Here is a 56,219-nt window from a genome sequence, read left to right on the forward strand (position 1 = left end):
ACGCCCCGCAGCGCGGCGAAACGGGTGTCCCCCCGGCCGTAGATCTTGACCAGGTTCTCGGCCTCGAGCACCGCGGACGTCATCGAATTCCCCCTGTCGGGGCGACCGTCCCCCCGGACGGCCGCCGCGGGACCACGTCCCTCCCCCATCATGTGCGCAAGCGAATGACGACGGCGACCCGATCCGTGTCCCCACTAGTGCTGTCCCGTGACCCGCACGGGCCGGGGCGGCCGGTGCGGACACCCCCGGCGGACCGGTGACGAGGGCCCGGAGGCGCTCGCCGGGTCCGGTGCTGCAGGCCGGGACTCCTCCCGTCACGTAACAGTTCACCCTTGCTAATGCCGGGATGTGGACGATAGTTAACAGCACAGCTGTTCTTCGGCAGGGGGTTCCGGCTCCGCGGGACGGGCGCACGCCCCGTCCGCGCCGAACGACGAGCGGCACGACGTGACGGGGGTCCGTCCGCGCGGGGGCGCGGCAAGGACCCCGGTGGGGCCGTGCGGCGCGCTGGCGGTCCTGGGGTGGGCCCGGGCCGACTACGGAGTACAGGAGACGCATCGACATGACAACTACGAGAAGACTGGCTGTTGCCGGTGCCTCGGCGACCGTGCTGGTGGGGGGCCTGTTCCTGGGCGTCCCGGCGGCCGTCGCGGCACCTGGCGACGCCCCGCCGGTCGACGCCCCACCGGGCGCGGCCGCATCCACCGAGGTGGCCGGTGCCGTGGCGGAGCTGCCGGCCGCGGTGCCCGCGGACGTCCCGGTCGCCGAGGTCCTGGTCGCCGAGGCGGCTCCGCCCGCACCGGCGGAGGTCCCGGTCGCCGAGCCCGCACCGGTCGTCGCCGACGTGGCGGCGCCCGAGCTGCCGGCCGCGGCCCTCGCGGACGTCCCGGTCGCCGCGCCCGTGGACGTCCCGGCTGCCGCGCCCGTGGACGTGCCGGCCGCCGAGGAGGTCCTGCCCGCACCGGCGGAGGCGCCGGCTCCGTTCGTGGCCGACGTGGCGCCGGAGGCACCGGCGCTGTCCGACGCGGCACCCGCCGCGCCGGCCGCAGCCGCGGTCCAGCAGGAGGTGGTCCCGGAGCTCGCGCCCCAGGAGGCCGCCGCCGGGGCCGCGAACCCGGGGCTCAACGTGGACACCCGCCTCACCGCGGCACCGATGGGGCAGGCGGCCGGCGCCGGTCTGCTCACGGCGCTGCTCGCGGCGGCAGTGGCCCTTCCCGGTGCGCTCGCGTACCGGGCCCGGAGGCTCGGGCGCAGCGGCGCCTGAGCCGCGTGCCGTGCCGGTGGTGCCCGCGGGGCGGCGCCGGCACGGCACCGACCCCGGCGGAACGCGCCGGGTCGGAGAACAGGTCAGGTCGGAGGAGGACAGCACAGCATGGCAACGAGCACCGTGGCGGGACCGCCGCGCCCCGTCCCGGCCGAGGAGAGGGATCCCCTGGTCCGGCGGGCGGCGGTGGTGACGCTGTGCGCCGCCGTGCTGTGGGTGGCGCTCATGAACCAGTGGTTCCTCGCCCAGCACCTCCTGGGGCACGTGCCGGCCGCGGCGTCGCCGGTGCGCCTGAGCATAGACTCGGTCGGCTTCGACGCCGACGTGCTCCCCTACGACCCGACCGACGAGGACCTCGAGGGCGGCTCGCTCGTGCCTCCGCAGACCTACAGCGGCTACCGGCTCACGCCGTACGGGATGCCCGGCGAGGGGTCGACGAACACCACGTACATCGCGGGGCACAGCTACGACAAGGTGGAGCTGCCCTTCAACAAGCTGAGCGACCCGACCCTGGTCGGGGAGGAGCTCGAGGTCGAGACCGTGGACGGGACCCTCGACTACGTGGTGGACTCGGTGACCACCTACGAGAAGGACACGCTGAAGGACAGCGAGATCTGGCGGATCGTCCCGAACCGCATCGTCCTGATCAGCTGCTACACCCAGGACGCGGTCGGCAAGAACGTCGTCGTCACCGCGTCGCCCGCTGCGTGAGCCGGGGGCTCCGCCCCCGGTGGTGTGCCGCGGCTCAGCGCAGCCCGACCGGCCGTTCCAGGGCGAGGCCCAGGAGCTCGTCGATCAGCTCGGCGTAGTCGAGCCCGGAGGCGGCCCACATCCGGGGGTACATCGAGATCGGTGTGAACCCCGGCATCGTGTTGATCTCGTTGATGACCACCCGCCCGTCGGGGGTGTAGAAGAAGTCGGCCCGGCACAGGCCCTCCCCGTCCAGCGCCTCGAACGCGGTCACGGCGCTGCGGCGGATCGTCCCGATCGCCTCCTGCGGCAGGTCCGCGGGGCAGCTGAGCCGCGCGGAGGCCTGCGAGACGTACTTCGCCTCGAAGTCGTAGAACGCGTGCTCGTCGACGATCTCGATCTCGCCGGGCATGGAGGTCCGGGCGGCGGCGGTCCCGCGGCCCTGGAGGACGGCGCACTCGATCTCCCGCCCCACGATCCCCGCCTCGACCACCAGCTTGCGGTCGTGCTCGCGGGCGGTCTCGATCGCGGCGTCCAGATCCTCGGCGCGCTCCACCTTCGTGATGCCGAAGGAGGACCCCGCCCGGGCGGGCTTGACGAACACGGGGAAGCCCAGCGCGGCGATGCGCTCGCGCACGTCCTGGGGGTCCACGGCCCACTGCCGGTCGGTCACCACGGTGTAGGGGCCCACCGCCAGGCCCGCCGCCTCGAAGGCGAGCTTCATGAAGTGCTTGTCCATCCCCACCGCGGAGGCCGTGACGCCGCAGCCCACGTAGCGCAGGTCGGCGAGCTCGAGCAGACCCTGCAGGGTGCCGTCCTCGCCGAAGGGCCCGTGCAGCAGGGGCAGCACCACGTCGATGTGCCGGTCCCGGCTGACGGTCTGCCCGCAGGGACCGTCCTGGCGCACGATGAGCTCGCTCTCCCCGACCTTCAGCGGCAGGCTCACGAGCCCGTCGCCCACGGGCAGCTCCGCGATCGGGTTCGCGTCCAGCAGCGCCTCCAGCTCCTCCTGCGGGCAGAGGAACCACTCGCCGGAGGTGGCGATGCCGACGGTCACCACGTCCCACTTGTCCCGGTCGATGGCGCGCAGGACCCCGAGGGCGGTGATGAGGGAGATGGAGTGCTCGCTGGAGCGTCCGCCGAACAGCACGGCGACGCAGGGGCGGGGGGTCATGGGGCGGTCCCTTCGGATTTGATCTCGCGGCCCAGCAGGAGCGGGGCCACGTCGTCGATGGTGATCTCCTCGCGGAGGATGGCCACGACGGCCTCGGTGATGGGCATGTCCACGCCGTGGCGGCGGGCCAGGGCGAGCACGGCGGGGGCGGACTTGATGCCCTCGGCGGTCTGGGTCATCTCCTCCTGGACCTCCGCCGGGGTGAGGCCCAGGCCGAGGAGCCGGCCCGCGGTGCGGTTGCGGGACAGCGGGGAGGAGCAGGTGGCCACGAGGTCGCCCAGTCCGGCGAGGCCGGAGAGGGTCTCCAGCCTCCCGCCGAGGGCGAGCGCGAGCCGGGTCGTCTCGGCGAGCCCGCGGGTGATGATGGAGGCCTTCGAGTTCTCCCCGAAGTGGCGGCCGTCGGCGATGCCCACCCCGAGGGCGATGACGTTCTTGACGACGCCGCCGATCTCGGTGCCCACCACGTCCGTGTTCGTGTAGGGGCGGAAGTAGCGGGTCCGGCAGGCGTGGGCCACCCAGGTGGCCAGGTCCGTGGCGGGGGCCGCCACGACGGAGGCCGTGGGCTGCTCCTCGGCGATCTCCATGGCCAGGTTGGGCCCGGACAGCACGCACGTGCGCGCCCGCCAGTGCCGGGGGCCCAGCCCGGTGGCCCGCCCCAGCTCCTCGGCGACGACCTCGCTCATCCGCAGCCCCGTGTCCCGCTCGAGCCCCTTGGCGAGGGACAGCACCACGGCGTCGCGCTCGAGGTGTCCGGCCACGGCGGTCAGCTGGGCGCGCAGGGACTGGGCGGGCACGGCGAGGACCACCAGGTCCGCGCCGCGCACGGCGGCGGCGAGGTCGGCGGTGATCTCCAGGCGCTCGGGCAGCCGGATGCCGGGCACGTAGCGGTCGTTGACGCGGGTGCGCGCGGTGTGGTCCATCGCGGGGGAGCTGCGTCCCCACAGGGCCACGGTCCGCCCGATCGGCTCGGCCCGGGCGTGGGCGGACTCGCGGGCGCTGTCGGCGAGGATCTTGGCGAAGGTCGTGCCCCAGGACCCGGCGCCCAGCACGGCGATCCTCCGCGGCCCGGCGGCGGGCAGGCCGCCGGCAGGGGCCGCGGCGGTCTCGGGGGGCGTCACGGGCGGCCTCCCCGGCGCCGGTCCCAGAGGACTGCCGGCGCGTCCGTGCCGCGCAGCACCGCGAGCTCCCGGGTCACGGCGCGCATGACGGCGTCAGTGGCGTCCTCGAGCCGCGCCGCATGGCGGCCCACCGGATGGGTCAGGTCGGGGACGTCGTCCCGCCACGGGGTGAGGTCCACGGGCGGGCCGATCCGCACGCGCACGTCCTTCCGGGGGAACAGGCTGACCGTGCGCCGGCCGGTGGAGCGGTCGTGGTCGAGGACCTCCTGGTCCCCCCAGTGCGCCACCGGGACCACCGGGGCCCCGGTCGCGAGGGCCAGGCGCGCGGCGCCCGTGTGCCCGGTCATCGGCCACCGGTCGGGGTCCCGGGTGAGGGTGCCCTCGGGGTAGATCACCACGGCGCCGCCGGAGGCGAGCTCGGCGCGGGCGGCCGTGAGCGCCGCCGCGGCGTCGGCCGTGCCGCGCAGCACGGGGACCTGGCCGGTGGCCCGGAGCACCGTCCCCACCCCGGGGGCGCGGAACAGGGACTCCTTCGCCAGGAACCGCGGCATGATCCCGTTGTCGTAGAGCGTGATCGCGACCGTCAGGGGGTCGAGCTCGGTGAGGTGGTTGGGCACCACGATGAACCCGCCCTCGGCGGGCAGGTGCTCCTCCCCCGTCCAGCGCAGCCGGGCCGCCAGCCGGTAGGCCGGCTTGACGACGCCCGCGAGCACGCGGAACAGGCGGCGGTTCGAGGTGCGGCTCATCGGCGGGCCCGGCTCACTCGCCGTCGAGCTCGAAGGACGCCCCGAGCCCCGTCAGCTTGTCGGTGAAGTGCTCGTAGCCGCGCTCGATGAGCTCCACGCCGGTGACGTGGGACGTGCCCTCGGCGGCCATCGCCGCGATGAGGTGGGAGAAGCCGCCGCGGAGGTCGGGGATGTTGATCTCGGAGGCCTGCAGCGGGGTGGGCCCGGAGATCACGGCCGAGTGCACGAAGTTGCGCTGGCCGAAGCGGCAGGGCACGGAGCCCAGGCACTCGCGGTGCAGCTGGATCGTGGCCCCCATCCGGTTGAGGGCGGCGGTGAAGCCGAAGCGGTTCTCGTAGACGGTCTCGTGCACGATGGACACGCCCGTGGCCTGGGTCAGGGCGACCACGAGCGGCTGCTGCCAGTCGGTCATGAAGCCGGGGTGGACGTCGGTCTCCACGATGAGCGGGTTGAGGTCCCCGCCGGGGTGGTAGAAGCGGATGCCCTCCTCCCGGATGTCGAGGCCCCCGCCGATCTTGCGGAACGTGTTGAGGAAGGTCATCATGTCGGACTGCCGGGCCCCGGCCACGAAGATGTCGCCGCCGGTGGCCAGCGCGGCGGAGCCCCAGGAGGCGGCCTCGATGCGGTCGGGCATGGCCCGGTGCCGGTAGCCGGTGAGCTCGGGAACGCCCTCGATGCGGATCACCCGGTCGGTCTGGACGGTGATGATGGCGCCCATCTTCTGCAGGATCGCGATGAGGTCCATGATCTCGGGCTCGGTGGCGGCGCCGCGCAGCTCGGTGTGGCCGTCGGCCCGGGTGGCGGTGAGCAGCACCTGCTCGGTCGCGCCGACCGAGGGGTAGGGCAGCTCGACCTTGGCGCCGTGCAGGCCGTGCGGGGCGCTCATCCGGATCCCGGACTCCAGCTTCTCGACACGGGCGCCGAAGTGGCGCAGCACGTCGAGGTGGTAGTTGATGGGCCGGTCGCCGATCTTGCACCCGCCGAGGTCGGGGATGAACGCCTCGCCGATGGCGTGCAGCAGGGGCCCGCACAGCAGGATCGGGATCCGGGAGTCCCCGGCGTGGGCGTCGATGTCGGCGTGCCGCGCCGTGGTGACGTTGCAGGGGTCCAGGGCCAGTCGGCCGTCCTCGCGCCCCACGTCGACCCCGTGCAGCGCCAGCAGGTTGGTGACGACCTGGACGTCCTTGATCTGGGGCACGTTCTCCAGGACGGAGGGTGTGGAGCCCAGGAGGGCGGCCACCATGGCCTTGGGGACGAGGTTCTTGGCACCTCGCACGGTGACCTGCCCGGACAGGGGGATTCCGCCCGTGATGTGCAGTGCGCTGCTCATGACCTTCCGATCTGCTGTTGCCGGGCCACCCCCGAGCGGGAGCGGCACCCGTACAGTGTAGGTTCCCCGGCGCGGGCCCCCGCACAGGGGCGGGCGTCGTGCGTGTCCGGGACAGCACGACGGCCCGGCGGGCCGTGGGAGGCTCCGCCGGGCCGTGCCGGGCGTGACGGGGTCAGGTGCGGGCGGGCAGCGTGGTCGGCTTGAAGGCGGGTCGGCCCGCCTCGAACGCGGCGATGTCCTCCTCGCGCTGGAGGGTGAGCCCGATGTCGTCGAGGCCCTCCATGAGGCGCCAGCGCGTGTAGTCGTCGATCGAGAACGGCACCGTCACCGTGTCGCACGTCACCGTGCGGGACTCGAGGTCGACCTCGATCTCGGTGCCGGGGTGCTCCTCGATCAGCTTCCACAGCAGCTCGACGTCCGCCTGGTCGACCTGCGCGGCCAGCAGCCCCTGCTTGCCCGAGTTGCCGCGGAAGATGTCCGCGAACCGGGAGGAGATGACGGCCTGGAAGCCGTAGTCGCGCAGCGCCCACACCGCGTGCTCCCTGGAGGAGCCGGTGCCGAAGTCGGGCCCGGCCACCAGCACGGAGCCGTGCCGGTACGGCTCCCGGTTGAGCACGAAGTCCTCGTTCTTGCGCCAGGCGGCGAACAGGGCGTCCTCGAAGCCGGTCTTGGTGATCCGCTTGAGGTAGACGGCCGGGATGATCTGGTCGGTGTCCACGTTGGACTGGCGCAGCGGGACGCCGACACCCCGGTGGGTGGTGAACTTCTCCATGGCAGGGCCTTTCTGGGCTTCGGGTCGAGGGCTCAGGCGCCGGCGGACGCGAGATCCGTGGGGGCGCCGGCGGGCTCGAGGTCGGACGGGGAGGACAGCGTGCCGCGCACCGCGGTGGCGGCGGCCACCACGGGCGAGACGAGGTGGGTGCGCCCGCCCTTGCCCTGCCGGCCCTCGAAGTTGCGGTTCGACGTCGAGGCGCACCGCTCGCCGGGGGCGAGCTGGTCCGGGTTCATGCCCAGGCACATCGAGCAGCCCGCGAAGCGCCAGTCCGCGCCGAAGTCCTTGAACACCCGGTCCAGGCCCTCGGCCTCGGCCTGCAGCCGCACCTTGGCCGAGCCCGGCACCACCATCATCCGGACGTTCTGCGCCTTGGCGCGGCCCTTGACGATCTCCGCCGCCGCCCGCAGGTCCTCGATCCGGGAGTTGGTGCAGGAGCCCAGGAAGACGGTGTCCACCGGGATCTCCTTCATCGGGGTGCCGGCGGCCAGGCCCATGTACTCGAGGGCCCGGCGGGCGTTGGCCTTGTCGTTCTCGTCCCCGATGTCCTCGGGGTCGGGGACGGCCTGGGACAGGGGGACGCCCTGGCCGGGGTTGGTGCCCCAGGTGACGAACGGCTCGAGCTCGTCCGCGTCGAGGAAGACCTCGGCGTCGAAGACGGCGTCCTCGTCGGTGCGCAGGGTCCGCCAGTACTCGACGGCCGCGTCCCAGTCGGCGCCCTGCGGCGCGTGCGGGCGGCCCTGGACGTAGTCGAACGTGGTGTCGTCGGGGGCGATCATGCCCGCGCGGGCGCCGGCCTCGATCGACATGTTGCAGATGGTCATCCGAGCCTCCATGGACAGGGCGCGGATGGCCGAGCCCCGGTACTCCAGGACGTAGCCCTGTCCGCCGCCGGTGCCGATCTTGGCGATCACGGCCAGGATGATGTCCTTGGCGGACACCCCCGGGCGCAGCGTGCCCTCGACGTTGATGGCCATGGTCCGGAACGGGGCGAGCGGCAGCGTCTGGGTGGCCATCACGTGCTCGACCTCGGAGGTGCCGATGCCGAAGGCCAGGGCCCCGAACGCGCCGTGGGTGGAGGTGTGGGAGTCGCCGCAGACCACGGTCATCCCGGGCTGGGTGAGGCCCAGCTGGGGGCCCACCACGTGCACGATGCCCTGCTCGGCGTCCCCGAGCGGGTGCAGGCGCACGCCGAACTCGGCGCAGTTGGCCCGCAGGGTCTCGATCTGCTTGCGGGACGTGTCGTCGGCGATGCGGGAGAAGATGTCCTGCGTGGGCGTGTTGTGGTCCTCGGTGGCGATCGTGAGCTCGGGCCGGCGCAGCGGGCGGCCCGCCAGGCGCAGCCCCTCGAAGGCCTGCGGCGAGGTGACCTCGTGGAGCAGGTGGAGGTCGATGTAGAGCAGGTCCGGCCGCCCGTCCTCGCCCTGGCGCACGAGGTGGTCCGCCCAGACCTTCTCGGCGAGGGTGCGCCCGCCCCGGGGCCCGGAGGGTGCGGCGGAGGTCGTGGAGGGGGTCGAGGACTGGTAGTCCGGCATGGCGGATCCTTCCGTGCTGCCTGTGCAACGTGTTTCCTCCATGGTCGGCGCCCGGCTCGCGACGGGCCAGCTTTCGGGCTTGCTTCTCACATTCTGAGACGTCAGTATCAGTGCATGGACACATCTGGACACATGGATCCGTCCGGCGCCCCGCTCGGCACGCCGCTGGGCGGGCAGGGCACCGGGGAGTCGCTCGCGCTGACCGCGACCACCGCGCCCAGCGGGGTGGGGGTGGTCGACAAGGCCGCGATGATCCTCGACGCCCTCGAGGCGGGGCCGGCGACGCTGGCCCAGCTGGTGAGCGCCACGGGCCTCGCCCGGCCCACCGTGCACCGGCTGGCCGTGGCACTGGCCCACCACCGGTTCGTGGGACGGGACATCCAGGGCCGGTTCGTGCTCGGCTCCCGGCTCGTGGAGCTGGCGTCCGCGGCCGGCGAGGACCGCCTGATCGCGGCCGCCGGCCCCGTCCTGATGAACCTGCGGGACGCCACCGGGGAGTCCGCGCAGATCTTCCGCCGGCAGGGCGACTGGCGCGTGTGCGTGGCCTCCGCCGAACGGCCGATCGGGCTGCGGGACACGATCCCGGTGGGCACGCAGCTGTCGATGAAGGCGGGCTCCGCCGCGCAGGTGCTCGTCGCGTGGGAGGACCACGACCGCCTGCTCGAGGGCCTGCGCCACGCGCGGTTCTCCGCGACCGTGCTGGCCGGGGTGCGCCGCCGGGGCTGGGCGCAGTCGCTGGGCGAGCGCGAACCGGGCATCGCCTCCGTCTCGGCCCCGGTGCGCGGACCCTCGGGCCGGGTGATCGCCGCGGTGTCGATCTCCGGACCGATCGAACGGCTCACCCGCCAGCCGGGCCGGCTGCACGCCGAGGTCGTGGTGCAGGCCGCGCGCCAGCTCACGGAGGCGGTCCGGGCCACCACCCAGTAGCCGGGCGCCGGCGGGCCCCGCCCTGCCGTCCCCCGCCGTGCGGCGGGGGACGCTCCGCGGCCGCCGCGCTCAGCCGCGCAGGACGGCCAGCGCCCTCCGGAAGGCGGCGAAGGCCTCGAGCTCCGCCCGCACGGGGTCGACGACGGTGCGCCGGGCCGCCTCGGCCACCGACTCGCGCAGCCGGCGCCGCACCGAGCGCTCCCGCATCCGGGCGCCGAAGCCGGCGAGGACCCGGCCGGTCAGGGCCGTGAAGATCCCGAGCACCACCCCGGCGAGGACGAGCAGCGTGGGCACGGGCAGCGGGAAGCCCTCGACGTACGGGGGCGGCGGGACGGGGATCTGGAACCACTCGAGCAGGAACAGGCCCAGGAGCCACAGCAGCCCCGCGACCACCGCGAGCATCGCGAGCCACTGGACGACGTCGAGGACGAGCCACCACCAGGAGTTCCGCCCGGCCCGGAAGTCGGTGCGGGCGACGGCCTGGTCGATCGCGTCCGGCAGCCTCTCCTCGTGGGTGCGCGCGGCCTGCCGGACCGACCGGGTCCACGGTTCGGCGGCCCCGTCCGCGGCGTCGTGGGCGAAGGTGCGCACCGCGGAGTCGGCCGCGGCCCGCTGGGCGGCGCCCATGGGCGGCAGGGACGTGCGGTTGACCTCGGGGTTCACGGTCCCGCCCCGGTCGAGGTTCAGCCGCCGCATCGGGTCCTTGCGGAACCTCAGCAGCCACCGGGTGGGGATCCACCCCGTGTGCTCCGCCGCGTGCAGGGCGTAGGACCTCCCGGCGGCCCGGGCGATCCCGGGCACGTTGGCGGCCTGCGCCAGCCCGTCGGTGAGCCGCTCCTGCGCCGGCTCGGTGATCCCGGCAGGCTCCCCGTCCCCGGAGGCCTCGGCGAGCAGCGCGGCGGCGTCGTCCACGTCGGCGTCGAGCCGGGCGCCGGCCGCCGCCCTGGTGTCGGCCACCTGGCGGATCCGCGCGCGGAGGGCCTCGACGCCCTCCCCCGTCACCGCGGAGACGGCCACCGGCTTCGACAGCCCCGTGGTGGGCAGCCCGTCCTGGGCCACGAGCTCCTCGAGGGAGGCCATCACGGCGGGGACCTCGGCGTCCGGCAGCCGGTCCACCTGGTTCATCACCACCATGGTCACGGCCCCGTGCCGGGCCAGCGGCGCGATGAACTCCTGGTGGATGACCGCGTCGGCGTACTTCTGCGGGTCCACGACCCACACCACGACGTCGACCATGCCGACGAGACGCTGCACGATGGTGCGGTGGTGCAGGCTCACGGAGTCGAAGTCCGGCAGGTCGAGCAGGATCAGGCCGCCGGGCGCCTCCGCGGCGGGCGCGCCCGTGATCCGCTCCTTGACGCGCGTCCACCGGCCGGCGTCCGCGTGCCCGGTGGGCAGGGGCGTGTCGACGTGGTGGCGCTGGGTGACACCGAGCCAGTCCAGCAGGGCCTCGCTGCCCGGCTCCCCCCAGACGGCGGCCAGCGGCTCGGAGGTGGTGGGGCGGCGGGCGGCGGCCCGGGCGATGTCCCGTCCCACGACCGCGTTGAACAGGGTGGACTTCCCGGACCCGGTCGCCCCGAAGAAGCCCACCACGGTGTGGTCGGCGGACAGGGAGCGCCGCTCGGCGGCGCGGTCCAGGACGGTGCGGGACGCCGCCACGGCCTCGTCGTCGAGCCGGCCGGAGGCCAGCTCCGTGGCGCGCGCGAGCGCGGTGAGCCGTTCGGAGAGGGTCGGCGCCGCCTGCCGGGCGGGGCTCATGCGCTCTCCCCCAGCGTCCGCCCGGCGGCGCGGATGCGCTCGGCCACGGCCACGAGCTCGTCGGCCTCCGGGTGCCCGTCCAGGACGTCGAGGCGCCGCAGGAACACGGACGCCTGCTGGTCCATGACCGTGTGGATCCGGGACTCGAGGTTCTTGCGGGCGTCCTCGGCCATCCGCCGCACGGCGTCCTCCCCGAAGACCGCCTCGAGCAGCTTGGTGCCCACCACGCCGGAGCCGCCGGCGATGCCGACCTCCAGCCCGGTGAGCCCGCCCGTCATGGAGAACACGCCGATCATGAGGATCACGGTGAGCGCGTTCACACCCAGCGACATGGCCCGCGCCCTGGTCCGCTTGTCCGCGCCCTCGCGCTGGATCAGCTCCATGAGGTCGCCCTGCCAGGCGCGCACCTGCTCTGCCGTGCGCTCGCGGAAGTCCGGGGGCAGCGAGCCGAGGTCGGACCCGCCGAGCAGGACCCGGCCCGCGGGCTCGTCCAGCCAGCGGCGCTCCGCGGTCTCGGAGGCGCGCGCGGCCTCCTCAACGATCACGGTCTGCAGACCGGTCTCGATGGCCTCCTCGACCTGGACCTCGGGTGCCGGCCGCCCGCTGAAGAAGGCGGTGAGCCGGTCCCGCATCCGGCCGATCCCGGCCTCGAGGTTGCGGAAGAACTCGCCGGTGCCCACGAAGTCCTGCCAGCGGGCGAGGACCTCGCCGCGCAGCAGGGTCCCGTCCCGGGTCGACTCGATGACGGCGGCGAGCGCCTCGTCGAAGGCGCGGTCCACGTCGTGGCGCAGCTGCGCCTCGACGCGGTGCTGGGAGAGCACCGCCGTCCCGGCCGCGCCGGTGCGCTCCGCGATGGAGCGGACCGCGCCGCCGAGGGTCCGGCGGGCGATCTCCGAGCGGGAGGCGGCGTTGCGCCCCAGTTCGGCCAGGAAGTCCACCACGGGGGCGACGACGTGGGGCGGGAGCATGCCCATCTCGTTGAGCGGTGACTCCGGGACGGTGAACACCGGGGCGTCCCCGAGGCCCTGCTCGGCGAGCATCCGCCGGAGGTCGTCCTCGATCTCGGCCTCGAGCCCCTGCGGGACCCGGTCGAGGACCACGGCCACCGTGATGTCCCGCTGGGCGGCCTCGACGAGCAGCCGCCACGGCACGGCGTCGGCGTAGCGGTTCGCGGTGGTCACGAACAGCCACAGGTCGGCGGCGGCCAGCAGCTGCCCCGCGAGCCGGCGGTTCTCGTCGGAGATCGAGTCGACGTCCGGGGCGTCGAGCAGGGCGACGCCCTCGGGGATCCGCGGCTCGGCGAGCAGCACGAGGGCCTGGCCGTCCGCGGTGCCGGGCAGCGCGGACGGGGAGGCGGTGTCCGCTGCGGTCGAGCCGGCGGGGATGACCTTCCGCGCGTGGATCCGGCTCAGGTGCGGGAGCACCCGCTGGGTCGAGAACGCCTCGGCGTCGCGCGGGTGGTGGATCAGGATGGGCTGCCGGGTGGTCGGGCGGATGGCCCCGGACCGGGTCACGGGGTGCCCCACGACCGCGTTGACCAGGGTCGACTTGCCGGCGCCCGTGGAGCCGCCGACCACCGCGAGCAGCGGCGCGTCGAGGGAGCGCACCCGGGGCAGCACGTAGTCGTCGAGCTGGGCGACGGCACGGTCGATGTCCTCGCGCTCGCGCAGCACGTCGGTCGTGGACAGCGGGAGGGTCGACGCCGCGAGCAGCGCCCGCGCGTCCTCGAGGGCGCTCAGGATCTCTGTCTGGTCGGTCACAGGGACATTGTGCCAGTCAGCCTGCTGTGCACCTACGCGGCGCGGGTCGCCGGGGGCTCACGCCATCCGGACGGCGATCTTGCCGCGGACATGCCCCTCCTGGCTGAGCCGGTAGGCCTCCACGCCCTCGGCCAGGGGCACGCTGCGGGCGAGCTCGATCCGCAGCGCGCCCCGGTCCACCAGACGGCCCAGCTCGGTGAGGTCCTCGGCGGAGGGACGCACCCACATCCACGTCCCGCCGTGGGCCTCGACCGCGTCGTCGGCCACGGAGGCGTGCCGCCCCCCGTCCTTCAGGACGGCGAGCGTCTGCTCCACGACCCCGCCTACGAGGTCGACCACGACGTCCACGCCGTCCGGAGCCAGCTCCCGGACCCGCTCGGGCAGCCCGTCCCCGTAGGCCACGGGCTCCGCGCCGAGACCGCGCAGGTACTCGTGGTTGGCCTCCGACGCCGTGCCGATCACGCGGGCGCCCCGGGCCGCGGCGAGCTGGACGGCGTAGCCGCCCACGCCCCCGGAGGCGTTGTGCACGAGCACGGTGTCTCCCGCGGCCGCCTCCAGGCGGCCGAGGACCTGGTAGGCCGTGAGCCCGGCGAGCGGCAGCGCGGCCGCCCGGTCCCAGTCCACGGAGGCCGGCTTCGGCGCGAGCAGGCGTGCGGGCAGGGCGACGTACTCGGCCATCGTCCCGCCGTGCACCCAGTCCGTGCGGGCGTAGGAGATCACCTCGTCGCCCGGGGCCCACTCCGGGACGTCGATGCCGACGGCCTCCACGACCCCGGACACGTCCCAGCCGGGCACCACCGGGAACTGGACCTCCATCAGCGGATCGAGGCCGCCGGCCATGATCTTCCAGTCCACGGGGTTGATCGCGGCGCTGCGCACCTTCAGGAGCACCCAGCCCGGGGGGACCTTGGGCTCGGGGAGGTCGGTGAGCTCGAGGACTTCGGGGCCGCCGTAGCGGGCGTACGTCAATGCCTTCATGCTCCGCGCAACCGGCGGTCCCGGGAATCTGTTCCCGGCCGCGGGTCAGCGGCCCGGCTCCCGCAGGTGATCCGCGGCGTAGGCGGCGAACACCTCCCCGGGGGCCTCCCCCGTGCTGACGAAGTCCTCCCGCAGCTTTCGCGCGAGCTGCTCCAGGGCCAGGCCCAGGCGGCGGGCGCTCGTGCGCACCGGCGGCGCCGAGGACGCGGCGGCACGGTCGCGCAGCTCGAGGGCGTAGGCCAGCTGCCGGGCCAGGGAGAGGTCCGGGTCCTCCTCCTGGAAGTAGTACGTCTCGCCGTGCTGGGTGAAGTCGATCCGGGCCCGGGACACCTCCGCGGTCAGCCCGTCCAGCACCCGGGCCGCCGTCACGGGGTCCTCCTCCGCGATCCCGTCCGCGTACTCCACCTCGGCGAGGGACGTCAGCTCGAGCGCCAGGGCCCGGCGGCGGGACAGCGGCGGATAGATCTGGGTGAACCACGTCAGGGCCGCCGTGAGCAGGGCGAACCCGGTCAGCGCCTCCAGCGGGGTGGCCAGCCGGATCCAGGGGTCGGTGGCCACGACGTCCCCGAACCCCAGCGTCGCCAGGGTGACGAACGAGAGGTAGAGGGCCTCGAGGAGATCGGGGTAGGCGGCGGGGTCCACCCCCGGCGAGTACGTGAAGCCCTCGGGGACGTGCGGCAGGTAGATCAGGGCCCAGCCGAGGCCCTGCAGGAGCACCCACAGGAGCACCACCGTGATCATCGAGCCCGGGCCCACGGCCGAGCCGAAGCGGTGCCCGGTGCGCCGGGAGACCCACCAGACGCCCGACTGCACCCGGCCGCCGACGGCGCCCGAGCCGCTGGGGTGCAGCAGGCTGTGGTACATGTCCCGCAGGCCGAGCACGATCACCGTGGTCCCCAGCAGCGTCAGCAGCACGTCCACGTCGTCGCTCCGTCCCAGTCGATGACCGTCCTTCCCGGGGACCTTACCCGGTGGCGCCCGGGCCCGTCCCGGAGGTTCGGCCTCCGTGCTTGCCCCGGGGACCATCAGCAGGGTTACGGTGGAAGCATCCGCTGCCCCGGACGGCGACGCGGCCCCCACAGGGACGGAAGGACGACGATGGACATCAACCTGGTGCTGGCGCTCTTCGCCGGAGCCGTCCTGCTGATCTCGGCGTTCTCGACGCTGCTGCAGCGGATCAGTCTCCCCGGCCCGGTGCTCGCCCTCGCGTTCGGCGCGCTGATCGGCCCCTACGCGCTGGACCTCGTGCGGATCGAGGACTTCGGCCTGCCCCCGGGAACGCTGCTGGAGCAGGCGGCGCGGATCACCCTGGCGGTGGGCCTGGCCGGGGTCGCCCTGCGCCTGCCGCACGGCTACTGGCGCAGCGACGCCCGCTGGATCGCCGTGGTCATCGGGCTGGGCATGGCCCTGATGCTCGTCGTGGCCACCGGCGTGCTGTGGGCGGCGCTGGGTGTGCCGTTCCTGGTGGCGCTGCTGCTGGGCGCGATCATCACCCCGACCGACCCCGTGGTCACCACCCCGATCGTCACGGGTTCCCTGGCCGAGGAGCGGATTCCCGAGCGGGTCCGGCACAATCTCTCGGCCGAGAGCGGGCTCAACGACGGACTGGCCTACCTCTTCGTCCTCCTCCCGGTGCTGCTGCTGACCGAGCCGGACCGGGCGTGGCACGAGCTGCTGACCACGGTCCTGCTGTGGGAGGTGCTCGGCGCGGCGGTGTTCGGGGCGCTGGCGGGCTTCCTGCTGGGCAGGCTGTTCGTCGTCGTCCGCCGGCACGGGCTCATGGAGGAGAGCTCCTACCTGGCCTTCGTGGTGCCGCTGGCACTCGTGCTGCTCGGGACCGGCAAGCTGCTGGGCACCGACGCCCTGCTGGCCGTCTTCGTGGGCGTCGCGGTCTTCGGGCAGGTGATCCCCCAGCGGGACGAGGCGCAGGAGGACAAGGTCCAGGACGCCGTGGCCCGGCTGTTCCTGCTGCCGGTGTTCATCCTGCTCGGCCTGGCGCTGCCGGTCGGTGAGTGGACGGAACTGGGCTGGGGTGCTCCCCTGGTCCTCGGCGCGGCGCTGCTGCTGCGCCGCTTCGTCGCCCTGTGGGCGCTCCGGCCGCTGCTGCGGGGCGTGCACGACCGCGCCGAGACGCTCGTCCTGAGCTGGTTCGGGCCCATCGGCGTCTCCGCCCTGTTCTACGCGACGCTGGCCGAACGGCACACCGGCAACCACGAGATCTTCGTCCACACCACCCTGGCCGTCACCCTGTCCGTGCTCGTCCACGGGCTGTCCACCGCACCGCTGAGCGCGTGGCTCCAGCACCGGGAGCCGGAGCGGAAACAGGAGAAGGAGACCCCCGCATGAGCCCGCAGCACCCCTGTCCCAGGCCCCTCATCACGGACCGGGAGGCCCGCCGTGTGGTTTGACTCCCGGGCATAGGGCGCCACCGCCCTGACCCTGCTCGCGGCTCTCCAGCTGCTCGTGGCCCTCGTCTCGGCGCGCCGTCCGGGGGCCCGGCGCTTCTTCACCTCGGACCCCGTCCTGCTGCTGGCCGACGGCCGGATCCGGGGCGAGGCGCTGCGCCGCAACCGGCTCACCGAGTCGGAGCTGCGCCAGGCCGTGCGGATGCAGGGCACCGGCGAACTCTCCCGGGTCGAGGCGGTCGTGCTCGAGACCAACGGCAAGCTCAGCGTCATCACATCGAGCTCCTACGGCGACGGGTCCGCGCTCGCGGACGTCCGCGGGACCGAGGCCCTGGGCGACGACGACCGCCGGGGACCGGCCGGCCCGGAGGCGTGAACCGCACGGCGCGGTGGCGCTGCGCCGGGCCCGGTGCTCGCACGTTCCCGCCCGCGGCCCCGGGGCGGTCAGGGGCCGGAGCGGCCCTCCTGCTCGAGCAGCCGCAGCCGCTCCCGGTACTCGTCCTCGGTGAGCTCTCCGGCGGCGTGGCGCTCCAGCAGGCCGTCCCGGGCCCGGCGCAGGCCGAGCCGGGTGCGCGACCTGCGGCCCCAGCGGGTGTTCTGCCCGTAGCGTCCCACGAGCCACCGGACGCCCCGGGCCACGGTCCACACCGCGGCGGCGGCCAGCAGGGCCCAGGACATCACCTCCCAGCCCTGGAAGGGGGTCAGTCCCAGTTCGCCCACGGTCCCACCGTCCCTCCGGCGTCGTCCGTCGTTCCTGTCTCCGGCGGCGCGCCGTCCGGGGCGCGCTCGGTGGCCGAAGAGTAGCAGTCGCCTCCGACGCCGGGCCGGGGCGGTCCGGTCGGGTCGGCGGCCGCCGGGGCCCCCGGGCGCCGGCGGGGTCAGCGGGTGAGCGTGCCGATCCCCTCGAGGATCGCCGCGTGCACGCGCGGGTCGCTGAGCGGCAGGAAGTGACCGCGCGTGCCGAGCTGGACGTTGCGCGCCCCTTCCAGGTGGCTGCCGCCCGGGATGTGGGGGTCGAACAGGCCGTAGACGGAGACGATGTGCTGGTTGACCTCCCGGCGGGTGGTCAGCGCGGTGAGCTCCGGGGAGTGGGGCAGGAACACCCGGATCGTCGGGAGGGGCAGGAGCCGGGCGAGCTCGGAGCCCGTGAAGGGGGTGTTGACGGCCACGAGCCCCCGGATCACGGTGCCCTTGTTGTGGTGGGCCAGGAGGTGCTTGCCGATCAGCCCGCCCTTGCTGTGCGCCACCAGCACGCAGCGCTCGATCCCCTCCCGGCGGATGTGCTCGTCGACCAGCGCCGCCATGTCCTCGATGGTCCCGGTGTTGAACCTCAGGTCCTCCACCACGTGGACGTCGTGGCCGTGCTCCCGCAGCAGCCCGGCCACCGGGAGCATGAACGTCCACGACTCGTAGATCCCGGGGATCAGCACGACCGGCGTCCGCCCCGGCTCTCCCCGGCCCCGGTAGTGGGCGGGCTCCCACCGGCCGAGGACGCCCGCGGCCTGCCACCGGACCGCGTAGACGTAGTCGCGGGCCCAGGCCGCGAGATTCGCGGCCGCCGCGCCCAGCCGCGGGATCACACCGGGCTCCCGGGACGGCAGGCGGCGAGGAAGGGCGCGCAGGCGGCGGCGAGCTCCCGGGGGTCGGTGTGCTGGACGTTGTGCGGGGCCCCGGGGATCTCCAGGAAGCGGGCGTCGGGGGCCGCCCGGGCCAGCCGGCGGGACCAGTCCCGCCGGGCGATGGGGTCCCGGGACCCGCGCACCACCAGCCCGGGGGGCGTGCAGCCCCGGATGTCCTCCTCGATCCGGTCGCGGAGCATGTGCCGGGCAGTGCGCAGATAGCGGAGCGGGCCCATCCGGAGGTAGTCGCGGACGACCACGGCGTTGGTGCGCAGGGGCTCGCGCGCGGTGTCCCGCAGCAGCCGCCGTCCCTGGCCGAGCAGACTGCGCGCGGTGGGGTCGACGGTCGGTCCCACCAGCACGTAGCCGGCGCACAGCCCGGGGTGGTCCCTGACGGCGTCCACGACGACCTGGCAGCCCATGGAGTGCCCCACGACCACGGGAGCCCGCAGCCCCAGCGCCTCGACGGCCCCCGCAACCACGCGGCCGAGCTCGGGCACCGACAGGGGCCGGGCGGGGCGCGGCGAGGACCCGCAGCCCGGCAGGTCGACGGCGTAGACGTCGTGCGTGGCCGCGAGCGCGTCAGCGAGCCGCAGGAAGTACCGGCCCGACATGCCGATGCCGTGCACGAGGACCACCGGGGGCCGCGCGCGGTCGAAGGTCCCCCGCACGTCGACCGCGTGGGTGCCGGCGACGACGCGCCGCCGCTCGAGCCCCGGGTGCCCCCGCGCCCTCACCGGTGGGTCGCCTCGAGCGCCAGGCGCACGACGTCGAGCGGGTCCCGCCGCGCGGCGTGGGCCGCCAGCTGCCGCCGGGCGCCGGAGCCGTCCCGCAGGACGCCGGCCACCACGGACTCCACCTGCGCGGCCTCGTCCCACTCGGCGAGCACGGGGCGCACGACGGCCAGCAGCTCCGCCACGACGTCCGCGGCCGGGGCGGGCGCGCCGGAGGCCGGGCTGATCAACGGCCCCTCGACGCCGTCCCTGCTGGCCTGCCAGGACCAGGTCCGCAGCTGCGCCGCGCTCACCGGCGGCGCAGGGAGGCCCGCCCGCCACTGGCGGGCGGCAGTCTCGACCAGCGCCCGGCCGAGGGCGGCCAGCACCCCGGCGTGCTCCGCGTCCAGGCACATGTCGGTGATCCGGATCTCCACGGTGGGGTAGCGGGCCGAGAGCCGGGCGTCGAAGTAGATCATGCCGAGGTCGAGGGGCACCCCGGAGCGCAGCAGGGCCTCGCGCTGCCGGTCGTGCTCCTCGACCGAGCCGAAGACCTCCGTGGGACCGGAGGTGGGCCAGCGGACCCAGGCCTGGTAGCGGTAGCTGCTGAAGCCGCTCTCCCGGCCGTACCAGAACGGGGAGTTGCCGCTCAGGGCGAGCAGGACGGGCAGCCACACCCGGATGCGGTCCAGCACGGCCACGCCCTCCTCGCGGCTGCCGACGCCCACGTGGACGTGGAGGCCGCAGGTCAGCTGCTCGGCGGCCACCAGCCCGAAGCGCTCCTGGAGCCACCGGAAGCGCGGTGCGGGCACGAGGTGCGGCGCGCCCGCCGTGACCGGTGAGGCGAGGGCGACGGCGCGGGCACCCACCGCGCGGGCGGCGGCGTCGGCCAGGCGGCGCCCCTGACGGATCGCGGCGATCTGCTCCGCGAGGCCGGTCAGCGGAGGACTCGCGACCTCGATCTGCTCCTGCTGCAGCTCGGTGGTGACCTGGTGCGCCGGTGCCGTCGCCGGGGAGGAGCGGACGCCGGCGGCGTGCGCGTCCACGGCGTCCGGGCCGGCGGGGGCGGGCTCCAGCGTCACGGCGTCCACGAGGAGCAGCTCCTCCTCCACGCCGAAGGTGCGGGTGGGGCCGGTGGTCGCTGCGGGGGACGGGTGCGGGAAAACGGTGATCACCACCATCCGGGAGGGGCTGGAGCGGTGCGGACGGGCTGGGCGGGAGGCCCCGCCGTCGTCGCCGGGCGGATCCCCCGGCTCACTGCGGAGCGTAGCACCGGGGACCCGCGCAGCGCCGCTGCGGGAGCTCGCCACGCCTCTTGACGCGGAGGGCGGGGCGGGGTTCGCTGGAGGGGCCAGGAGGGGAGTATCCCCCCGCGCAGCGTCGTCACGACGGTCCCCCGCAGGATCCGGCGCGCGGGCCCGGAACGGGCCGGGAGAGACCTCCGGTCGGGAACCGGAGGGTGGCTGGTGGCGATGGACGTCCCGTTCTGGGGGTGGGCCGCGGTGATCGGCGGCATCGTGGTCCTGCTGGCCGTGGACCTGCTCGCCCACCGGCGCCCGCACGCGATCGGGCTGCGCGAGGCCGCGGTGTGGACGGCGGTGTGGGTGGCCTGCGGGACGGGCTTCGGGGTGGTGGTCTGGGCCGTCTTCGGGTCGCAGGCCGGCCAGCAGTACTTCGCCGGGTACCTGATCGAGAAGTCGCTCTCCGTGGACAACGTGTTCGTCTGGGCGGTCCTGCTCACGTACTTCGCCGTCCCCCGCGCCTACCAGCACCAGGTGCTGTTCCTGGGCGTCTTCGGGGCGCTGGTGCTGCGCGGCGCCTTCATCGCCGCGGGCGCGGCGCTGATCCACGCCTTCGAGGGAGTGCTCTACCTCTTCGCCGCGTTCCTGCTCTGCACCGGGTGGCGGATGCTCCGGCAGCGGGAGGCGCGTCTTGACCCGGACCGGTCGGCGGTGCTGCGGGTCTTCCGCCGCTGCGTGCCGATGACCGAGGTGTTCTACGGGCAGCGGCTCGTGGTGCGCGTCGGCGGGGCGCTGCGGGCCACGCCGCTGCTGGCGGTGCTGGTGCTGATCGAGGCCACCGACGTGGTCTTCGCCGTCGACTCGATCCCGGCCGTCTTCGCGGTCACCGACGAGGTCTACATCGTCTTCACCGCCAACGCCTTCGCCGTGCTGGGGCTGCGGGCCATGTACTTCCTGCTGGCGGACCTGATGCACCGTTTCGTGCACCTGCGCGCCGGGCTGGCCCTGGTCCTGGTGTGGGTGGGGGTGAAGATGGCGCTCAAGGTCGACGTGGTCGACATCCCCACGGGAGTCTCCCTCGCGGTGATCACGGCCGTCCTGGTCGTGTCGGTCGGCACGAGCCTGCGCGCCACCCGCGGGCAGGGGCGGCGGGCGCCGCAGTGCCCGGAGGCCCCGCCGTTCCGGACCGCGACCCCCGCCGAGCTCGCGGCGCTCCAACCCCTGCGGCCGTCCCGGGCCGCCTCCGCGGACCGGGACGAGGACGGCCGGAGCGGCCCCTGAGGGGCGCGGACCGCGCCCCGTGGGAGGGTCGCCGCCCCGTGAAGGAGCCGACCCCGTGCACCGCAAGCTCTCCGTCCTCGTCGAGGCGGACCCCGACGGCCGGTTCGTCCGGGTCAGCGTGACCGGTCCCCTGACCCGCGCGAACCAGCAGGCCCTCCACGCCGCCGCCGGGGCCGGCGCTGCGCGAGGCCTCCTGAGCCTTCCGGCGCAACGTTGCCGCGACCGACGGCCCGGATGCGAAGATTGGCGGCAGTGCACACGACATCCTGAGCGCGACCCACCGTGGGGCCGGGGATGAGGAACAGGACGGCGGGACCCATGAACGACCACCCCACGAGAGACCGGGCCGCGGAGGCCACCGGCGGGCTCGACCCCCGCCGGTCGGCCGGGCGCCTGGTCGCCGTGGACGCCGCCCGGGGACTGGCTCTCGTGGGGCTGACGGCGGTCCACTTCCTGCCGCAGTCCTATCCCGACAACGACCGGCCGACGCTGTCCTGGCTGCTGTTCGCCGGGGACTCCGCGGCGCTGTTCGCGCTGCTCGCCGGGGTCGGCCTCGCCTTCTCCACCGGAGCGCGCAGACCCCGCAGGGGCCGGGACCTGACCGCCGCCCGCGCGGGGATCGCGGTGCGCGCGCTGCTGATCATGGTGATCGGGCTGACCGTCGGGTACCTGATGCCGGCGGACCCGCCGGCCGTCGGCATCCTGGTCCACTACGGGCTCTTCTTCCTGCTCGCGCTGCCCTTCCTGGGGCTGCGGGCACGGACCCTGCTCCTGTGCTCGGGCGCGTTCCTGCTCCTCGGGCCCCTCCTGATCCACTGGCTGGGCGACGTGGTGCCCGAGCACAGCGCCGCCAACCCGACGTTCGCCCACCTCGTCACCGAACCGGTCGCGCTCTTCTGGCAGCTGACGCTGACCGGCACGTACCCGGCCGTGACGTACATGGCGTACCTGCTCGCCGGGCTCGCCCTCGGCCGCCTCAACCTCAAGAGCCTGCGTCTGCAGAGCCGCCTCCTGGCCGCGGGACTCGGCCTCGCGGCCCTCGCCAAGCTCGTCTCCTGGGTGCTCCTCTACGGCATGGACGGCTACAACGTGCTGCTCTACAGCATCGTCTCCCTCACCCGGGCGGACCTGGACCACCTCGTCGTCTTCGGCGCCGACGGGCCCCTGCCGACGTCCTCGCTGTGGTGGCAGGCGCTCTCCGCCCCGCACACCAACACGCTCCTCTCGGTGGCCTGGAGCCTCGGGGTGAGCACGGCCGTGCTCGGCGCCTTCCTGCTCGCCGGCCGCGAGTTCGGCAAGTGGCTGCTGCCGCTCACGGCCATGGGGGCCATGACCCTGTCCCTGTACACGGGACAGCTGGTCCTGCTGGCCACCGAGGTCCACTACAGCAGCCCGCTGCTCTGGTTCGCCGCCTGCCTCCTCGTCTCGGCGCTCGTGGCGCTCGCCTGGCGGCACGCCTTCGGACGGGGTCCGCTGGAACGGCTCGTGTCCGCGGCCGCGCACGCGACCACCCGTGCCGTCGCCGATCGGGGGACGCCCCGCGGCCCGGAGACCCCCAGGAGGCCCCTGGGGTAGCACGTGGCTCCGCCGGCCGGACACGCGCCGACGGCTGAAACACGGCCCCGGCCGCTCGCGGGCCGCACGGATCCGTTAGCGTGACAGCAGCGCCGCCCGGCGCCGGCAGTCGGAGCGCCCGCCTGCCGTGGACCTCAGGAGGAACCATGCCGAAACCCGTCATCAGCAAGGCCAGCACCGTCTGGACCGGCGATCTCTTCAACGGCTCGGGCACCACCAGCCTGGCCGGCTCGGGCCTGGGCCCCTTCGACGTGGACTGGGACACCCGCGCGGAGAGCGGCGCCGGCGCCAAGACGAGCCCCGAGGAGCTCCTGGCCTCCGCGCACGCCACCTGCTACGCCATGGCGTTCTCCAACATGCTCGCCCAGAACGAGACCCCGCCGACCCGGATGGACTCCTCGGCCGAGGTGACCTTCGTGGCGGGCGAGGGCATCAAGGGGGTCGAGCTGACCGTGGTGGCGCAGGTGGAGAACATCTCCGCGGAGGACTTCGCGCGCATCGCCGAGGAGGCCAAGTCCGGCTGCCCGGTCTCCCAGGCCCTGTCCGTGGACATCACCCTGGACGCCTCGCTGGCCTGATCCGGCGCCCGGCCCCGCCGGCCCGGGCACTGCCCCGGCCGGTGGGGCCCGCCGCGTGTCGGTGACGGCGACGGACGGAGGCCCGGACGGCGACGGCGTGGCAGGTCGCGACCGCCCTCTCCCGCTCCTCGTCGATCCGCCCCGGCCGGCCGGGCCCGTGATGTCAGACGCGGTCGCGTTCGGCGAGCGCCCGGCCGAGGTCCTCGGCCTGCAGGTCGGCGTTGACGGCCGTGGCGGTCGTGAGCCCGGCCGCTGCCGCGGCGAGGACCTGGGCGTGGAGGTCCGTGACGTTGCCCGCCACGTAGACCCCCGGCACGTCCGTGCCGCCTGTGGGCGCCGAGGGCACGTACGTGCCGACGGCATGGCCCTTCTCCTCCACCTGGGCCGTGCGCAGGCCGAGGGAGTCGATGAGGGCGGAGCGGACCGTGAAGCGCGGCACCACGACCACGGCCCGGCACGGCACGAGCTCGCCGGAGACCAGCCGCAGACCGGTGATCCGATCCCCCGACACCTCCACGCGCCGCACCTCGCCCGCCACGCACGCGATGCCGAGGGCCGCCAGGTGCTCGCGCTCCTCGTCGTCCGGCGCCGGGGCGGTGTGCTGCACGAAGATGATGTCGCGGCTCCACTGCCGGAACAGCTGCGCCTGCTGCACGCCCAGAGGGCCGGTGCCCAGCACCGCCAGCGGCTCGTCCCGCCACTCCCAGCCGTGGCAGTAGGGGCAGTGGACGACGTCGCGGCCCCACCGCTGCGCCACGCCCGGGACGTCCGGCAGCTCGTCGGTCAGTCCGGTGGTGATCAGCACGCGGCGCGCCCGCACCGACCGGCCGTCCTCGAGCGCCAGCAGGAACCGGACGCCGTGGCCGTCGTCCCCGGCGGGACGGGCGGAGACCACTGTGCCGTCGACGACGTCCGCTCCGTAGCCGGTGACCTCGGCACGCCCGTCCGCGAGCAGCGCGCCCGGGGCGTCGCCGTCGCGGCCGAGGTAGTTGTGCACGTGCTCCGCGGGGTCGTTGCGCGGGGCCCCGGCGTCCACCACGAGGACCGTGCGCCGGGCGCGGGCCAGGCACAGCGCCCCGGCGAGGCCCGCGGGCCCCCCACCGACGACGACCACGTCGTAGCTCTCGTTCACGGTGCGCTCCTCTCCCCCGCCGTGCGCTCAGCCCGTGCCGGACCCGCGCAGGGTCAGCGGGGCTGGGCCGGGTTGAAGGGCGTGCCCTGGGACGGTGGGTTGATCGGAGGCCCGGAGGTCTCCGGCGAGACGGGCGAACCGCCGCTGGTCCCGGACACCTCCGGCGCGGCCTCGGGCACCGCGCCGCTGGGCTCGGCCCCCTGGCGCAGCGCCTCGATCCGTCGCTCCAGGACCTGCACCACGGGCAGCCGGTCGGCATGCGCCCGTTCGTAGTCCAGCAGCTGCTGCACCCCGCGCTCGTCGAGGCCCGAGATCTTCGAGCCGAGCACGCCCACGGGGAGGTGGTCGTAGTCGGGCAACGGGAGGTCGTCGTGCTGGGAGATGTCGTTCACGTCTGCTCCTCGGCTCATGGCCGCCGATCCGGACGTCGGCGGCGACGGTCCTGCCACGGTAGCAGTCCGACCACCACAACGTAAGGGTACTTAGTGCTCGGCGCCGAGTTCGGCGCGGCCTCCCCTGCCGGCACTCCCCGGGCGCTGGGCTGGAACGACGACGTCCCCCGGACCGTGTGGTCCGGGGGACGTCTTCCGTGGTGACCCCAGCGGGATTCGAACCCGCGTTACCGCCGTGAGAGGGCGGCGTACTAGGCCGCTATACGATGGGGCCGCACCGATCCGGTCCGCGGTTTCCCGCGACCGGCCTCGTACACTGTACCAGGTCCCGGGCCCTGTTCCGGACGCCGGCCCTGTTCCGGCAGCGCAGCGCACCCCGGACACGAGAACACCCCCGGACCGTGTGGTCCGGGGGTGTTCTGCGGTGGTGACCCCAGCGGGATTCGAACCCGCGTTACCGCCGTGAGAGGGCGGCGTACTAGGCCGCTATACGATGGGGCCGTACTGATCCGATGGAGCAGCGCTGGGATACCAGGACTCGAACCTAGAATGACGGTACCAGAAACCGTAGTGTTGCCAATTACACCATATCCCACTGTCGTCCCCGGTCCGGCGGTTTCCCGCGGCGACCGGCGCAACGCAAAAGAACTATACCGGCCTTCCGGCGGGGCGGCAAATCGGGCTCAACGGCAGTAGCGGTCCTCGAGCTCCGCGTCGATCCCCCGACGGCGGGCGATGCCCGCCAGCGCCCGGACGACCGGCCCCAGCCAGCGGTAGAGCCCCGGGAGGTTGATGTCGGTCCACTCGATGAGCAGCGCCGTGCGGAGCAGGCTCCGCGGGCGGCCGTCCCGGCGGGTGCGCCCGTCCCGGGCGAGTCCGTACAGGGCCACCAGGCCCTTCTCGAAGCCCTCGTGGGCGGGCCGCACCTCGACCACGAAGCGGGCCGGCGACCCACTCGGGTTCTTCCAGCGGAACAGATGCTCCGGGGGCACCTCGACCTCGCCGCCCGCCCCGAGGTCCCGCACGACGTGGCCGACCTGGACCCGCAGCACGCCCTCGAGGACCCGAACGCGCATCCCGAACCGGCGGTGGTAGTGGGCGAGCACCTCTCCCCCGGCCTCCACCTCGACGTGCAGCAGGGCGTGCTCGCCCCCGGTCTCCGCGCCGGTGCGCAACCACGTGATGGTGTCGCGCTGCACGGGATTGCGGTGCTGCGGGCGTCCCGCGCGCATCGTCTCGATCTGGTCATCCGTCCGGTCCATGCTGATCGCGCCCGTGTCCCAGGCTACGCCGGAGCGCCCGGGTGTGTGCAGATGACGTCCCCGCCGACGACGACGGTCCGGCCCGCCCTCCGCGGAGGGCGGGCCGGACCGTCGTCGTCGGCGGGGAGGGCGCTCAGCCGAGCTGGGCGGCGAGGGCGCGCAGGCGGGTCAGGGAGGAGTCCTTGCCGAGTATCTCGAGGGACTCGAACAGGGGCGGCGAGATCCGCCGGCCCGAGACGGCGGTGCGGACGGGGCCGAAGGCCAGTCGCGGCTTGATGCCCAGCCCGTCCACGATGGCTTCGCGGAGCGCGGTCTCGAGGGCGGCGGCGCTCCAGTCCTCGAGCGGCTCCAGGGCGGCGAGCGCGGCCCGCAGGACGTCGCCGGCGGAGTCCTTGAGCTGCTTGCGGGCGTCGTCGGCGACCTCGATCTCGTCGTCGGCGGCGAAGAGGAAGGACAGCAGCTCGGGGGCCTCGCCGAGCAGGTTCATCCGCTCCTGGACCAGCGGGGCGGCCCGGTCGAGGATGTCCCGCTGGCGCTCGTCCAGGGTCTCCCCCAGCACGCCGCCGGCCTGCAGGTAGGGGACGAGCCGGTCGCGGAAGTCCTCGGGGGCGAGCCTGCGGACGTGGGTGCCGTTGATCGCGGTGGCCTTCTTGAGGTCGAAGCGCGCGGGGTTCGCCAGGACGTCGTGGACGTCGAAGTGCTCCACGAGCTGCTCCACGGTGAAGACGTCCTCGTCCGCGGACAGGGACCAGCCCAGCAGGGCCAGGTAGTTGAGCAGGCCCTCGGGGACGAAGCCGCTGTCCCTGAGGTGGAAGAGGCTGGACTCGGGGTCGCGCTTGGACAGCTTCTTGTTGCCCTCGCCCATGACGTAGGGCAGGTGGCCGTACTCGGGCACGTACTTCGCGAAGCCGATCTCGACCAGGACGCGGAACAGCGCGATCTGGCGCGGTGTCGAGGAGAGCAGGTCCTCGCCGCGCAGCACGTGGGTGATCTCCATGAGGGCGTCGTCCACGGGGTTGGTCAGCGTGTACAGCGGCTGGCCGTTGGCGCGCACCACCACGTAGTCCGGGATGGAGCCGGCCCGGAAGACGATCTCGCCGCGGATCATGTCGTGGACCACGATGTCCTCGTCCGGCATCCGCAGCCGCAGCACGGGCTCCCGGCCCTCCGCCCGGTACGCCGCGATCTGCTCCTCGGTGAGGTCGCGGTCGAAGTTGTCGTAGCCGAGCTTGGGGTCGCGGCCGGCCGCCCGGTGCCGGGCCTCGACCTCCTCCGGGGTGGAGTACGCCTCGTAGACCGCCCCGTGATCCCGGAGCCGGGCGGCCACGTCGCGGTAGACGTCCAGGCGCTGCGACTGCCGGTACGGGGCGTGCGGACCCCCGGTCTCGACGCCCTCGTCCCAGTCGATCCCCAGCCACGCGAGCGCCTCGAGCAGCTGCTGGTAGCTCTCCTCCGAGTCGCGCAGGGTGTCGGTGTCCTCGACGCGGAAGACCATGGTGCCGCCGGTGTGGCGGGCGTGGGCCCAGTTGAACAGCGCGGTGCGGATCAGTCCCACGTGCGGGGTGCCCGTCGGGGACGGGCAGAAGCGCACGCGCACGGGCGAGGAGGTGGTCGAGGCGGTGGCCGGGGTGGCGGGCGTGTCGGTCATGGCTCTTTCGTGGATCGGTCGGGGTCTGGGCGGGGTCGTGCGGTGGTGCGGGGCGCCGCGGTGCCCGCACGGGTCGGCGGTGCGGACCGGCGCCGGCCGGCGGTGCGGGTCAGCGGCGCAGGACGGTCGGCAGGACGCCGATGCCCTCGACCTCCACCTCGATCCGGTCGCCCTCGTCGACGATGCCGACGCCGGCGGGCGTGCCCGTGAGGATGACGTCGCCGGGCAGGAGCGTGAACGCCTGGGAGACGTAGGAGACGAGGAACGGGACGTCGAAGACCATGTCCCGGGTGTTGCCGTCCTGCTTGGTCTCGCCGTTGACGCGGCTGCGCACGGCGAGGGCGGAGGTGTCGAGGTCCGTCTCGATCCAGGGCCCGAGCGGGCAGGCCCCGTCGAAGCCCTTGGCGCGCGCCCACTGCCCGTCGGTCTTCTGCACGTCGCGGCCGGTGAGGTCGTTGGCGGCGGTGTAGCCGAAGACCACCTCGGGCACGCGCTCCACGGGGACGTCCTTGCACATCCGCCCGATGACGACGGCGAGCTCGGCCTCGTAGGAGACCTGCTCGGTCCACGCGGGCAGGGTCACGGGGTCGCCGGGACCGGCGACGGACGTGTTGGGCTTGAAGAACAGCATCGGCGAGGTGGGCAGCTCGTTGCCCAGCTCCGCGGCGTGGTCGGCGTAGTTGCGGCCGACGCACACGATCTTGGAGCGCGGGATCACGGGGGCGAGGAGGCGGACGTCGGCGATGTCGTGGCGCTGCTGGGTGGGGTTGATCCCGGTGTAGAAGGGGTCGCCCGCGAGGACGGTGACCGTCTCCTCGCCGGCGGCGCCCTGCACCGCGCCGAAGTGGATCTCGCTGTCGACCGTGAACCTGGCAATTCGCATGGGACCAGGCTATCCCACGGTCCGCGGGCGGCCGCGCGGCCCCGGTGGCGCCACCGGGGCCGCGCGGGGCTCAGACCAGGCGGGTCAGCCAGCCGTGCGGGTCCTCCGCGCGGCCCGTCTGGATCTCCAGGAGCTGCCGACGGATGTCCATGGTGACCTCGCCGGGCCGGGCGCCCTCGTCGCCGATGGTCTCCTCGGTGGAGACGAGCCGGCCGATGGGGGTGATGACGGCGGCGGTCCCGCACGCGAACGCCTCGGTGATGGTCCCGGCCTGCCAGCCCTCGCGCCACTCGTCGAGGGTGAAGCGGCGCTCCTCGACGGTCATCCCGCGGTCCTTCGCGAGCTGGATGATCGAGCGGCGGGTGACGCCCTCGAGGATCGTGCCGGTGAGCTCGGGGGTCACCAGGCGGCCGTCGTCGTAGACGAAGAACACGTTCATGCCGCCCAGCTCCTCGACGGCGTCGCCGCGGTCGCGGTCCAGGAACATCACCTGCTGGCACCCGTGGGCGTCGCCCTCCATCTGGGCGATCAGGGAGGCGGCGTAGTTGCCGCCGCACTTGGCCGCTCCCGTGCCGCCGCGGCCGGCGCGGGCCCAGTCGCGGGAGAGCCAGATGTCCACGGGCTTCACCGGGCCGCCGAAGTAGTTGCCGGCCGGGGAGGCGATCACGGAGTACAGCACCTGGCGGGACGGGCGCACGCCCAGGAACGCCTCCGTGGCGATCATGAACGGGCGCAGGTAGAGGGACTCCCCGTCCCCGTCGGGCACCCACTGCTCGTCCACCGACACGAGCTCGCGCAGCGAGTCCAGGAACAGCTGCTCGGGCAGCTCCGGCAGCGCCAGCCGGCGGGCCGACAGGTTGAGCCGGGCGGCGTTGGCCTCGGCCCGGAACGTCCACACGGAGCCGTCCGCGTGCCGGTAGGCCTTGAGCCCCTCGAAGATCTCCTGGCCGTAGTGCAGCACGGCCGCGGCGGGGTCCAGCACCAGCGGACCGTACGGCTCGACCCGCGGGTCGCTCCAGCGGCCCGTGCCCTTCTCGACGTCCCCGAACCAGTCGATCTTCACCATGTGGTCCGTGAAGTTCGTGCCGAAGCCCGGCTCGGCGAGGATGGCCGCCCGGACCTCCTCCGGGACCGGGTCCTGGCTGAGGTGGTGGGCGAAGGTGGTGGGCTGTGTGGTCACTGCGTCTCCCTGCGAGGTCGACCCCGTGGCGACCGGCACGCGGGGCTCAGCTGTTGGTTCCGTGCCCCAGCCTATCCCCGGAGCACGGCCGGATCGGCTCAGGCGAGGGCGGCGAGCACGCCGTCGCCCACCTGGGCGGTGGTGCGGGACTCGTTGCCGTGGGCCGCGAGGTCCTGCTGCACGGCGGCCTCGATCCGGGCCGCCGGCCCGGAGTGGCCGAGGTGCTCCAGCATCATGGCGGTGGCGAGGATCGCCGCCACGGGGTTCGCCTTCTGCTGCCCGGCGATGTCCGGTGCGGAGCCGTGCACGGGCTCGAACATCGAGGGCGCCGTGCGGTCCGCGTTGATGTTGCCGGCCGGGGCCAGTCCGATGCCGCCCGTCACCGCGCCGGCGAGGTCGGTGAGGATGTCCCCGAAGAGGTTGTCGGTGACGATGACGTCGAAGCGCGCCGGGTCGGTCGTGAGGAAGATCGTGGCCGCGTCCACGTGCAGGTAGTCGACGGCGACGTCGGGGAACTCGGCACCGATCTCCTCGACGAGGCGCGCGTAGAGGCGGCCCGCGTTGACGAGCACGTTGTGCTTGTGGACGAGGGTCAGCCGCTTGCGCTCCCGCCCGGCGGCGAGCTCGAAGGCGTAGCGCACGAGGCGGCGCACGCCGTAGGCGGTGTTGAGCGAGACCTCGGTGGCGATCTCGGCGTCGGTGCCGCCGCGCAGCACCCCGCCGTTGCCGGCGTACGGGCCTTCGGTGCCCTCGCGCACCACCACGAAGTCGATGTCCCCGGGGTGGGAGAGCGGGCTGGTGGTGCCCGGGAAGAGCTTGGACGGGCGGAGGTTGACGAAGTGGTCGAGGCTGAAGCGCATCTTCAGCAGCACGTCGCGCTCGATGATCCCGGACGGGACCCGCCGGTCCCCGGGGGCGGCGCCGACCGCGCCGAACAGGATGGCGTCGTGGGTCCGCAGCTCGTCCAGCGTCCGGTCCGTGAGGGTCTCCCCCGTGTCCAGCCAGTGCTGCGCGCCGAGGCCGAACTCCGTCCTCTCCACCGTGACGCCGGCCGCGGCGGTCACCGCGTCGAGGACCTTCACCGCCTCGGCCGCGACCTCGGGGCCGATGCCGTCACCGGGGACGAGGGCGATCTTCAGGTGGGCGGGGGCGGCTGCGGGCGTCGGCTGGCTCATGGCCCCAGGATAGGAGCCGACCGACCCGTCCGACCACGGTGTGGACGGACGTCTCACATGATGGACAGCCGATCGCCGCTCAGGACTGGAGTGCGGCGGGCTCCTCGTAGCGCGGGAACACCGGCGCGGGCGGGGGCAGCTCCGTGCCCGCCACGAGGGGCGTGTCCAGGGCGGTGAACAGGCGGGCGTCGCCCTCGGCCTGGCCGAGCACGTCGAGCAGCCGGGCGGCGGCGTCCGGCACCACCGGCTGGACCAGGATGCCGACCGTGCGCACCACCTCGAGCGTCACCCAGAGCACGGTGGCCATCCGCCCGGCGTCGGTCTTGCGCAGCTTCCAGGGCTCCATGGCGGTGAAGTACCGGTTGGCCTCGGCGACCACCCGCCAGATCCGCTCGAGCGCCCGGTGGAACTGCTGCTCGTCGAACTCGGCGCGCACCGGCGCGCAGAGCCCGGCGGCCGCGGCGAGCATGGCCCGGTCCTCGGGGGTGAGCTCCCCCGGCGCGGGGACCCGGCCCTCGCAGTTCTTGGCGACCATCGACAGCGAGCGCTGCGCGAGGTTGCCGAGGTCGTTGGCGAGGTCGGAGTTGATGCGGTTCTTGATCCCGTCGTGCGAGTAGCTGCCGTCCTGGCCGAACGGCACCTCGCGCAGCAGGAAGAAGCGCAGCGGGTCGAGGCCGTACTCGGCCACGAGGGCGTGCGGGTCGATGACGTTGCCCACGGACTTGGACATCTTCTCGCCCTGGTTGAACAGGAAGCCGTGGGCGAAGACGCGCCGGGGCAGGGGCAGGCCGGCGGACATCAGGAACGCCGGCCAGTACACGGCGTGGAAGCGGGCGATGTCCTTGCCGATCACGTGGGCGTCGGCGGGCCAGTACCGCTGGAACGTCTCGGACGCGGTGTCCGGGAAGCCCACGCCGGTGAGGTAGTTGGTGAGGGCGTCCACCCACACGTACATCACGTGGTCCGGGTTGCCGGGCACGGGCACGCCCCAGTCGAAGGTGGTGCGGGAGATGGAGAGGTCCTCCAGGCCCGAGCGCACGAAGGACGCGATCTCGTTGCGCCGGGTCTCGGGGTGGACGAAGCCCTCCCGCTCGTAGAGCTCCAGCAGCCGGTCCTGGTAGGCGGAGAGGCGGAAGAAGTAGGACTCCTCCTCGGTCCAGGTGACCTCCGTGCCGGTGCCCGTCGAGCACCGCACGCCGTCCGCGCGCAGCTCGGTCTCGTCCTCGCCGTAGAACGCCTCGTCGCGCACGGAGTACCAGCCGGCGTACTTGCCGAGGTAGATGTCCCCCGCCTCCTCCATCCGGCGCCAGAGGGCCGCCGACGCCGCGTAGTGGTCGGCGTCCGTGGTGCGGATGAAGCGGTCGTAGGAGATGTTCAGGGCGTCGTCCATCTCGCGGAAGCGCGCCGAGTTGCGGTCCGCGAGCTCCCGGGCCGTGAGGCCCTCCTTCTCCGCGGTCTGCTGCATCTTCTGGCCGTGCTCGTCGGTGCCGGTCAGGAAGCGGACGTCGTAGCCGTCCAGCCGCTTGAACCGGGCCATGACGTCGGTCGCGATGACCTCGTAGGCGTGCCCGATGTGCGGGGTGCCGTTGGGGTACGCGATGGCCGTGGTGATGTAGTACGGGGTGCGGTGGGAGGAAGTCACGGCCTCCACTCTACCGACCGCGGGGGCCGTGCGCGCCCGGGGCGGCCGGCGCTCGGGGCCCGGCCGGGTCGGCTCACCGCCGGGGGCGCCCCGCGCCCAGCCGCCCGCGGGTGAGGGCCACGACGAGCAGCGCGGCCCCGGCGTAGGTGCCGAACAGGACGAGGTCCACGGTGTCCAGCAGCCCGGTGTGCACCGGCTCCGCGGCCAGCAGGACGAGGTGGTCCTGGGCCGGCGTGAAGCTCGCGTGCAGCAGCACGCACAGCAGCACGCTGCCCGTGCGGTTGTACAGCGGCGTGTAGAGGAACGCGAGGACGAACGGCACCGCGAAGCCCAGCGGCCCGTAGAGCGGGACGTGCCACACCCCCCACAGCAGACCGAGCAGCGCGGTCGCCCGGAGCGGGCCCAGCCGCTCCTGCAGCCGGGGCAGCGCGAAGCCGCGCCAGCCGGGTTCCTCCAGGCCGCCCCCGAGCACCGCCACGAAGACGAAGGTCGCCAGGTAGGCGGGGGCCCGCTCGAGGGCCAGGGACCAGTCGACCTCCCGGCCCAGCGCCGCGAGCAGGGCGTTGACGACGGCGTACAGCAGCGCGGGCAGCCCCAGCGCCCAGGCCCACCAGCGGGCCGGGACCCGCCACCGCACGATCGCCCGGGCCCAGTCCCGCACCGGCTCCCCCGACAGCCACGTGACGGCCCACGCCGCCACGAACGGGCCGAGGCCGCCGAGCAGGAGCAGCGGCGTGCCGCCCGCCCCGAGCAGCAGGGGCGCCCAGCACGTCCAGGACCACGCGTACGTCAGGACGAAGAAGGCCGGCAGCTGGTGCCGGGCGACCCGCCCCCGCAGGCCCGGCCCGGGCTGCTGTGCCCGTGCTCCGATGTCCGTCATGCGGACCACCCCCCGGGATCGCGGCGACCGGCTCCGCCCCCAGGGTAGGACGCCGGACGCGGCGAGGGGCCGCGTCCGCACGGAATGCTCGGCGCATGACGTGCGGACGCGACCCCTCGGCCGGTGCCCCCGCGCCGGTCGCGGCGGTGGGGCGGGTGCGGATCAGCGGGCCGCGGTGCCCTCGACGTAGTCGGCGTCCGGCGAGGTCCACGCGAAGAGCTTGCGCAGCTCCCGGCCGGTGACCTCGATCGGGTGGGACTCCTCCTTCTCGCGCAGCTTCTTGAACTCGGCGCCCCCGTTGTCCTGGTCCTCGATGAAGCGCTTGGCGAAGGTGCCGTCCTGGATGTCGGCCAGCACGGCCTTCATGTTCTCCTTGACCGTGGGGCTGATCACCCGGGGGCCGGAGACGTAGTCGCCGTACTCGGCGGTGTCCGAGATGGACCAGCGCTGCTTGGCGATGCCGCCCTCGACCATGAGGTCCACGATGAGCTTGAGCTCGTGCAGGACCTCGAAGTAGGCGATCTCCGGCTGGTAGCCGGCCTCGGTCAGGGTCTCGAAGCCGTACTGGACCAGGTGGGACATGCCGCCGCACAGGACCGCCTGCTCGCCGAAGAGGTCGGACTCGGTCTCCTCGGTGAAGGTGGTCTTGATGACGCCCGCGCGGGTGCCGCCGATGCCCTTGGCGTAGGACAGGCCCAGCTCGAGGGCCTTGCCGGAGGCGTCCTTCTCCACGGCCACGAGGGCGGGCACGGCGCGGCCGGCCTCGAACTCGCGGCGCACGGTGTGGCCCGGGCCCTTCGGGGCGACCATGACGACGTCGACGCCCGCGGGGGCCTCGATGTAGCCGTAGCGGATGTTGAACCCGTGGGCGAAGAAGATGGCGTCGCCCTGCTCCAGGTTCGGGGCGATCGACTCGGCGTAGACGTGGCGCTGGACCTGGTCCGGCGTCAGGATCATGATGACGTCGGCTTCCTTGACGGCGTCCGCGACGGTGAGCACCCGCAGGCCCTCGGCCTCGGCCTTGGCCCGGGAGCGCGAGCCCTCGGCGAGGCCGATGCGCACGTCCACGCCGGAGTCGCGCAGGTTCAGCGCGTGGGCGTGGCCCTGCGAGCCGTAGCCGATGACGGCCACGGAGCGGTCCTGGATGATCGAGAGGTCGGCGTCGTCGTCGTAGAAGATCTCTGCCATGGGATTGTCTCCTTGAAGCATGGGTGGGCGCGGCGGGGGCACCGCCGCGAGGTGGTTGGGGTGTCTGTGGGCCGGCGCCCGCGTCCACCGCCGCCCGGGGGCGTCAGTGGCGCAGGGCGCGGTCGCTCATCGACTTGGGACCACGTCCGAGGGCCAGCGTACCGGCCCGGACGATCTCCCGGACGCCGAAGGGCTCCAGGATGTCCAGCAGCGCCCGGAGCTTCTCCGGGGCGCCGGTGGCCTCGATGACGAGCGACTCGGTGGAGACGTCGACAACGGTGGCCCGGAACAGGTCCGCGGCTTGGGTGACCTGCAGACGCGTCGCGGCGTCGGCGCGGACCTTGACCATGATGTGGTCCCGCTGCACCGACGAGTCGGGGGTGAGCTCGACGATCTTGATCACGTTGATGAGCTTGTTCAGCTGCTTGGTGACCTGTTCGAGCAGCTCGCCCTCGGCGTCCACCACCACGGTGATGCGGGAGACGCCGTCGAGCTCCGTGGGTCCCACGGCGAGCGAGTCGATGTTGAAGGCGCGGCGCGCGAACAGTCCGGCCACCCGGGTCAGCACGCCCGGCTTGTCCTCGACCAGCACGGAGAGGGTGTGTCGGCTCATGGGTCAGTCCTCCTCGTCCCAGTCGGGGGTCATGTTGCGGGCGATCTGGATCTGGTCGTTGGACACGCCGGTGGGCACCATCGGCCACACCATCGCGTCGGCGGAGACCACGAAGTCGATCACCACGGGGCGGTCGTTGATCTCGAGGGCCTGCCGGATGACGTCGTCCACGTCCTCGTCCCGGGTGCAGCGCAGGGCGGCGCACCCGTAGGCGTCGGCGAGCTTGACGAAGTCCGGCACCATGATGCTGTCGTGGCCCGTGTTCAGGTCGGTGTTGGAGTACCGGCCGTCGTAGAACAGGGTCTGCCACTGGCGCACCATGCCCAGCGAGGAGTTGTTGATCACCGCCACCTTGATCGGGATCTTGTTGATCGTGCAGGTGGCGAGCTCCTGGTTGGTCATCTGGAAGCAGCCGTCGCCGTCGATCGCCCAGACCACGCGGTCGGGCTGGGAGACCTTGGCGCCCATCGCGGCGGGCACGGCGAAGCCCATGGTCCCCAGTCCGGCCGAGTTCAGCCACTGCCGGGGCCGCTCGTACTGGACGAAGTGGGAGCTCCACATCTGGTGCTGGCCCACGCCGGAGACGTAGACGGCCTCCGGGCCGGTCAGGGCGGAGATCCGCTCGATGACGTGCTGCGGCGAGCCCAGTCCGTCCGCCGGCTTGGGGTAGCCCAGCGGGTAGGTGGCCTGCAGGCTGCTGAGCGCGGTCCACCACGAGGAGAGGTCGGGGCTGCCGCTGCGCTCGAACTCCTGGCGCACGGCGGTCACGAGGTCCGGCAGGATCTCCCTGACGTCGCCGACGATCGGGACGTCGGCGGTGCGGTTCTTGGAGATCTCGGCGGGGTCGATGTCCGCGTGGATGATCTTGGCCGTGGGTGCGAAGGTCTCCAGGTGGCCCGTGACGCGGTCGTCGAAGCGCGCGCCGAGGGTCACCAGCAGGTCGGCCTGCTGCATCGAGTACACCGCCGGGACGGTGCCGTGCATCCCTGGCATCCCCAGGTTCTGCTCGTGGGAGTCCGGGAACACGCCCCGGGCGGTCAGCGTGGTCACCACGGGGGCGCCGGTCAGCTCGGCCAGCTCCATGAGCTCGGCGGCCGCGTCGGCGCGCACCGTCCCGCCGCCCACGTAGAGCACGGGCCGCTGGGCCGCCGCGATGAGCTTGGCGGCCTCCCGGATCTGCTTGGCGTGCCCGCGCGTCACGGGCCGGTAGCCGGGCAGGTCCATCCGGGGCGGCCAGGAGAACGTCATGGTGTCCTGCTGGGCGTCCTTGGCGATGTCCACGAGCACCGGGCCCGGGCGCCCGGTCGAGGCCAGGTGGAACGCCTCGGCGAGCACCCGCGGGATGTCCTCGGCGTGCGTCACCAGGTAGGAGTGCTTGGTGACCGGCATCGTCATCCCCACGATGTCCGCCTCCTGGAAGGCGTCGGAGCCGATCACCTTGGACGAGACCTGCCCGGTGATCGCGACCATGGGGATGGAGTCCATGTGCGCGTCGGCGAGGGCGGTGACGAGGTTCGTGGCGCCGGGGCCGGAGGTCGCGATGCAGACGCCCACGCGGCCCGAGGCGAGGGCGTAGCCCTCGGCGGCGTGGCCGGCGCCCTGCTCGTGGCGGACCAGGATGTGGTTGATCCGGTCCGAGTCCAGGAGCGGGTCGTAGGTCGGCAGGATCGCGCCGCCGGGGAGGCCGAAGACGTCGGTGACGCCGAGCTCCTCCAGCGCCCGGATGACGGCCTGGGAGCCGGTCATCTCCGTGGGGGCCACCGTGCTGCCCGGGCCCATGACGGACGGGACGGCGGGGACGGACTTCTCCGGGGCCCCCGGGGGCCGGTGGTCAGCGGCGGTCTCCGCGCGCTTGGTGGCCATCAGCGCTGGGCTGATCGGCTGTCCCTTGCTCATGTCACTGTCCTTCTGGTCTGGCCTTCTGGGCTGGTGCTGCTGTTCCGGCTCGGCTGTCGCTCCGCCGTGGGCGCCGGGCAAGAAAAAAGGCCCTCGCGGCACCGGGAGGTGCGACAGGGCCCGTGCGCTCGACCGGTCGTCGGCTCAGGCCCCGCGTCCGACGAGGACGCGTACCGTGAGCTGGACGACACCGTGGCTGAGTTGCATGCTCCCATGCTCTGCCGCCCGGCCGAGCGTGTCAATCTTCGGACTCCTTGTCCCACGATGTGAGACACGGCACGTCCGGATCACCCCTCCGCGTCCGCCGGGACGTCCAGCCGCCCCTCCTGCTGCAGGAACAGGGGCCGCTCCCCCGCGGCGATGCGCTCGAGCTGGGTCCGCAGCAGCCGCCGCACGCGCGGCTTGTAGGACGTGCAGGATCCGCCGGTGTGCGGGGTGAGGATCGCCCCGGGGGCGCGGAACAGCGGGTGGTCGCCGGGGAAGGGCTCGGGCTCGACGACGTCGAGGGCGCAGCGGAGCCGCCCGGAGACGACCTCCGCGGTCAGCGCGGGGGTGTCGACCACCCGGCCGCGGCCCACGTTGACCACCAGGGCGTCGTCGGGCAGCAGGGACAGCACGCGGGCGTCGACGAGGCCGTCGGTCGCCGGGCTCGCGGGGAGGGCCACCACGAGCACGTCGGCGTCGGGCAGCAGGGCCGGCAGCTCGTCGATGCCGTGCACGGGGCCGCGCTCGTCGGTCCGGGCCCGGGAGGCCACCCTCGTGACCTCGACCTCGAAGGGGAGCAGCCGGTCGACCACGGCGGAGCCGATCTCGCCCACGCCCAGCACCAGGACGCGGCTGTCGGCCAGTGTCCGGGTCTCGAAGCGGCGCCAGATCCCGTCGCGCTGCTGCAGGACGGCGCGGTCGAGCTCCCGCTGGGCGGCGATCATCAGCCCCAGGGCCAGCTCGGCGGTCCCGGCGGCGTGCACCCAGCCCGCCGTCGAGAGGGCGAGGTCGGGCCCGATGGCCTCCGGCACGCCGTCGAAGCCGGTGCTCTGCAGCTGCACGAGCCGCAGGCGGGTCGCGGCGGGCAGGGCCCCCACCCAGCGGCCGGTGAAGTACGGAGCCACCGCAACGTCGATCTCATCGGCGCGGGCCCCGACCGGGTCCCCGGCCATGTCCCACAGGACGTAGCGGAAGCCCGGGACGCGGATGCTCAGGTGGTCCACGAGCTCCTGCTCTGGGAGAGAAACCACGCGGAGCTCGGAGAGCGGGACGGACGGGGCGGACGGCGCGGGGGTCTGTGCGGAGGGCATGACGGCCATGCTAGACGCCGCCGCCGTCCGGACGGCGGCGGCGGAATGGACAAGGCGGGACGAGCTGGTAGAGTACTTTCTCGTTGCGAGGCGGGACCCGGCGGAAGCCGGCCGGCGCGATTCGGCCCCGGGCCGGGAGCGTGCTAGTGTTCTTGCCGCACCACCAGCGCCTCTAGCTCAATTGGCAGAGCAATTGACTCTTAATCAATGGGTTCTCGGTTCGAGTCCGAGGGGGCGCACCACAGGAGGACCCCACCGCGGAGCACCGCGGTGGGGTCCTTCGTCGTCCCCGGGGCGGGACGGGCCGCGGGCACGAAAAAACCCGGGGTCGTCGTGCCCCGGGTGCTCCCGCCGGAGGCCGCCGTCCGGCGACCTCGCGCGCCCTCGTGCCGGGGTCGTCCTCGACCCCGTGCCGACCCGCCCCGCGCCCGTCCGTGCCGGGACCGCGGGCCGCGGCCGTCTCAGGACGCGGTGTCCCCCGCCGTGCCGGCCTCGGCGATGTCGCGCGACTGCTCGGGCGTGGTCGCGTCGGCGGACCCGGCGTCGGTGACGGTCCCGTCCGGCTGGACCCGCAGCTTCCAGCGGGCGCCGCCGAGCGTGGTGATGATGTCGGCCAGCGTGCGGCGCAGGTTCTCGTCCGTGAGCAGCCCGTGGTCCACCAGCTCGTCCTCGAGCTGGGTGGCGGCCTCGAGGATGCGCAGGCCCTCCGGGGTGATCGACACGAGGTGGCTGCGGCGGTCGTGGACGTTCTTGGACCGGTTGACGTGGCCGTGCAGCTCGAGCCGGTGCAGCGTCTTGCCCATGGTCTGGGCCTGCACCCGGACGCGGTGCGCCAGCTGGGCCTGCGTCATGCTCCCCGCCGTCTTCAGCACGTCCAGCGCCATGACGCCCGCGTGGGTCACCCCGAGCGTGGCCAGGCGCTCGTTCCACGCGTGCTCCACGAGCCGGGCCGCGGTGGAGAGCAGTCGGTTGGTCGGCCATTGAGTGGTGAAAGGCATGCAAAGCAGTCTACCGACCTGCACCACGGAATACAGCACCATGCTAAGCAAACTGACGAGCATTTCTTCGCGGGCGGATCCGCGGCGGTCCTGAGCGCTCCCCCGGGACCGCGGGGACCACCGGGACGAGCGCCGGTAGTGTTCGTGGTCCGGGGCCGTCCCGCGGCACCGGACCCTCGCCCGGGCCCGGCCCGGACGGCACCACCGACCCGACGGAGGAACATCCCCATGGCAGCACGTCTCGAACCCGGCAGCCCGGCCCCCGACTTCTCCCTGCCCGACGCCCGGGGCGGGACCGTCTCCCTCGCCGACCACCGCGGGCGGCGGGTGGTCGTCTACTTCTACCCGAAGGCCTCGACCCCCGGCTGCACCACGCAGGCGTGCGACTTCCGCGACAGTCTGGAGCGCTTCGCCGCGGACGGGTTCGCCGTGCTCGGCATCTCCCAGGACTCCCCGGAGGCCCTCGCGCGGTTCGCCGAGGCCGAGTCCCTCACCTTCCCGCTGCTCTCCGACCCGGACCACCGGGTCGCCGAGGCGTACGGCGCCTGGGGCGAGAAGAAGAACTACGGCAAGACCTACGAGGGCCTGGTGCGCTCCACCGTGGTGGTCGGGCCCGAGGGCGAGGTGGAGCTCGCGCAGTACAACGTGCGCGCCGCGGGCCACGTGGCGAAGCTGCGCCGCGACCTCGGCCTGGAGGGCTGAGGCTAGGATGGGCGGGGGCCCGGACGGGCCCTTCGGCGCGAGTGGTGGAACTGGCAGACACGCAGGATTTAGGTTCCTGTGCCCTGACCGGCGTGCGGGTTCGAGTCCCGCCTCGCGCACCCCGCCGTCCCCGGGCACGCCCCGGGGCCGGCCCACGACGACACCCACGACCGATCCGGTGAGGCGGCGAAGGACCCATGGCGCCCAGGCGAACCCCCCGCACCGCGGCCGCGCTCGCGCTCGTCGCGGGGCTCCTCGCCCTCGGCGGGTGCGCCCCCGCGGGCGAGGGGCCCGGCACCCCCACCGCCGCCCGGTCCGTGCCGAGCGGGGAGTTCGTGTTCGCCAACGCCGCCGCCGCCCCCACCCTGGACCCGGCCACGGTCAACATCCTGGAGACGTCCCGGATCGGGGCCCAGATGCTCGAGGGGCTCGTCTCCGCCGACCCCTCCACGGGCGAGGCGGTGCCGGCCCTGGCGCGGTCGTGGGAGACCTCCGAGGACGGGCTCACCTACACCTTCGACCTCCGCCGGGACGTGCGCTTCCACGACGGCACCGCCCTGGACGCGGCGGCGGTGTGCGCGAACTTCGAGCGCTGGGAGGCCCTCGCCGCCGACGGGGCACGGACCCCCTTCGCCACGGTCCTGCGCACCGGCGCCCCCGGCATCGATTCCCTCTACGCGGGGTGCGCCGCGGCGTCGGAGTCCACGGTGGAGCTCTCGCTGACCGCGCCGCACACGCCCCTGCTCCGGGCGCTGACGCAGCCCGCGTTCGGGATCGCGTCCCCCGCGGCCCTGGCGGCCGGCACGCACGAGACGCACCCCGTGGGCACCGGCCCCTTCCGCTACGAGTCGGGGGACGGGACGAACGTGGTGCTGGTCGCGAACCCCGACTACTGGGGCGAGCTCGGGGACATCGGCCGGCTCGAGTTCCGCACGATCGCCGAGCCGGAGCTGCGCTACGTGGCGCTGCGCCTCGGCCAGGTGGACGGCTACGACCAGGTGGGCCTGGACTCCTTCGCCCCGCTCGCGCGCGAGGGCGTGCAGGTCCTCCAGCGCGACCCGTACTCCGTGTCCTACCTCGGCATCAACCAGGACGTGGAGCCCCTGGACGACCCCGAGGTGCGGGAGGCGATCGCCGCCGCCGTGGACCGCGGCGCGATCGTGCGCGAGCACTACCCCGACGGCACCCGGGTGGCGAACCAGTTCCTGCCCGCCCGCTTCGCGATGGACGGGACCGACCTGCAGGTCCCGTCCTACAACCCGCAGCGGGCGCGCGAGCTGCTGGCGGCGTCCTCCTACGCCGGCGAGCCGCTGCGGTTCTACTACCCCCGCGGCACCTCCCGCACCTACATGCAGGAGCCCGAGAAGATCTACGCCGACATCGCGGCCCAGCTCGTGCGGGCGGGGTTCGTGATCGAGCCCGTCCCGGTGGACTGGTCGGACGGCTACGTGCAGCAGGTCCAGGACCCGGAGGGCGACCACGCCCTGCACCTGCTCGGCCTCAACGGCGGCTACCGCGACCCGGACTACTTCACGGCCGCCCTGTTCGGCGCCCCCCGCGGGGAGTTCGGCGTGGACGCCGTGTCACTGTTCGGCGCCGTCAACCGCGCGGCGGCACTACCCGACGGCGAGGACCGCTCGAGCGCGTACGTGTCGATCAACAACCGCGTCTCGCGGCTGCTGCCCGCCGTCCCGCTGGCCCACCCGATCTCCGCGGTCGCCGTCGGGGACTCCGTGACGTCCTTCCCCCTGAGCTCCACCGGCAACGAGGTCTTCAACCGGGTGGACCTCGGCGCCGCGCCGTGAGCACCGGCCCCGGCGCGCGCCCGGCCGCATTCGGGGTTCGTCCGGGCGTGGCGATAGTCTGATCCCGACCATTCACCGGCGCAGCGCCGGGCGTTCAACGGGAGCATCGACTGTGACATCACCTCAGACAACGGAATCGACCGACGTCCTCCTGATCGGCGGAGGCATCATGAGCGCCACCCTCGGCGTGTTCCTCAAGGAGCTCGAGCCGCAGTGGGACATCACGATGCTCGAGCGCCTCGACCAGGTGGGCGCGGAGAGCTCCAACGTCTGGAACAACGCCGGCACCGGCCACTCCGCGCTCTGCGAGCTCAACTACGCGCCCCAGGCCGCCGACGGGTCCGTGAGCCCGGAGAAGTCGCTCGGCATCAACGAGCAGTTCCAGCTCTCCCGCCAGTTCTGGGCCTCTCTCGTGTCGGAGGGCAAGCTGCGCGAGCCCGGCTCCTTCATCAACCCGGTGCCGCACATGTCCCTCGTCTTCGGCGACGCGCACAGCGACTACCTGCGCCGCCGCTGGGAGGCCCTGCAGCCGAACAAGCTCTTCGAGCGCATGGAGTACACCGAGGACCGTGAGAAGATCGCGGAGTGGGCGCCGCTGACCATGCACGGCCGCGGCGCGGGTCGCGTGGCGGCTTCCTGGTCCCCCGAGGGCACCGACGTCGACTTCGGCGAGCTGACCCGGCAGCAGGTCGCCCACCTGCAGGCCCGGGGCGGGGAGGTGCGCTACGGCCAGCAGGTCACGGACCTCGACCGGCAGGGCGACGGCACCTGGGTGGCGAGGGTCAAGAACCGCCTCAACACCGAGGGCGACCGGCTCGTGCGCGCGAAGTTCGTGTTCGTGGGGGCCGGCGGCGGCGCCCTGCCGCTGCTGCAGAAGTCCGGCATCCGGGAGGCCAAGGGCTACGGCGGGTTCCCGGTCTCCGGCCTGTGGCTGCGCAACTCCGACGAGGACGTGGCGGCCCAGCACAACGCCAAGGTCTACGGCCAGGCCTCCGTGGGCGCCCCGCCCATGTCCGTCCCGCACCTGGACACCCGCTACGAGCACGGGCGGCGCGCGCTGCTGTTCGGCCCCTACGGCGGGTTCAAGCCCAACTTCCTGAAGCAGGGGTCCTACCTGGACCTGCCCCTGTCCGTGCGCCCGCACAACCTCTACCCGATGACCCGCGCGGGCCTGGCCAACCTGGATCTCGTGAAGTACCTGCTGAGCGAGCTGGCCAAGTCCAAGGGCCAGCGGGTCGAGGCGCTGCAGCAGTTCTACCCGACCGCCGACGGCTCGCAGTGGGAGCTGATCGAGGCCGGCCAGCGCGTGCAGGTCATGAAGCGGGACAAGCAGAAGGGCGGCGTGCTCCAGTTCGGCACCGAGCTGATCACCGCCGCGGACGGCTCCATCGCCGGCCTGCTGGGAGCCTCCCCCGGCGCGTCCACCGCGGTGCCCATCATGCTCAACCTCCTGGCGAAGTCCTTCCCGGCGCGGATGTCCGGGTGGGAGCCGCGGATCAAGGAGCTCATCCCCTCCTACGGCGCGAAGCTCAACGACAACCCGCAGCTCGCGGACGAGGTCATGGGCCGCACCGCCCAGGTGCTCGGCATCAACTGACACCGCCCGGACGGGCACCGCGCCGCACGCCGCGGTGCCCGCGCGACGAGGCCCCGGACCGGCCGGTCCGGGGCCTCGTCGTCGTCCGGTCCGCCCCGGCCCCCCGGCCCGGGAAGCCCGGGTGACCTGTCGGCAGGCGGCGGTACGCTGAGGGGCGTGCGTCCCGGCCCGGCCGGGACGCCCTCGCCCATCCCTCCCCAAGGAGCACGAGTGTTTCTCCTCGCCCGCGCGTCGATGGCCAACCGCGCCCTGATCGTGCTCATCACGCTGTTCGTCGCCCTCTTCGGGGTGCTCAGCATGCGCTCCATGAAGCAGGAGCTCATCCCGTCCCTGGAGATCCCCGCCATCAGCGTGGTCTCGGCGATGCCCGGCGCGTCCGCAGAGGTCGTCGACGAGCAGGTGGGCCGGCCCCTGGAGCGGGCGCTCAACATCGTGGAGGGCCTCGAGAGCTCGACGTCCACCTCGCGCAGCGGGCTGTCCGAGATCCGGCTCGGCTTCGAGTACGGCACCGACCTGGACCGGGCCCGCAACCAGGTGGAACGGGCGATCTCCAACGTGCGCACCCAGCTGCCCGACGACGTCGAGCCCACCGCGTTCGCCGGTTCCGTCGCCGACTTCCCCATCGTCTTCCTCGCCGTGTCCTCCGACGAGGACCTCAGCCCGCTCGCCGCCGACCTGGAACGGCTCACGGTCCCGGACCTGCAGCGGATCGAGGGCGTGCGCTCCGCCGAGGTCAGCGGCGCCCCCGAGCAGGTCGTCTCGATCCTGCCGGACCGCGCCGACCTCGCCCGGGCGGGCGCCACGCCCGCGGACATCCGCACCGCGCTGGAGGAGAGCGGCGGGCTGGTGCCCGTGGGCACCGTGGACGACGGGGCCACGACCCTGCCCGTCCAGGCCGGCTCCCCGCTCGACTCCCTCGAGGCCGTGGAGAACGTCCCGCTGCCCCTCCCCGAGGACGCGCCCGATGGCGCCGAGCCCACCACGGTGGGCGCCGTGGCCGCCGTGGAGCTCGCCGAGCAGGAGCAGACCTCGATCACCCGCACCAACGGGGCCCCGACGCTCGCCCTGTCCGTCACCAAGACCCCGGACGGGGACACGGTCGGGATCTCCCAGGCGGTCGGCGAGATGATCCCCGAGCTCGAGGAGGACCTCGGCAACGGCGCCGAGATCACGGCGGTCTTCGACCAGGCCCCCTACATCGAGCAGTCGATCGAGGACCTCACGGTCGAGGGTCTCCTGGGGCTCGCGTTCGCCGTGCTCGTGATCCTGGTGTTCCTGGCGTCGCTGCGCTCGACCCTGGTCACCGCGATCTCCATCCCGCTGTCCCTGCTCGCCACGTTCATCGGGATCAACGCCCTGGGCTACTCGCTGAACCTGCTGACCCTCGCGGCCATCACCCTGTCCGTGGGGCGGGTCGTGGACGACTCGATCGTGGTGATCGAGAACATCAAGCGCCACTACGGGACGGTCGACCTGAGCACCGACCCCGCCAACGCGAAGCGCCGGGCCATCCTCACCGCCGTGCGCGAGGTCGCGGGGGCGATCACCGCCTCCACCCTCATCACGGTCGCGGTGTTCGTGCCCATCGCGTTCGTGGGGGACGTGACCGGCGAGCTGTTCCGGCCCTTCGCCCTGACCACGACCATCGCGCTGCTGTCCTCGCTCGTGGTGTCCCTGACCATCGTGCCCGTGCTGGCGTTCTGGTTCCTCCGGGACCCCCGCCTCGCGCGGCGGGCCCGCCGGGCGCCGGCGGGGCGCCCCGCCCCCTGGGCCGACGGCACGGCCGGTCCCCCGCCCGGCGCCGCGGCCGGGACGCCGCCCCGGCTGGCCCAGGGCTACCTGCCGGTCCTGCGCGGCACGCAGCGCCACCCGTGGGCCACCCTCGGGGTGAGCGTCCTGATCCTCGGCGGCACGGCCGCCCTGCTGCCGGTGCTGCCCACCAACCTGCTCGGGGACACCGGGCAGAACACCATGACGATCGAACAGGACCTGCCGCCCGGCACCGCGCTCGCGGTGACCTCCGAGCAGGCGGGCCGCGCCGAGGAGGTGCTCGACTGGACCGAGGGCATCGAGGACGTCCAGGTCACCATGGGCCCCGGCGGCGGCTTCTCCGCGTTCCTGCCCGGCAGCGGCACCAACAGCGCCACGTTCTCCGTGACGACGGACGCCGCGGTCGACCAGGAGCGGCTGCGCCGCACCGTCGGCGAGCGCCTGGACCGGCTGGACGGCGCCGGCGAGTTCTCGGTGCGGGGCGCCCAGGGCTTCACGAGCAACGACGTCGAGATCTCCGTCACCGCCACGGACCAGGCGACGCTGGCGGAGGCCGACGACGCCGTGGTGCGGGCCATGCGGGAGCTCGACTCCGCGGGGCAGGTCACGAGCAACCTGGCCGCCACCCAGCCCACCGTCGTGGTCACGGTCGACCGGGCGGCCGCCGCCGCCCGCGGCCTGAGCGAGGAGCAGGTCACGGGGGCGCTCGCCGGCACCGTGAACCCCCTCCCCGCCGGGTCCATCGACCTGGACGCCGACTCGGTGGCGGTGACGATCGGCGAGGGCCGCGCCGTCGAGGACCTCGAGGCGCTGCGGGCCCTGCCGGTGCCGGCCGCGGGCGGGACCGTCCGCCTCGACGAGCTGGCCGAGGTCGAGGAGGCGCTCACGGTCGAGACCATCACCTCGAGCAACGACCAGCGCACCGCCACCGTGGCCGTCACCCCGGGCGGCGACGACCTCGGCGCCACGAGCGGGGAGGTCCGGGACGCGCTCGCGGGCCTGGACCTGCCGCAGGGCGCGGCGGCCGAGCTGGGCGGGGCCGCCACGGAGCAGGAGACCACGTTCCGGCAGCTGGGCCTCGCCGTGCTCGCCGCGATCGCGATCGTCTACGTGGTGCTCGTGGCGACCTTCAAGTCCCTCGTCCAGCCGCTGGTCCTGCTGGTCTCGATCCCCTTCGCGGCGACGGGCGCGGTGCTCGCGCTGCTGGCCTCCGGGGTGCCGCTGGGCCTCGCCTCGCTGGTGGGCGTGCTGATGCTCGTGGGCATCGTGGTGACCAACGCGGTCGTGCTGATCGACCTCATCAACCAGTACCGGGGCCGGGAGCACCGCATGGACCTGGAGGAGGCCATCGAGAAGGGGGCGACCCGCCGGCTGCGCCCCATCGTGATGACGGCCCTGGCGACCATCCTGGCGATGACGCCCATGGCGCTGGGCATCACCGGGCAGGGCAGCTTCATCTCCCAGCCGCTGGCGGTCGTGGTGATCGGCGGGCTGATCTCCTCGACCCTGCTGACCCTGGTGCTCGTGCCGGTGCTGTACCGGCTCGTCGAGGCGCGCAAGGAGGCGCGGCTCCGGCGCCGGGAGGAGCGGATCGCGGCGCTGGCCGCGGCCCCGGGGCGCGGCGCCCGCGGAAGGTGACGTGACACTCGTCACCGTGCGCTCTTTCGTGGACGTTTGCTTCTGAAAACACTCGCGGGCGCACCCCGGTCACTCCCCGTCCGCAGGGTGCAGAAGGTATCATCGCCGCTGGTCACAGGGGGATTCGGTGCTGTGGAGCGGGCGGCGTGCGGGGAGCCCCCGGGAGGCATCCCCCGAAAGGGGGGACACCGGGGCCCGGTGCACCGATGTAACCGGGCCGTAGCATTATCCTGTGACCCGCAGAGAAACAGATCGTGTGCAGAACAGCGCCGACGCCTGGGAGGCCCTCTTCAGGGCCCAGGTGACGGTCATGCGGCGTCTCCAGCGCCAACCCGAGTTCGCGGAGCTCTCCGCCCGCGAGTACGACGTCCTCTTCAACCTCTCCCGCTCCGACGAGGCCGGCATGAGGCTCAACGAGCTCAACGAGTACGTGCTGCTCACCCAGTCGAGCCTCAGCCGGATGCTGGAGCGTCTCGAGCTCAAGGGGCTGGTGCACCGCTGGCAGGACCCGCAGGACCTGCGGGGGCTGCGGATCCGGCTGACCGACCGGGGCCGGCAGATGCAGGTGCAGATCGCCGAGCAGTTCCGGGTGCACGTGCACGAACTGATGTCCGCGGGCCTGGACCCGGAGGAGCTGCGCATCCTGACCCGGCTCGCCGACCGCCTGCGGGAAGCCGTCAACGAGCTCTGAGCCGCGCTCCCCCGCCGCGCTACAGCGGGAGGACGACCCTGGCTCCCGGGTCCTCGCGGCCGGGGACGGAGGACTCCGCGGACACCCGCATCCCGCCCAGCGTGATCTCCCCCTGGAGCGTGGTCAGGAACGCCGTCTCGGAGGCGTCCGCGCCCGTCGCGATGCGCACGAACTCCGTGCGCGGGGCGAGCCCGGTGGCGTCGAGGACGTACCAGGCGCCGTCGTGCCAGGCCTCGACCACCGCGTGGAAGTCCATGGGGGACAGCCCGGGCGCGTAGACCGACGCGAGCCGCGCCGGCACCCCGAGTCCCCGCAGCAGGGTGATGAGCAGGTGGGCGTAGTCCCTGCACACGCCCTGCCGGGTGAGGAACGTGTGCACCGCGGTGTCGGTGGCCGTCGAGGAGCCGACCACGTAGTCCAGGTGCTCGTGCACCCAGTCCCGCACCCGCTGGAGCGTCTCGTAGCCGCCGCCGCGGGCCCCGGGGAAGAGGGCGTCGGGGGTGCCGGCCATCTCGTCGAAGGGGCAGAACCGACTGGGCCGGGTGTAGCGGACGAAGTCGACCGGCTCCTCCGGAGGCGGTGACCCCGCCGGGCCGTCCAGCTCCAGGGCATAGGACACCGTGCACTGCGTGCCGCCCGGCACCCGGGCCAGGTGCAGCCGCGTGCCGTGCAGGTCCTCCGCCTCCTCGAGCGCGACCTCGGTCCCGTCCACGCGCAGGCTCAGGTGCTCGCCGGGGCGGGCGCCTCCGCCGGGGCGGGCGGCCGCGAGGGAGAAGACCGCCAGGTGGTCGGTCTCCGAGGCGAAGTCGACCTCCGCGGAAACGGTGCGCCGGGTGGTGGGCACGAAGGGCCTCCTGGTCGGGGGGAATGTGCGGCGGACCGGTGGCCCGTCCGCTCCATTGTGGCTCACGGGGGCGATTCATCAGTACACTGATCCACGAGACATCCCCCACACGCCCCGCCGCCGGCCGGAGCCCGCGCGCTGCACCCGGCGGCCGACCGCGAAGGACGCAGCATGGCCCAGGACACCACCCAGGACAGCCGCTCCAAGGAGCGCACCGCACCGGATCCCGAGGATCCCCGCAAGCCGGACAGTCCCACCGAGATCAGCAAGCCCTCGTGGGGCTACGTGGTCAAGCGTGCGATCTCCGAGTTCTCCAAGGACGACTGCACCGACCTCGCCGCGTCCCTGACGTACTTCGCGGTGCTCTCCCTCTTCCCCGCACTGCTCGCCATCGTCTCCCTGCTCGGCGTCTTCGGCCAGGGGCAGGCCACCACCCAGGCGATCACCGGGTTCCTCGAGGGCGCGGCCCCGCCCGAGCTCGTGACCCTGCTCGAGGATCCCATCAACAACCTCACCTCCGGCACCGGCGCCGGGCTCGCCCTCGTCGTCGGCATCGTCGGCGCGCTGTGGACCGCCTCCGGCTACACGGGGGCCTTCGGCCGGGCCATGAACCGCATCTACGAGGTCGAGGAGGGCCGGCCCATCTGGAAGCTGCGGCCCATGAACCTCCTCGTCACGCTGATGCTGGTCCTCATCGTGGTGCTGATCATGCTCATGGTGCTGATCTCCGGGGGCATCGCCCAGTGGGTGGGCGACCTCGTGGGGCTCGGCACCACGGCCGTGATGGTGTGGAACATCGCCAAGTGGCCGGTCGTCGTCATCCTCGCCGTCCTGCTCATCGCGGTGCTCTACTACTTCACGCCCAACGTCCAGCAGCCCAAGTTCCGCTGGATCAGCATGGGGTCGATCGTCGCCCTGGTCGTGGCGGCCGTGGCCGCTCTGGCCTTCACCTGGTACGTGAGCAACTTCGCGTCCTACGACGCGACCTACGGCATCATCGGCTCCGTCATCGTCCTGCTGCTCGGTCTGTGGATCATCAACAACGTGCTGCTGCTGGGCGCCGAGATCGACGCCGAGGTCGAGCGCGGCCGCCAGCTGCAGGGCGGGATCAAGGCGGAGGAGTCCATCCAGCTCCCGCCGCGCGACACCCGTCAGGTCGACAAGAAGGAGAAGAAGGAGGAGAAGCTCGTCGACCAGGGGCGGAAGCTGCGCCTCGAGCACGAGCACCTCGACTACTCCTCGGACGACTCCGGGAAGGACGCCGACAAGGCCTCCGGCAGGAGCTGACGGCCGACCCCGGCGGCGGACCCGTGGTGCTGATCCACGGGTCCGCCGCTTCGTCGTGCCCGGACCGTGGCCGCCGCGCTCCGGCGCCGCACCGCGCGCCCCCGGCGTCCTTCCCTAGACTGGGGAGCGGTGTTCCGGACCGGAACCGTCACGTCGTCCGCAGGAAGGTCCCACTCATGCACGAGGTCAGAGCCGTCGTCGTCACGGCGAAGAACGCACCAGCCACCCTCGAGACGATTCTCGTCCCGGACCCCGGGCCCGGGGAGGCGCTCGTGGACGTCCTCACCTGCGGGGTCTGCCAGACCGACCTGCACTACAAGGTCGGCGCCGTGGGCGACGACTACCCCTACCTGCTCGGCCACGAGGCCTCCGGCGTGGTCACCGCGGTCGGCGAGGGCGTCACCGAGGTCGCCGTCGGGGACAAGGTCATCCTCAACTGGCGCGCCGTGTGCGGGGAGTGCCGGGCCTGCCGCAGGGGCGAGCCCTGGTACTGCTTCGCCACCCACAACGCCACCCAGAAGATGACGCTCACCGACGGCACGGAGCTCTCCCCCGCCCTGGGCGTCGGGGCGTTCGCCGAGAAGACCTTGGTCGCCGCCGGGCAGTGCACCAAGATCGAGGGCGAGCTCGAGGACCACCAGTACGCCGCGGTCGGCCTGCTCGGCTGCGGCGTGATGGCCGGCATCGGCGCCGTCCTCAACACCGCGAACGTCCGGCGCGGGGAGTCCGTGGCCGTGATCGGCTGCGGCGGCGTCGGCACCGCGGCGATCGCCGGGGCCCAGCTCGCCGGGGCCACCACGATCATCGCCGTGGACCTCGACGACGAGAAGCTCGCCACGGCGCAGAAGTTCGGCGCCACCCACACGGTGAACTCGAAGGAGCAGGACCCCGTCGCGGCGATCCAGGAGCTCACGGGCGGGCACGGCGCCGACGTCGTGGTCGACGCCGTGGGCGTCGCCGCGACCTTCCAGCAGGCCTTCGAGGCCCGCGATCTCGCCGGACGGCTGGTCCTGGTGGGCGTGCCCGCCCCCGGCACCACGTGGGAGATCCCGCTGGACGAGGTCTTCGGCCGCGGCGGGTCCATCAAGTCCGCATGGTACGGCGACACCCTGCCGAACCGGGACTTCCCGATGCTGGTGGACCAGTACCGGCTGGGCCGGCTGGACCTCGACGGCTTCGTCACCGAACGGATCGGGATCGAGGACGTCGAGCCCGCCTTCGAGCGGATGACCGCCGGCAAGGTGCTGCGCTCCGTCGTGGAGCTCGACCGATGAGCGCCGTCGACGGCCACGACGGCGAGGCCCTGCCCGACCGGGAGCGCGCCCACCCCGCCGACCGCGGCGCCGTCCCGGTGCGGCCCGCCGAGGACGCCGGCCGGGCCCGCATCGACCGGCTGGTCACCTCCGGGACGTTCTCCCTCGACGGCGGGACCTGGGACGTCGAGAACAACGTGTGGATCGTGGGCGACGACGACGAGTGCGTGGTGATCGACCCGGCCCACGACCCCGCCGCGGTGGTGGAGGCCGTCGCCGGGCGCACGGTGACCGCGGTCCTGCTCACCCACGCCCACGACGACCACATCCGCTCCGTCAAGGAGGTGGCCGGGCAGGTGGGCGGGACGATCCACCTGCACCCGGAGGACACGGTGCTGTGGGAGCAGGTCTACCCGAAGACGCCCTTCGACGCGCCGATCGCCGACGGGGACGAGTTCACCGTGGCGGGGACGACCCTCACCGTGCTGCACACCCCGGGCCACTCCCCCGGGTCCGTGTGCTTCTGGGCGCCGGAACTGGGCGAGGGCGGGGTGCTGTTCTCCGGGGACACCCTGTTCCAGGGCGGTCCCGGCGCCACCGGCCGGTCCTGGTCGGACTTCCCCACGATCGTGGACTCCATCCGCGAGCGGCTGCTGACGCTGCCCGAGTCCACGGAGGTGCTCACCGGGCACGGGGACACCACTACGATCGGTGCGGAGGCCCCGCACCTGCAGGAGTGGATCGACCGCGGCCACTGACCGCGACCCCGGCCACCCGCCGCGGCTCCCGGGCCCGGCGGGTGGCCCGGGACGGCGGTGCCCCCCCCCCTGCCGCCCCGGTCCCGGCCCCGGTGGGCTCAGAGGTCCCCGGGACCGATGCGCCGCCAGCGGTGCACGAAGGTCAGGGCCGTGGCCAGCAGGACCGCCGCGGCGAGCACCGGCACCAGTGCGGCGCTCCGGTAGCCCCAGGACTCCCCCCACCACCCGGACAGGGCGAGCCCCCCGGTCAGCCCCACGCTCATCACCGCGGTCATGACGGTGGTCAGGGCCGTGACCCGGGAGCTCGGGGCCACGAGCCGGGCGATCTCGTAGACCGCCACCAGGCACGGGCCGGTGGTCAGCCCGGCCAGCGCCAGCACGACCACCATCCCCGCGGAGTCGTCCGGGATGGTCAGGAGCATCGCGGCGAGCACGGCCCCGGCGGCCGCCGCCACCCAGCGGTTCCACAGCCGCAGCTCTTCGGTGCGGGCGGACGCGGCCACCGCGGCCAGCGCCGAGGTGAACCCCGAGACCGCGTACAGCCAGCTGACCGAGACCACCGCGTCCACGGCGGTCGCGAAGACGAGGACCGCTCCCAGGGTCGACCCCACGAGGGCCCCCAGCGCCCCCATCCCCAGCACGGGGAGCAGCCGGAGCTGCCGCGCCCGGCGGCGGCGGTTGCGGGCCGCCCGGTTCGGTGCGGCCGCGACGGGCGGCAGGACGTGGACGAGCCCCCGCGGCAGGCGGGCCGAGCAGTGCAGCAGGAACACGGTGGTGCCCACGAGGGTCAGGGTGGCCGCGAGCACCAGCACGGCCACCGGCCCGAGGGTCACGGCCACGAGCCCGGTCACCGCGGCCGCCAGGACGGTGGCCAGCGAGTCCATGACGCTCTCGTGGCGCAGCGCGGTGTCGAAGAGGTCCTCCCGGGAGTCCCGGCGCAGCAGGGACCACCAGCGCAGCCGGCACGCCACGCCCATCTGCGGCAGCACGAGCCCGGCGAGCAGGCACGGGAGCACCAGCTGGGCGGGGGCCGCCCCGGGGTCGGCGGCGAGGTCCGGGAGCCGGCGCACGAGCCACCACACCACCAGCGGGTTCACGAGGGTGAGCAGCACCAGGCCGAGCTGGCGCCGGCGCCACGAGGCGGCCGCGCCCATGGCCAGCCCGCACACCGCCGAGCCGAACGTCACGGCGGCGGCGCAGAAGGCGCCCAGCGCCGGGGACCCGGAGATCAGCGCCACCGTGGTCAGCACGCCGAGGGGCACCATGGTCTGGGGCAGCCGCAGGAGCAGGGTCAGCACGGGGTACAGCGCGCCGCTGACGGCGGCGAGCTCCCGGGAGTCGGCCAGGGGCGAGCGGGCGGCCGTGCTGAAACCCCCGAGGGGCTCGGCGGCGCGCGCACTGCTCACGAGGTACCTCCGCATCCTCCCGACGGCGGCCGGGCACGGACCAGCCTAGCCCCGCCGTCCGGAGGATGACGGAAAGCGTCGGTCCCCCGCAGGCGGGCGGAGGATCCGGCGGCCCTGCCGGACCCGGCAGGGCCGCGGGCTCACCGCTCCCGGACCGGCGCGGCGGACGCGGCGGGCGTCGCCTCCGCTGCCGGGGCGTCCTCCTCCGCGGCGGGCGCCCCGGCGCCGCGGCGCGGCCGGGAGAGCGTCGCCGAGCGGTGGACCAGACCGGCCACGAGGCCGCCGAGCAGCGGGGCCACCCAGAACAGCCACAGCTGGCCCAGGTGGCCGGCGCCGGCGACCACGGCGGCGCCGGTCGAGCGGGCGGGGTTCAGCGACCCGCCGTCGAACGGCGCGGTGATCGTGAGCAGGAACGCGAGGGCCGCACCGATGGCCACGGGGGCGAGCACCGCGTTGGCCCGCGGCGCGGTGGAGCCCAGGACCACGAGGGCGAACAGGGCGGTCGCCACGAACTCGACGAGCAGCACGGTGGTCCACCCGGCCTGGGAGGTGGAGTTCTCCCCGAAGCCGTTGGAGACCGCGCCGAGGACCTGCGCGGTGGTCGAGGAGTCGAGCAGGCTGATGAGCACCGCCCACAGCACGCCGGCCGCGGCCAGGGCGCCGAGCACCTGGGCCACCACGTAGCCGATCGCGGCCCGTGCGGGCGTGCGCCCGGCCACGACCGCGGCGAGCGTCACCGCGGGGTTGAAGTGCCCCCCGGAGACGTGCCCGAAGGCGACGATCGCGGCGACCAGGCCGAGACCGAAGCCGAGCGCGGAGTCGATGACCTCGGTGGCGAACATGCCCGTGCCCAGCCCGGCGAAGACCAGCAGCGCCGTCCCTGCGAACTCGGCGGCCCACTGGGCCGGCGCGGACGCGGCCTCCGGGGCGCCGGCGGGCACGGTGTCCTTGCGCGCGGCGACGGGCACGGGCGCCGCGAGGCCCGCCGTGCCGGGGGCGGCGCCGTCGTGGACGGCGCTGTCGGCGCCGTCGGCGCCGGGGCGCGCGGTGGTGCCGGGAACGTGGTGACTCATGGATTTCTCCTCAGGGATCGGGGCGGCACGGTGGGGGTGCCGTGCCGGCGGGGCGCCGGGCGCCCGTGCCATGCAACCACAGTGACCTGAAGGGCGGTTGAACCGCCCCGGGCCGTGTCGGCCGCCGACTACACTGACCGCATGCCCGCACCCCTGCTCTCGCCCGACGCCGGCCTCGACCCCGCCTGGCCCGAGTACGCCGACTCCGTGCGCGCGGCCCTGCTGGGCGGAGCCCTCGGGGACGCGCTGGGCGGCCGCGCGAGCTCCGGTCCGCGCTCCCGCTCCGCGGCGGCCGGCGCGGACGCCCCCGCCGACGCCGAAGGCACCGCGGTGCTGCGGATCTCCGACGCCACCCAGCTGACCCTCTACACCCTGGACGCCCTGCAGGAGGTCGTCGAGTGGGCGAACCAGGGCCACGGCGCCGACGAGACCGCGTGCCTGTGGCTGGCCTACCTGCGCTGGCTGGGGACCCAGGGCGAGCGCCACCCGGCCGAGGCGCCGCGCCCCCTGCCCCGCCCGATCGACGAGCACGAGGTCCTGCACGCCGTGCGGGAGCCGGACGGAACGGTGCTGGCGGCCCTCCGCTCCGGCCGGATGGGCGAGGTCGAGCGCCCCCTGCAGCCGGAGGCCAAGGGCGCCGGACCGGTGCTGCGCTCCTCGCCGTTCGGTCTGCTCCCCCACGTCGGCTGGCGCACGCTCGCGCCCCTGGCCATCAACGGCGCCGCCCTGACCCACGGGCACCCCGAGGCGCAGACCGCGGCGGCCGTCCAGGGCTTCGTGGTCCACGCCGCCGTGCGGGCCCGCCGGGAGGGCCTGCCGCGGCCGGTCGCCGCCGCCGTGGCCGCCGCCCGCGAGACCGCCGGGAACCTCACGCGCCCGGTGGCCGAGACCCTCGCCCGGCTCGAGGACGCCGTGCGCGCCGCCATGCGGGAGGACCCCGACCCCGCGGCGCTCGACCGGCTGCTCGGCGAGGGCGGGGCCGCCCCGGAGACCCTGGCGGGCGGCCTCGGCGCGGCCCTGCGCGCGGAGGCCGAGGCCCCGGGCGCCGGGGACCCGCAGGCCGTGTTCCGCCGCGCGGTGGAGCTGGCCACCGCCGGCACCGGCCACCCGGCCGCGGCGGGGGCGATCGCCGGCGCCGTGACGGGCGCGGCCCTCGGGACGGCCGCGCTGCCGCCGGAGTGGCGCACCCGGCTGGACGCCGGGGACGTGGTGTCGGAGACGGCCGAGCGCTGGCTCAGGGAAGTGGGGGCGCCGCCAGCCGCTTGACGTTCAGTCCCGCGCCGGCGAGCAGCTCCCGGACGGTGCCCGCACCGGCCCGGTGGACCAGGTCCACCACGATCCCCGCGCAGGCCCGGGCGTCCTCGAGGGCGTCGTGGTGGCGGCGCAGCGGCACCCCGGCGGCCTCGGCCGCCCGGGGCAGCGCGTAGGACGGCAGGTCGTAGCCGCGCCGGGCCAGCGCCAGGCTGCACGCATACGCCAGCGGGGCGTGCCGCGTGTCCGTCTCCGCGCACGCGGCGCGGATCACGCCCATGTCGAAGGCCGCGTTGTGCGCCACCACGAGCTCGTCGGGGTCCTCGGCCAGGATCCAGTCCTCGATCCGCGGCCACAGCTCGGCGAAGCCGGGGTGGCCCGCCACCGTGTGCTCGGTGATCCCGTGGATGCGCGTGTTCCCGGGGTCGAAGTCCGCGCGGGTGCGCGGCGGGCGCATGTAGGCGGAGCGCTCCGCCACCACCCGGCCGCCGCGGAC

At 73.9% G+C, this 56,219-nt stretch carries 50 protein-coding genes and 5 tRNA genes (2 of these 55 cut by a window edge); 19 read left to right on the forward strand and 36 right to left on the reverse strand.

Annotated elements, in window-relative coordinates; genetic code table 11:
• A protein-coding gene (locus RF640_RS09000) for an ABC transporter ATP-binding protein (RefSeq protein WP_109222468.1) crosses the window boundary here: on the reverse strand, positions 1-83 show its 5' portion. Its footprint begins 715 nt before the window's first position; 83 of the gene's 798 nt are visible here — the first part of the coding sequence; it begins with the start codon at positions 81-83; the stop codon falls past the left edge of the window.
• Between the two features lie 479 nt (positions 84-562).
• Between RF640_RS09000 and RF640_RS09005 the strand changes: the two genes are divergently transcribed.
• Together RF640_RS09005 and RF640_RS09010 are read left to right on the forward strand one after the other, a co-directional pair.
• A complete protein-coding gene (locus tag RF640_RS09005; protein ID WP_126350231.1) occupies positions 563-1,264 on the forward strand; it encodes a hypothetical protein in 702 nt (233 codons plus the stop codon).
• A gap of 108 nt (positions 1,265-1,372) precedes the next feature.
• Positions 1,373-1,975, forward strand: coding sequence for a class F sortase (locus tag RF640_RS09010; RefSeq protein ID WP_017833189.1), 603 nt, complete (start codon positions 1,373-1,375; stop codon positions 1,973-1,975).
• A 34-nt stretch (positions 1,976-2,009) separates the two neighbouring features.
• On the opposite strand, the gene RF640_RS09015 is transcribed toward RF640_RS09010, so the two are convergent.
• The 6 genes from RF640_RS09015 to leuC all read right to left on the reverse strand — a co-directional run bounded on the left by RF640_RS09015 (position 2,010) and on the right by leuC (position 8,629).
• Positions 2,010-3,128, reverse strand: coding sequence for a D-alanine--D-alanine ligase family protein (locus tag RF640_RS09015; protein ID WP_109222469.1), 1,119 nt, complete (start codon positions 3,126-3,128; stop codon positions 2,010-2,012).
• On the reverse strand, positions 3,125-4,246 hold the full coding sequence (locus RF640_RS09020) for an NAD(P)H-dependent glycerol-3-phosphate dehydrogenase (protein WP_052133052.1): 1,122 nt from the start codon (positions 4,244-4,246) through the stop codon (positions 3,125-3,127). The genes RF640_RS09015 and RF640_RS09020 overlap by 4 nt, the downstream gene beginning before the upstream one ends.
• On the reverse strand, positions 4,243-4,992 hold the full coding sequence (locus RF640_RS09025; protein WP_109222470.1) for a 1-acyl-sn-glycerol-3-phosphate acyltransferase: 750 nt from the start codon (positions 4,990-4,992) through the stop codon (positions 4,243-4,245). Before RF640_RS09025 ends, RF640_RS09020 begins: the two co-directional genes overlap by 4 nt.
• Before the next feature lie 13 nt (positions 4,993-5,005).
• Positions 5,006-6,322, reverse strand: a complete 1,317-nt coding sequence (gene murA, locus RF640_RS09030) for a UDP-N-acetylglucosamine 1-carboxyvinyltransferase (RefSeq protein WP_017833193.1) — start codon at positions 6,320-6,322, stop codon at positions 5,006-5,008.
• A 172-nt stretch (positions 6,323-6,494) separates the two neighbouring features.
• On the reverse strand, positions 6,495-7,094 hold the full coding sequence (leuD, locus tag RF640_RS09035; RefSeq protein ID WP_109222471.1) for a 3-isopropylmalate dehydratase small subunit: 600 nt from the start codon (positions 7,092-7,094) through the stop codon (positions 6,495-6,497).
• Positions 7,095-7,126: 32 nt separating this feature from the next.
• The gene (leuC, locus tag RF640_RS09040) at positions 7,127-8,629 is read right to left on the reverse strand and encodes a 3-isopropylmalate dehydratase large subunit (RefSeq protein ID WP_035928931.1); all 1,503 of its coding nucleotides are present in this window, start codon (positions 8,627-8,629) and stop codon (positions 7,127-7,129) included.
• 114 nt (positions 8,630-8,743) lie between these two features.
• On the opposite strand from leuC, the gene RF640_RS09045 reads away from it, so the two are divergent.
• Positions 8,744-9,556: an IclR family transcriptional regulator gene (locus RF640_RS09045; protein ID WP_255219483.1), complete on the forward strand. Its 813-nt coding sequence runs from the start codon at positions 8,744-8,746 to the stop codon at positions 9,554-9,556.
• Between the two features lie 69 nt (positions 9,557-9,625).
• Here RF640_RS09045 and RF640_RS09050 read toward each other — a convergent pair whose 3' ends face one another.
• The 4 genes from RF640_RS09050 to RF640_RS09065 are packed head-to-tail and all read right to left on the reverse strand — an operon-like array spanning position 9,626 to position 14,973.
• A complete protein-coding gene (locus RF640_RS09050; protein WP_109222472.1) occupies positions 9,626-11,314 on the reverse strand; it encodes a dynamin family protein in 1,689 nt (562 codons plus the stop codon).
• Positions 11,311-13,074: a dynamin family protein gene (locus RF640_RS09055; protein WP_017833198.1), complete on the reverse strand. Its 1,764-nt coding sequence runs from the start codon at positions 13,072-13,074 to the stop codon at positions 11,311-11,313. Before RF640_RS09055 ends, RF640_RS09050 begins: the two co-directional genes overlap by 4 nt.
• Positions 13,075-13,131: 57 nt before the next feature.
• Positions 13,132-14,052, reverse strand: a complete 921-nt coding sequence (locus tag RF640_RS09060; RefSeq protein ID WP_170122827.1) for an NADP-dependent oxidoreductase — start codon at positions 14,050-14,052, stop codon at positions 13,132-13,134.
• 45 nt (positions 14,053-14,097) lie between these two features.
• Positions 14,098-14,973, reverse strand: coding sequence for a potassium channel family protein (locus tag RF640_RS09065; protein WP_017833200.1), 876 nt, complete (start codon positions 14,971-14,973; stop codon positions 14,098-14,100).
• A 177-nt stretch (positions 14,974-15,150) separates the two neighbouring features.
• Here RF640_RS09065 and RF640_RS09070 point away from each other — a divergent pair, with 177 nt between their 5' ends.
• Positions 15,151-16,398 carry a sodium:proton antiporter gene (locus RF640_RS09070; protein WP_109222474.1) on the forward strand — a complete coding sequence of 416 codons (1,248 nt, stop codon included), beginning with the start codon at positions 15,151-15,153 and terminating at the stop codon, positions 16,396-16,398.
• 117 nt (positions 16,399-16,515) lie between these two features.
• Positions 16,516-16,833, forward strand: coding sequence for a DUF421 domain-containing protein (locus RF640_RS09075; RefSeq protein WP_241482896.1), 318 nt, complete (start codon positions 16,516-16,518; stop codon positions 16,831-16,833).
• 68 nt (positions 16,834-16,901) lie between these two features.
• Here the strand turns inward: RF640_RS09075 and RF640_RS09080 are convergent, their stop codons facing one another.
• The 4 genes from RF640_RS09080 to RF640_RS09095 all read right to left on the reverse strand — a co-directional run bounded on the left by RF640_RS09080 (position 16,902) and on the right by RF640_RS09095 (position 19,964).
• Positions 16,902-17,177 (reverse strand): hypothetical protein, encoded by a 276-nt coding sequence (locus tag RF640_RS09080; protein ID WP_035928915.1) that lies wholly within the window; start codon positions 17,175-17,177, stop codon positions 16,902-16,904.
• Positions 17,178-17,335: 158 nt separating this feature from the next.
• Positions 17,336-18,037 (reverse strand): triacylglycerol lipase, encoded by a 702-nt coding sequence (locus RF640_RS09085; RefSeq protein ID WP_109222475.1) that lies wholly within the window; start codon positions 18,035-18,037, stop codon positions 17,336-17,338.
• Positions 18,034-18,813 carry an alpha/beta fold hydrolase gene (locus tag RF640_RS09090; protein WP_031282909.1) on the reverse strand — a complete coding sequence of 260 codons (780 nt, stop codon included), beginning with the start codon at positions 18,811-18,813 and terminating at the stop codon, positions 18,034-18,036. The genes RF640_RS09085 and RF640_RS09090 overlap by 4 nt, the downstream gene beginning before the upstream one ends.
• Positions 18,810-19,964 carry a glutamate--cysteine ligase gene (locus tag RF640_RS09095; protein WP_241482895.1) on the reverse strand — a complete coding sequence of 385 codons (1,155 nt, stop codon included), beginning with the start codon at positions 19,962-19,964 and terminating at the stop codon, positions 18,810-18,812. Before RF640_RS09095 ends, RF640_RS09090 begins: the two co-directional genes overlap by 4 nt.
• Positions 19,965-20,261: 297 nt before the next feature.
• Between RF640_RS09095 and RF640_RS09100 the strand changes: the two genes are divergently transcribed.
• The 3 genes from RF640_RS09100 (at position 20,262) to RF640_RS09110 (ending at position 23,464) form a co-directional block, all read left to right on the forward strand.
• The gene (locus RF640_RS09100) at positions 20,262-21,311 is read left to right on the forward strand and encodes a TerC family protein (protein ID WP_136341637.1); all 1,050 of its coding nucleotides are present in this window, start codon (positions 20,262-20,264) and stop codon (positions 21,309-21,311) included.
• Positions 21,312-21,629: 318 nt separating this feature from the next.
• On the forward strand, positions 21,630-22,886 hold the full coding sequence (locus tag RF640_RS09105) for a heparan-alpha-glucosaminide N-acetyltransferase domain-containing protein (RefSeq protein WP_035928909.1): 1,257 nt from the start codon (positions 21,630-21,632) through the stop codon (positions 22,884-22,886).
• A gap of 146 nt (positions 22,887-23,032) precedes the next feature.
• The gene (locus RF640_RS09110) at positions 23,033-23,464 is read left to right on the forward strand and encodes an OsmC family peroxiredoxin (protein ID WP_109222476.1); all 432 of its coding nucleotides are present in this window, start codon (positions 23,033-23,035) and stop codon (positions 23,462-23,464) included.
• 163 nt (positions 23,465-23,627) lie between these two features.
• Here RF640_RS09110 and RF640_RS09115 read toward each other — a convergent pair whose 3' ends face one another.
• The 16 genes from RF640_RS09115 to RF640_RS09190 form a co-directional block, all read right to left on the reverse strand.
• Positions 23,628-24,596: an NAD(P)/FAD-dependent oxidoreductase gene (locus RF640_RS09115; RefSeq protein WP_109222477.1), complete on the reverse strand. Its 969-nt coding sequence runs from the start codon at positions 24,594-24,596 to the stop codon at positions 23,628-23,630.
• A gap of 53 nt (positions 24,597-24,649) precedes the next feature.
• Positions 24,650-24,988 carry a hypothetical protein gene (locus RF640_RS09120; RefSeq protein WP_017833209.1) on the reverse strand — a complete coding sequence of 113 codons (339 nt, stop codon included), beginning with the start codon at positions 24,986-24,988 and terminating at the stop codon, positions 24,650-24,652.
• Positions 24,989-25,186: 198 nt separating this feature from the next.
• A tRNA-Glu gene (locus tag RF640_RS09125) sits at positions 25,187-25,262 on the reverse strand.
• A gap of 151 nt (positions 25,263-25,413) precedes the next feature.
• A tRNA-Glu gene (locus tag RF640_RS09130) sits at positions 25,414-25,489 on the reverse strand.
• Positions 25,490-25,511: 22 nt separating this feature from the next.
• Positions 25,512-25,583: transfer RNA gene (locus tag RF640_RS09135), tRNA-Gln, on the reverse strand.
• 88 nt (positions 25,584-25,671) lie between these two features.
• A complete protein-coding gene (locus RF640_RS09140; RefSeq protein WP_109222478.1) occupies positions 25,672-26,250 on the reverse strand; it encodes a cupin domain-containing protein in 579 nt (192 codons plus the stop codon).
• Positions 26,251-26,383: 133 nt separating this feature from the next.
• On the reverse strand, positions 26,384-27,898 hold the full coding sequence (gene gltX, locus RF640_RS09145) for a glutamate--tRNA ligase (protein WP_109222479.1): 1,515 nt from the start codon (positions 27,896-27,898) through the stop codon (positions 26,384-26,386).
• A gap of 109 nt (positions 27,899-28,007) precedes the next feature.
• Positions 28,008-28,781, reverse strand: a complete 774-nt coding sequence (locus RF640_RS09150; RefSeq protein ID WP_035928896.1) for a fumarylacetoacetate hydrolase family protein — start codon at positions 28,779-28,781, stop codon at positions 28,008-28,010.
• A gap of 70 nt (positions 28,782-28,851) precedes the next feature.
• A complete protein-coding gene (locus tag RF640_RS09155; RefSeq protein ID WP_035928893.1) occupies positions 28,852-29,961 on the reverse strand; it encodes a branched-chain amino acid aminotransferase in 1,110 nt (369 codons plus the stop codon).
• Positions 29,962-30,059: 98 nt separating this feature from the next.
• A complete protein-coding gene (locus RF640_RS09160; RefSeq protein WP_368827558.1) occupies positions 30,060-31,136 on the reverse strand; it encodes a 3-isopropylmalate dehydrogenase in 1,077 nt (358 codons plus the stop codon).
• A gap of 79 nt (positions 31,137-31,215) precedes the next feature.
• Positions 31,216-32,778, reverse strand: a complete 1,563-nt coding sequence (metG, locus tag RF640_RS09165) for a methionine--tRNA ligase (RefSeq protein WP_017833215.1) — start codon at positions 32,776-32,778, stop codon at positions 31,216-31,218.
• A 73-nt stretch (positions 32,779-32,851) separates the two neighbouring features.
• Positions 32,852-33,658: a CPBP family intramembrane glutamic endopeptidase gene (locus RF640_RS09170; RefSeq protein WP_017833216.1), complete on the reverse strand. Its 807-nt coding sequence runs from the start codon at positions 33,656-33,658 to the stop codon at positions 32,852-32,854.
• Between the two features lie 162 nt (positions 33,659-33,820).
• Positions 33,821-34,846, reverse strand: coding sequence for a ketol-acid reductoisomerase (ilvC, locus tag RF640_RS09175; RefSeq protein ID WP_017833217.1), 1,026 nt, complete (start codon positions 34,844-34,846; stop codon positions 33,821-33,823).
• 103 nt (positions 34,847-34,949) lie between these two features.
• Positions 34,950-35,459, reverse strand: coding sequence for an acetolactate synthase small subunit (gene ilvN, locus RF640_RS09180; protein WP_017833218.1), 510 nt, complete (start codon positions 35,457-35,459; stop codon positions 34,950-34,952).
• A 3-nt stretch (positions 35,460-35,462) separates the two neighbouring features.
• Complete coding sequence (locus RF640_RS09185) at positions 35,463-37,355, reverse strand: acetolactate synthase large subunit (protein WP_035928889.1); 1,893 nt, start codon at positions 37,353-37,355, stop codon at positions 35,463-35,465.
• Between the two features lie 287 nt (positions 37,356-37,642).
• Positions 37,643-38,650: an NAD(P)-dependent oxidoreductase gene (locus RF640_RS09190; RefSeq protein ID WP_346216262.1), complete on the reverse strand. Its 1,008-nt coding sequence runs from the start codon at positions 38,648-38,650 to the stop codon at positions 37,643-37,645.
• 166 nt (positions 38,651-38,816) lie between these two features.
• Here RF640_RS09190 and RF640_RS09195 point away from each other — a divergent pair.
• Positions 38,817-38,892 (forward strand) — tRNA-Lys (locus tag RF640_RS09195).
• A gap of 219 nt (positions 38,893-39,111) precedes the next feature.
• On the opposite strand, the gene RF640_RS09200 is transcribed toward RF640_RS09195, so the two are convergent.
• Complete coding sequence (locus tag RF640_RS09200; protein WP_017833221.1) at positions 39,112-39,648, reverse strand: MarR family winged helix-turn-helix transcriptional regulator; 537 nt, start codon at positions 39,646-39,648, stop codon at positions 39,112-39,114.
• A 228-nt stretch (positions 39,649-39,876) separates the two neighbouring features.
• Here RF640_RS09200 and bcp point away from each other — a divergent pair, with 228 nt between their 5' ends.
• The 6 genes from bcp (at position 39,877) to RF640_RS09230 (ending at position 47,851) form a co-directional block, all read left to right on the forward strand.
• Positions 39,877-40,350 carry a thioredoxin-dependent thiol peroxidase gene (gene bcp / locus RF640_RS09205; protein WP_109222482.1) on the forward strand — a complete coding sequence of 158 codons (474 nt, stop codon included), beginning with the start codon at positions 39,877-39,879 and terminating at the stop codon, positions 40,348-40,350.
• Between the two features lie 35 nt (positions 40,351-40,385).
• Positions 40,386-40,469 (forward strand) — tRNA-Leu (locus RF640_RS09210).
• Positions 40,470-40,547: 78 nt separating this feature from the next.
• Complete coding sequence (locus tag RF640_RS09215) at positions 40,548-42,155, forward strand: ABC transporter substrate-binding protein (RefSeq protein WP_035928884.1); 1,608 nt, start codon at positions 40,548-40,550, stop codon at positions 42,153-42,155.
• A gap of 112 nt (positions 42,156-42,267) precedes the next feature.
• Positions 42,268-43,752: a malate:quinone oxidoreductase gene (locus tag RF640_RS09220; protein ID WP_109222483.1), complete on the forward strand. Its 1,485-nt coding sequence runs from the start codon at positions 42,268-42,270 to the stop codon at positions 43,750-43,752.
• Between the two features lie 210 nt (positions 43,753-43,962).
• On the forward strand, positions 43,963-47,160 hold the full coding sequence (locus tag RF640_RS09225) for an efflux RND transporter permease subunit (RefSeq protein WP_109222484.1): 3,198 nt from the start codon (positions 43,963-43,965) through the stop codon (positions 47,158-47,160).
• A 232-nt stretch (positions 47,161-47,392) separates the two neighbouring features.
• Positions 47,393-47,851 (forward strand): MarR family winged helix-turn-helix transcriptional regulator, encoded by a 459-nt coding sequence (locus tag RF640_RS09230; RefSeq protein ID WP_031282916.1) that lies wholly within the window; start codon positions 47,393-47,395, stop codon positions 47,849-47,851.
• Between the two features lie 19 nt (positions 47,852-47,870).
• Here RF640_RS09230 and RF640_RS09235 read toward each other — a convergent pair whose 3' ends face one another.
• Entirely contained in the window at positions 47,871-48,695 is an 825-nt protein-coding gene (locus RF640_RS09235; RefSeq protein ID WP_017833226.1) for a transglutaminase family protein, read from the reverse strand.
• 171 nt (positions 48,696-48,866) lie between these two features.
• Here RF640_RS09235 and RF640_RS09240 point away from each other — a divergent pair, with 171 nt between their 5' ends.
• The 3 genes from RF640_RS09240 to RF640_RS09250 all read left to right on the forward strand — a co-directional run bounded on the left by RF640_RS09240 (position 48,867) and on the right by RF640_RS09250 (position 51,993).
• Positions 48,867-49,982: a YihY/virulence factor BrkB family protein gene (locus RF640_RS09240; protein WP_368827565.1), complete on the forward strand. Its 1,116-nt coding sequence runs from the start codon at positions 48,867-48,869 to the stop codon at positions 49,980-49,982.
• 176 nt (positions 49,983-50,158) lie between these two features.
• Positions 50,159-51,256 (forward strand): S-(hydroxymethyl)mycothiol dehydrogenase, encoded by a 1,098-nt coding sequence (locus RF640_RS09245; protein WP_109222486.1) that lies wholly within the window; start codon positions 50,159-50,161, stop codon positions 51,254-51,256.
• On the forward strand, positions 51,253-51,993 hold the full coding sequence (locus RF640_RS09250) for an MBL fold metallo-hydrolase (RefSeq protein ID WP_249033794.1): 741 nt from the start codon (positions 51,253-51,255) through the stop codon (positions 51,991-51,993). Before RF640_RS09245 ends, RF640_RS09250 begins: the two co-directional genes overlap by 4 nt.
• Positions 51,994-52,091: 98 nt before the next feature.
• Here the strand turns inward: RF640_RS09250 and RF640_RS09255 are convergent, their stop codons facing one another.
• Positions 52,092-53,399 carry a hypothetical protein gene (locus tag RF640_RS09255; RefSeq protein WP_109222129.1) on the reverse strand — a complete coding sequence of 436 codons (1,308 nt, stop codon included), beginning with the start codon at positions 53,397-53,399 and terminating at the stop codon, positions 52,092-52,094.
• 140 nt (positions 53,400-53,539) lie between these two features.
• On the reverse strand, positions 53,540-54,472 hold the full coding sequence (locus tag RF640_RS09260) for an aquaporin (RefSeq protein WP_158279206.1): 933 nt from the start codon (positions 54,470-54,472) through the stop codon (positions 53,540-53,542).
• Positions 54,473-54,613: 141 nt separating this feature from the next.
• On the opposite strand from RF640_RS09260, the gene RF640_RS09265 reads away from it, so the two are divergent.
• A complete protein-coding gene (locus RF640_RS09265; protein ID WP_146202088.1) occupies positions 54,614-55,738 on the forward strand; it encodes an ADP-ribosylglycohydrolase family protein in 1,125 nt (374 codons plus the stop codon).
• Here the strand turns inward: RF640_RS09265 and RF640_RS09270 are convergent.
• On the reverse strand, positions 55,707-56,219 hold the 3' portion of the coding sequence (locus RF640_RS09270) for a 3'-5' exonuclease (protein WP_020380579.1). It continues 135 nt past the right edge of the window; only the last 513 of its 648 coding nucleotides appear in the window; the start codon falls outside the window, past its right edge — the gene reads right to left on this strand; it ends in the stop codon at positions 55,707-55,709. The two genes, RF640_RS09265 and RF640_RS09270, sit on opposite strands and share 32 nt — an antisense overlap.

The sequence above is a fragment of the Kocuria sp. CPCC 205231 genome, assembly GCF_040980965.1.
Lineage (GTDB): Bacteria > Actinomycetota > Actinomycetes > Actinomycetales > Micrococcaceae > Kocuria > Kocuria rosea.

Coding starts and splice junctions, on each gene's coding strand:
- RF640_RS09170 (WP_017833216.1), bottom strand. CDS start 33,658: ATGACGGACATCGGAGCACGGGCACAGCAGCCCGGGCCGGGCCTGCGG.
- RF640_RS09100 (WP_136341637.1), top strand. CDS start 20,262: ATGGACGTCCCGTTCTGGGGGTGGGCCGCGGTGATCGGCGGCATCGTG.
- bcp (WP_109222482.1), top strand. CDS start 39,877: ATGGCAGCACGTCTCGAACCCGGCAGCCCGGCCCCCGACTTCTCCCTG.
- RF640_RS09150 (WP_035928896.1), bottom strand. CDS start 28,781: ATGCGAATTGCCAGGTTCACGGTCGACAGCGAGATCCACTTCGGCGCG.
- ilvN (WP_017833218.1), bottom strand. CDS start 35,459: ATGAGCCGACACACCCTCTCCGTGCTGGTCGAGGACAAGCCGGGCGTG.
- RF640_RS09185 (WP_035928889.1), bottom strand. CDS start 37,355: ATGAGCAAGGGACAGCCGATCAGCCCAGCGCTGATGGCCACCAAGCGC.
- RF640_RS09110 (WP_109222476.1), top strand. CDS start 23,033: ATGCCGAAACCCGTCATCAGCAAGGCCAGCACCGTCTGGACCGGCGAT.
- RF640_RS09005 (WP_126350231.1), top strand. CDS start 563: ATGACAACTACGAGAAGACTGGCTGTTGCCGGTGCCTCGGCGACCGTG.
- RF640_RS09025 (WP_109222470.1), bottom strand. CDS start 4,992: ATGAGCCGCACCTCGAACCGCCGCCTGTTCCGCGTGCTCGCGGGCGTC.
- RF640_RS09265 (WP_146202088.1), top strand. CDS start 54,614: ATGCCCGCACCCCTGCTCTCGCCCGACGCCGGCCTCGACCCCGCCTGG.
- RF640_RS09105 (WP_035928909.1), top strand. CDS start 21,630: ATGAACGACCACCCCACGAGAGACCGGGCCGCGGAGGCCACCGGCGGG.
- RF640_RS09050 (WP_109222472.1), bottom strand. CDS start 11,314: ATGAGCCCCGCCCGGCAGGCGGCGCCGACCCTCTCCGAACGGCTCACC.
- RF640_RS09160 (WP_368827558.1), bottom strand. CDS start 31,136: ATGAGCCAGCCGACGCCCGCAGCCGCCCCCGCCCACCTGAAGATCGCC.
- RF640_RS09045 (WP_255219483.1), top strand. CDS start 8,744: ATGGACACATCTGGACACATGGATCCGTCCGGCGCCCCGCTCGGCACG.
- gltX (WP_109222479.1), bottom strand. CDS start 27,898: ATGACCGACACGCCCGCCACCCCGGCCACCGCCTCGACCACCTCCTCG.
- RF640_RS09200 (WP_017833221.1), bottom strand. CDS start 39,648: ATGCCTTTCACCACTCAATGGCCGACCAACCGACTGCTCTCCACCGCG.
- RF640_RS09250 (WP_249033794.1), top strand. CDS start 51,253: ATGAGCGCCGTCGACGGCCACGACGGCGAGGCCCTGCCCGACCGGGAG.
- RF640_RS09140 (WP_109222478.1), bottom strand. CDS start 26,250: ATGGACCGGACGGATGACCAGATCGAGACGATGCGCGCGGGACGCCCG.
- RF640_RS09260 (WP_158279206.1), bottom strand. CDS start 54,472: ATGAGTCACCACGTTCCCGGCACCACCGCGCGCCCCGGCGCCGACGGC.
- murA (WP_017833193.1), bottom strand. CDS start 6,322: ATGAGCAGCGCACTGCACATCACGGGCGGAATCCCCCTGTCCGGGCAG.
- RF640_RS09060 (WP_170122827.1), bottom strand. CDS start 14,052: ATGAAGGCATTGACGTACGCCCGCTACGGCGGCCCCGAAGTCCTCGAG.
- RF640_RS09010 (WP_017833189.1), top strand. CDS start 1,373: ATGGCAACGAGCACCGTGGCGGGACCGCCGCGCCCCGTCCCGGCCGAG.
- RF640_RS09240 (WP_368827565.1), top strand. CDS start 48,867: ATGGCCCAGGACACCACCCAGGACAGCCGCTCCAAGGAGCGCACCGCA.
- RF640_RS09215 (WP_035928884.1), top strand. CDS start 40,548: ATGGCGCCCAGGCGAACCCCCCGCACCGCGGCCGCGCTCGCGCTCGTC.
- RF640_RS09245 (WP_109222486.1), top strand. CDS start 50,159: ATGCACGAGGTCAGAGCCGTCGTCGTCACGGCGAAGAACGCACCAGCC.
- RF640_RS09015 (WP_109222469.1), bottom strand. CDS start 3,128: ATGACCCCCCGCCCCTGCGTCGCCGTGCTGTTCGGCGGACGCTCCAGC.
- RF640_RS09070 (WP_109222474.1), top strand. CDS start 15,151: ATGGACATCAACCTGGTGCTGGCGCTCTTCGCCGGAGCCGTCCTGCTG.
- RF640_RS09190 (WP_346216262.1), bottom strand. CDS start 38,650: ATGCCCTCCGCACAGACCCCCGCGCCGTCCGCCCCGTCCGTCCCGCTC.
- ilvC (WP_017833217.1), bottom strand. CDS start 34,846: ATGGCAGAGATCTTCTACGACGACGACGCCGACCTCTCGATCATCCAG.
- leuC (WP_035928931.1), bottom strand. CDS start 8,629: ATGCCGGACTACCAGTCCTCGACCCCCTCCACGACCTCCGCCGCACCC.
- leuD (WP_109222471.1), bottom strand. CDS start 7,094: ATGGAGAAGTTCACCACCCACCGGGGTGTCGGCGTCCCGCTGCGCCAG.